Here is a 57,002-nt window from a genome sequence, read left to right on the forward strand (position 1 = left end):
GCGGTCGGCCACGACGTAACGGGCCGCCACGGCCTGGCCAACTACCGAGGCCGTCCGCGCCGCCCCCGGGACAACCCCCGCACCCTCCTCGGAGACCTGAGGCAGGCGCAGCCCGCACGCTGCGGGCCGAGCGACCACGACCCCGCCGGGCCCGGCCGCCCGCACGGGGCACCGGGCGCCCGCAGGCCCGGGTGGTGGGGCCACGGCCTGGCTACCCGCCAAGACACGCCGTAGGCGTGAGGTCAGGATTGACCCGACTCGTGCCCCTGCTTAGCGTCCGGGATGAAGGGCAGGAAGATCCCCACGAACCGCACGACCCCCATCAAGGGAGCCCGCATGAAGCTCGCCTTCTCCACTCTCGGCGTCCCCGGTATGCCCATGTCCGACGTCGCCCGGCTCGCCGCCGGGGCCGGGTACCACGGCGTGGAGCTGCGCGCCCACCCCGAGGAGCCGGTGCACCCCGGAATCGGGGCGGACGAGCGCGCCCGGGTGGTGGCGGAGTTCCGGGACGCCGGGATCGAGATCCTCACCGTCGCCGGGTATGTGCGCGCCGCCCAGGCCGGGCCGGACGAGCCGGTGCTGGCCGGGCTGCGGGAGCTGCTGGAGCTCGCCCACGACCTGGGCGCCCGCCATGTCCGGGTCTTCCCCGGCGGCGGGGAGCAGAGCCCGGAGGAGGCCGACGCCACGGCCGCCCGGCGGCTCGCGGCGGCCGCGCCCCGCGCCGCCGACCTCGGCGTAAAGCTGCTGCTGGAGACCCACGACTCGCATCGGACGGGCGCGGACGCGGCCCGCGTCCTCGGGCTGGTCGGCCATGGCAACGTCGGGGCGATCTGGGATGTGATGCACACCTGGCTAGGCGGTGAGGACCCGGCCACCAGCTATCCGGCGCTCTTCCCGCATCTGGGCTACGTCCAGGTCAAGGACATCGCCTCGGCCGACGACACCACCCCGCTGCCCCTGGGCGAGGGGGTGCTGCCGCTGACCGAGTGCGTGGAGCTGCTCAGCCGTGAGGGCTGGGACGGCTGGCTGTGCTGGGAGTACGAGAAGCGGTGGTATCCGCAGGCCCGGGAGTTCCCGGAGCTGCTGGCCCCTGGCCGGGAGCACCTCCTACGTCTGCTGACCGACGCGGTCTGACCACGCCGGGGCTCCGGCAGACCCCGGCTCAGGGCCGCCCGACTCCGGGCCGCCCGACTCCGGGCCGTCCGGCTCCGGGCCGTCCGGCTCCGGGCGGGGGTCCACCCCAGGCGCATCGGGGCGGGCGCCCACCCCGGGCACCTCAGCTCGACGGCGCGGCCCACGCCATAGGCGCCGTAGGCGCAAGCGCGGGAGCGAGGTCAGGGCCACGCCGCCCACCAGCAGCGCCGCCGCCAGCCAGCGCGGTGCGCTGATCCCCTCCCCCAGCACCAGCGCCGCCGAGGACATCCCGAAGACCGGCACCAGCAGCGAGAAGGGGGCGACCGTCGAGGCGTCGTAGGTGCGCAGCAGAAAGCCCCAGACCCCGAAGCCGAACACGGTGGTGACCCAGGCGACATAGACGATCGCGCCCACTCCGGCCCAGTCGAGCCTGCTCAGCGCATCGAGGTCGGGCCGCGCGCCCTCGAACATCAACGAGAGCCCGAGCAGCGGCAGTACGGGCACCAGGCTCACCCACACCATGAAGTTCAGGGCGTCGGGCGGCGCCGCCTTGCGGGTGAGGACGTTGGAGACGCCCCAGAACGCGGCCGCCGCGACGACGAGGACGAAGCCGATGAGCGGCCCCGAGGTGCCCTCGTCCACGGCGGCCACCGCGATCCCGGCGAGGGCGACGGCCATGCCCAGCAGCCGCCGTCGGCCGGGGCGTTCGCCGAGTACGACGGCCGCGAACAGCGCGGTGAACACCGCCTGGATCTGCAGCACCAGCGAGGACAGCCCGGCGGGCATCCCCTCGTGCATCCCGATGAACAGCAGCCCGAACTTGGCCACGCCCAGGGCCAGCCCCACCCCCAGGATCCATCGCCAGGCGACCCTCGGCGGGCCGACCAGGAAGACGGCGGGCAGCGCGGCCACCAGGAATCGCAGGGCGCAGAAGAGCAGGGGCGGGAAGTGGTCGAGGCCCACCTCGATGACTACGAAGTTGACCCCCCACAGGGCCGTGACCAGCACGGCGAGGGCTATGTGCACAGGTCGCATGGGTCGAGGATCAGGTGCCGGGACCTTGTAGCACCAGCGCGGATGTCTTCATGCTTGGATGCAGTAACGGTTAAAGATGTGAGACCGGTTCAAAGATGCGGGACCAGCCAAAGGTGTGAGGGGGAGGGCCCATGCTCGATCTGGCCCGGCTGCGGGCGCTCCATGCGGTGTCCGTACACGGCTCGGTCAGCGCCGCCGCGACCGCGCTCGGCTACACCCCGTCCGCCGTATCGCAGCAGATCGCCAAGTTGGAGCGGGAGACCCGGACCACCCTTCTGGAACGGCAGGGCCGGGGCATCGTGCTGACCGACGCGGCCCGCCATCTGGCCGCCACCGCACAGCAGTTGCTCGCCATCGTCGAGGCGGCCGAGACCACCCTGGAGGAGCGGCGCGGACAGCCCACGGGCCGGCTGGTGATCGGCGCCTTCGCCTCGGCGGCGCGCGGGCTGATGCCCGCGGTGCTGGCCGCGCTCGTGGCCGAACACCCCTCCCTGGACGCCCGGCTGCTCGAAGTGGATCCGCATCTGTCGGTGGACCTGGTGGCGCAGGGGGTCATCGACCTGGCGGTGGCCCACGACTGGGACATCGCCCCGCTGCCCGCCCCGGAGGGGCAGGAACGGGCGGTCATCGGCGACGATCTGTGCGATCTGCTCGTCCCGGCCGGACATCCGCTGGCCGACCGGGCCGCACGGCGGGCGCTGCGCCGCGAGGACCTGCCGGGCCAGCGGTGGATCTGCCAGCCGCCCGGGTCGGTGTGCCACGACTGGCTGGTCCGTACGCTGCGCGCCTCGGGCCACGAGCCGGACCTGGCGTACCAGGCCGCCGAGAACCACACCCAGATCGCTCTGGTGGCGGCCGGTCTCGGCGTCGCCCTCATGCCCCGTCTGGGGCGCGGTCCGCTGCCGGACGGGGTGCTGGCGCTGCCCCTGGAGCCGGTCCCGGTACGGCGGCTGTACGCCCTGTGGCGCACCGGCGCGGCCCGCCGCCCCGCCATCACCGAAACGGTGCGGCTGCTCGGCGGCCTCTGGCCGCAGCGCACGGCCTGAGCACCGGCCGACCATCAACGCAGCACCGGCTCAACTGGCTACCCCATGCCGCCACTTGGGGCGCGTACGCCCCTCCTCACCGATCCGCGCCGCGCACACCCTGTGCGGAACCGGCGCGGGCCGCCACGCGTCGAAGCGGTGTGCTGATGGGGAGTCTCCGCATGGCGGAATCGGCCTCGCCGCTGGCTGCGACGCTGACCACCTCTCCGCCGCCCGCGGCCACCAGCACCCCGCCGCCGACGCGACACCCCTCCCAGAGCGTCGGCGGCGCCCAAGGGCCACACCGAGGGGCACCCAAAGGGGCACCCCTGAGGGCACGGTCCGCCCTTACGGCGGCCGTCGGACGGGAGCCGTCAGACGGGCAGCTCCGCCTCGATCAGGTCCGCCGCGCGGTCCGGTCCGCCTTCGGCGGCCATCCGCGCCTTGAGCGCGGCACAGCGGGCGGCCACCTCGGGGTCGTCCACCAGGTCGAGCACCGCCTTGCGCAGCGCCGACGCGGTGGCCTCCTCCTTGGGCAGATGGCGGCCGACCCCGAGCGCCTCCAGCGTGTCCGCGTTGCTGAACTGATCGACGGCCTGCGGTACGGCGACCATCGGCACCCCGCAGGCCAGCCCCTCCTGGGCGCCGCCCGCGCCCGCGTGGGTGACGAAGGCGTCGGCCTTCCGCAGGATGCTCAACTGCGGTATCCAGCTGTGCACTTCGACATTGGCGGGGATCTCTCCGAGGTCGGCCGGGTCGACGAACTCGCCGATCTGCAGCACCACGTACCACCCCGGCAGATCGCCGAACGCCGCGACGCACGCGCGGTAGAAGCCGGGCTCCTTGGTCCAGGTCGAGCCGAGCGAGACCAGCAGGATCCGGTCGGTCTCGGCGGCCCGCTCCGGGCGGCGCCACTCCGCCACGTCGCGGCGGGCGCTGTGGCAGCCGCCGACGAAGCTGTAGACGGACGGGTCGACGCGGTCGGCGTTGGGCTGGAGCAGCTCGGGGATGAGGGCGACACAGCGGCTGGGGCGGCCGATGAGCCGGTCGGGGTCGGTGCCGGCCAGCCCGTTGTCCTCGAGCCAGGCGCGGTAGCGCGCGTAGTAGGCCCGGCCGCGCTCCGAGCACCGAAGCTGCGCGTACATCGGCTCGTAGACCTCTTCGCGGTACCCGTCCCAGGGCACGAAGCTGGGGGCGAGCTCGACGGCGGACACGCCCCAGCGATGGGCGAGGACATGCGCCGGGTACGCCGTGACGTCGTACATCACCAGATCCGGCTCATCGCCTTCGTAGGCCGCCAGATGCTGCGGAAGCGCCTGCTCCGCCTCGGTGAGAAACGGCTCGATGTAGTCGATCAGCTCGGAGCCTCTGGCACCCGGCACATTCTCACCGTGGAGGACCGAGGTGTAGGTCTTCGGCTCGGCGCCGGTCTCGGCGACCTTCTCGGCGAACGACTCGGGGATGGCGTAGGTAACCCGGTGGCCGCGGGCCACCAGCTCGCGGATCACCTCCAGGCTCGGGTTGACGTGCCCGTGCGCCGCGATGCCGAACATGGCGATATGTGTGGGGGGCTTGGCACCCGTCGATGGGCTCATGAAAACGGAACCTAAGCGAGAACGGATGCCTCATACAAATAGTGCGCATACCCGATTGATACATTAGCGCCGGTTTCGCACGAGCGCCAGATCCCTGACTTTAACGAGTCTTTTCCTTTACGCTTCCGGGCCGTCAGGAAGTCCAACTCTCCTTGACCCGGCAGCGCTTTGTGTCCCAGCGTGTCCTGCACCACCATCGGCCACCCCCTCCGAACGTCCCATGGAAGGAGTGCGGGTGCACACGACGACGTCTCGCCGCGCCCTGCTCACCGCCACTCTGGCCGCCGCCGCGGCCGGTGCCTGCAGTGCGCCGACGAACAGCTCCCCCGCGCCCGCGGCCCCCGCGCGCCGCACCGCCGCCGGTTCCGGCGGCCCTTCCGCGACGCCCTCACGAGCCACCACACAGCCGGGCCGGGACCAGGAGCGCGACCGCCGGCGGATCGACGAGCTCATCGGCCGGATGACGCTGGACCAGAAGATCGGCCAGCTCTTCGTGATGCGGGTGTACGGGCATTCGGCCACCCACCCCGACCCGGCCGATGTCGCGGCCAACCGTAAGGACATCGGCGTCGACAACGCCGCCGAGCTGATCGCGAAGTACCACGTGGGCGGGGTGATGTACATCCGCTGGGCGCACAACATCCGCGACCCCCACCAGGTCGCCGCGCTCTCCAACGGCATCCAGAAGGCCGCGCTGGCCGCCTCCGTGCCCGTCCCCGTCCTGCTCTCCACCGACCAGGAGTACGGCACCGTCGCCCGGGTCGGCGCGCCCGCCACGCTGTTCCCGGGCGCCATGGCGCTCGGCGCGGGCGGCAGCGCGGCCGACGCCCGTACGGCCGCCCGCACCGCGGGGGCGGAGCTGGCCGCGCTCGGCATCCGGCAGGACTACGCCCCGATCGCGGACGTCAACGTCAACCCCGCCAACCCGGTGATCGGCGTGCGCTCCTTCGGGGCCGATCCGAAGGCCGTGGCCCGGCTGGTGGCGGCCCAGGTGGAGGGTTATCAGAGCGCCGGGGTCGCGGCCACCGCCAAGCACTTCCCCGGCCACGGCGACACCTCCGTGGACAGCCATGTCGGCCTGCCGCGGATCACCCACTCCCGCAAGGAGTGGGAGCGGCTGGACGCGCCGCCGTTCCGGGCCGCGATCGAGGCCGGGATCGACTCGATCATGACGGCGCATCTTCTCTTCCCCGCGCTCGACCCGGCCGACGACCCCGCCACGCTCTCCCGCCCCATCCTCACCGGTGTGCTCCGCGAGGAGCTGGGCTACGACGGGGTGGTGGTCACCGACTCGCTCGGCATGCAGGGGGTGCGGGAGAAGTACGGCGACGACCGGGTGCCGGTGCTCGCGCTCAAGGCGGGGGTGGACCAGTTGCTGAACCCGCCGAGCCTGTCCCGCGCCTTCGAGGGGGTGCGCAAGGCCGTCCGGGCGGGCGAGCTCGACGAGGACCGGATCGACCGCTCGCTGCGGCGCGTCCTGGAACTCAAGGTGCGCCGGGGGCTGTTCGACGATCCGTACACCAGCGACCGCGCGGTCAACCGCACGGTGGGCACCCGGGAGCACCGTGCCACCGCCGACCGGATCGCCGAGCGCACCACCACGCTGATCACCAACCGTGGCGGGCTGCTGCCGCTGTCGCCGCGCCGCCATCACGACCTGCTGGTGGTGGGGGTGGACGCCGCCGCGCCCTCGGGCACCGGGGGCCCGCCGACGGCCGTTCTGGCCCGCGCCCTGTCCGGCCTCGGCTTCAAGGCGGAGGCGCTGCCCACCGGCACGGGCAGCTCGCCCGGCCCCTCGCCCGAGCGGATCGAGGCGTCGGTCGCGGCGGCGCGGGGGCGGGACGCGGTGATCGTGGCGACGTACGACATCACGCCCGGATCCGCCCAGCGCACCCTGGTCGCACGGCTGGTGGCCACCGGTGTGCCGGTGGTGCATCTGGCGCTGCGCGACCCGTACGACATCGCGCGGCTGGGCGGACGCGGCACGGAGCCCGGGGCGTCGCTGGCCACGTACTGCTGGACGGATGTGGAGCTGCGCGCCGCCGCCCGGGTGATCGCGGGGCGGGTCACCCCGCGAGGCAAGCTGCCGGTCGCGGTGCGGCGCGCGGACGATCCGTCCCGGGTGCTGTACCCGATCGGGCACGGGCTGGGGTATTGAGCGTCGGTCAGGTCACCGAGCGGATCGTGCCGCCGTCCACGCGGAGCGTGGCGCCGCTGACGTAGGCGCCGTACGGACCGGCCAGATAGGCGACGGCACCCGCGATCTCCTCGGGGCGGCCGAATCGGCCGATGTCGTTGGGCACGAAGTCGCGCGTGGCATGGGGCTCGATCTCCTCCCAGGACTCGCCCCAGCCGTGCTCCGGCGCAAGCGCGGTCACCAGCTCCTTGACCGAGTCGACGAGGATCGCCCCGGGAGAGACCACGTTGGACGTCACCCCGGTGTCCTTCAGCTCGCGCGCCAGCGAGACGGCGAGATTGTGACGCGCGGCGAGCGTGGCGTTGTAGTGGGGTTGCTCGGGCATCGGCTGCGATGCGAGGCCGCCGCCGATCTGGATCACCCGGCCCCAGCCGCGTTCGCGCATCCCCGGCACCAGCCGCTGGATCATGCGTACGGCGGAGATCACGTTGATCTCGTACAAACGGGCCCACATGTCCGGGGTGGCCTCGGCCCAGCGGTGCGGGTGGCCGTACGCACCGGCGTTGTTGACCAGGATGTCGGCCTCACCGGCGACAGCGGCCACCGCGTCGGCGCCCTGGTCCGTGGCGAGGTCGCCGATCGCCACGGCGGCCGCGCCGATCTCCTCCGCCACCCCGTGGGTCCGGGCCTCGTCCCGGCCGTGCACCACGACATCGGCGCCCTCGGCGGCGAGCAGCCGGGCGATCGCCGCGCCGAGCCCGGAGCTGGAACCGGTCACGAGGGCCCGGCGGCCCGTCAGCTTCAGGTCCATCGTGGTGCCCTTCGGTCATGTGGAGACATGCTTCATTTTGCCCGCGACGAGGGTGTCCGCCGGGGCGGACACCCTCGTCGCCACGAATGGGCTCACTTACGGCCGCAAGGCCGGTTCGCGCTCGACCTCGCGGCGGTCCAGCTTGGCGTCATGCCGGGCGAGCGGCTCGCTGGTCGGGCTGACGCCCGCCCACCGCTGCACCTCCGCCGTGGCCTCGGCCTTCTCCTCGCCCGTGAGCTGGGCGATGCTGGAGCCGTGGTTGCCGCCGGCGACCGTGTAGACGTGAGAGTCCTTGGCGCCCTTGCCGACCCGGAAGCGCTCGGCGCCCCACGGGTCGTTCTGGCCGTAGACGAAGAGCATCCGCCGTGCGTCATGCCGCACCCAGCTGTCCACGTCCCGCATCACGCCCTGCTTGAACCGCATCGGGATGTCGCGGGGCACATAGTTGCGCGGGGCGTAGATGCCGGGGTAGCGCAGCAGCCCGTCCAGGTGCGGGGTCTTGAAGGTGGGCGAGCCGAGCTCGGTGCCCGCCTGGTAGTAGTACGGCGTGTAGGTCTCCAGGCCCTGGTCGGTGTAGGCGGAGAAGCCCGAGATCTCGTCGATGAAGCCGTACAGCTCGTCGGTCGACGCGGTCGGGGCGGGGACGTCCGCGCAGTCCTTCAGCAGGTGGTACTGCCAGAAGGCCCACACCAGGTCCAGGACGACGTTCTCGTACGCCTTGTCGGCGCTGCCGACGACGGTGAAGGTCTGCCCCTCGTCGTCCGCCCACTTCTGGTAGCGCTTCACGATCTCGTCACGCCGCACCAGCGCCTCGCGCTGCACCGCGTTGAGCTTGGTGCGGCATTCGGCCGTGCCGACGCCCGCGAAGAAGCGGTCGTAGGAGGAGTCCTCCTTGTTGGCCACGTCGTTGGGCGCGACATACGCGACGGTGCCGTCCATGTCGTGCGGGTAGAAGCGGCGGTAGTAGGTGGCCGTCATGCCGCCCTTGCTGCCGCCGGTGGCCAGCCACTTCTTGCCGTAGATGGGCTTCAGCGCCCGGTAGAGGCGGTGCTGGTCGCCCGCGGCCTGCTGGATGTCCAGCTTGGACCAGTCGGCGGGCTGCGGCCGGGAGGGAGTGAAGAAACGGTACTCCATGGACACCTGGTTGCCGTCCACCAGTTGCGTCGGCTCACTGCGGCGCGGTGCGGTGGTGACGTTGTAGCCCGAGGTGTAGAAGACCGTGGGCCGGTCGGTGGCCTTGTGCAGCAGAGTGAACCGCTGCTGGAAGGTGCCCTTGGAGGGATGCCGGTGGTCCACCGGCTGGGCGTAGGTGAAGACGAGGAAGCGATAGCCCTCGTAGGGCTGCTCCTCCACGAAACGCATCCCGGGAATCGCCAGGACGCGCTCCTTGATATCCGGCTGAGCGGGGGCGGCCGGCTCCGCGGACGCGCCTCCGGCGCCCGCACCGACCGCCCCCATCAGTATCGCGAGCGCCAACAGCCATCTGAGCATCTTGCGCATGCACCCTCCCCTTGTTGCCGTAATGACCCTTGTAGCCCGAGAATTCGCACAGGCCGCCGAGAACCTATCCGGGCACACACTCGGGTCGCCAGAGGTCGTCGGTGCTCCAACACGACGCCGAATACGGAGAGTTGTTACCGTCGCCCTCTTTCGTAGCGGGCTGTGATGGCTCATGCTGCCTGTATGGACCGAGACGAACGGCACGACCGGAGTGAACGGGCCGAGCGGCTGACGCGGTATCTGAACGAATTGCAGGAACGAATCGATCCCCGCTCACTCGAGCTGCTGATGCGGCTGCTGCGCGAGTTGAGCACCTCACCGGCCGTCCGCGGGGGGACGTACGAGCTCGGTATGGGGCCGGAGGAGAAAGAGCTGTTCACCCCCGCTCTCCAGGCCGAGCTGCTGGTGCTGTTCGGCCTGCTCACTTCCCAGGACGAGCGGGTGGTGGTCGACCTCGGCGACAGCCCGCACGCCAAGGGCATGAAGGTGCTGGTGCCTCAGGAGCGGGCCGGGGACCCCGATTTCCTGCACCGCCACAAGCAGCGGGTGGCGGCCGAGGCGGAGCAGCGGGAGCAGGACCGGCGGGAGGTGGAGGCCATAGCGAGGGCCAGCGGCATGGAACCGTGATGTTACCGTACGTAACAGCGGGCGAACGCTAAGCGTCACCGCCGTACGGCGGATGACCGGTGCACACCCCACCACACCACCCACACCAGACACACCGCCCCTGCGACGCGGGCCCATCCGCCGCGCTGCCACGCGACGAAGGGCCCACGCGACGAAGGGCCCACGCGTCGGCGGGGCCACCGGCGAGCTGTCGGCGGGCTCTCGGCGAGCTCCAAGTGACGCTCTCACGACGGCAGGTCGGGACACTTCCAGCGGCGCGCTCAGACGGTCGCGGGGGCCGTCTCGCCCATGAACGTGCGCCACAGCGCGGCGTACCGGCCGTCCCGCGCCACCAGCTCCTCATGAGTGCCGTCCTCGACGACCCGGCCATGGTCCAGGACCACCACCCGGTCCGCACGAGCGGCGGTGGTCAGCCGGTGTGCGACGACCAGCGTGGTGCGCCGTCCCGTCAGCCGATCCGTGGCCTGGTTGACCAGGGCCTCGGTGGCCAGATCGAGCGCGGCCGTGGCCTCGTCGAGCAGCAGGATGTCCGGGTTCACCAGCTCGGCGCGCGCCAGCGCGATCAACTGCCGCTGCCCGGCGGAGAGATTGCGCCCGCGCTCGGAGACCTCGTGCAGATAGCCACCGTCGAGCGACGCCACCATGGCATGGGCGCCGACTGCCCGCGCGGCGGCCTCCACCTCCGCGTCGCTCGCGCCGGGCCGTCCGTAGGCGATGGCGTCGCGCACCGTCCCGGGGAAGAGATACGGCTCCTGCGGGACCACCCCGAGGTGGCCGCGGTACCCGGTGAGGTCGAGCTCGCGCAGATCCGTGCCGTCCACCCGCACGGCGCCCCCGGTCGGGTCGTAGAACCGGGCCACCAGCTTGACCAGGGTGGACTTACCGGCCCCGGTCTCCCCGACGAACGCCACGGTCTGCCCCGCGGGGATCGTGAGCGAGATGCCCGCCAGCGCCTCCTCGTCGTCCCCGTACCGGAACCGCACATCGTCGAAGGCGATCTCGCCGCGCGTCGTGCGCACCTCGCGCGGGTCGTCGGCGACCGGTGTGGTGGTGGGCTCGCGCAGCAGCTCCTGGATGCGGCCCAGTGACACCGATGCCTGCTGATAGCCGTCGAAGACCTGGGAGAGCTGCTGGACGGGGGCGAAGAACAGGTCGATGTAGAGGAGATAGGCCACCAGCGCGCCGGCCGACAGCGTGTTGTCCCCGACCCGTCCGGCGCCCACGATGAGCACCAGCGCGGAGGCCACGGACGACAGGAGCTGGACGAACGGGAAGTACACCGAGATCAGCCGCTGACCGCGCAACCGCGCCTGGCGGTAGGCGTCGCTGCGGGCCGCGAACCGCTCCCGGCCGGACCGCTCGCGCCGGAACGCCTGCACGATCCGCAGCCCCGCCACGCTCTCCTGCAGATCCGCGTTGACCACGCTCACGCGCTCGCGGGCCAATTCGTACGCCTTGACGCTGAGGCGCCGGAAGACGACCGTGCCGATGATGAGCGGCGGGAGGGTCAGGAAGACCACCAGCGCGAGGCCCACGTCGATGATGAGCAGCGCGACCAGGATGCCGAAGAAGGTCAGCAGGCTGACGACGGCGGTGACCAGCCCGGTCTGGAGGAACGTGGACAGCGCGTCGACGTCGGTGGTCATCCGCGTCATGATCTTGCCGCTCAGCTCGCGCTCGTAGTAGTCGAGGCCGAGCCGCTGCAGTTGCGCGAAGATCTTGACGCGCAGTGCGTAGAGCACCCGTTCACCGGTCCGCCCGGTCATCCGCGTCTCGCCGATCTGGGCGGCCCACTGCACGAGGACCACGAGGAGCGCGAGCCCGGAGGCGGCCCACACCGCCCCGAGCGCGAGCCGCTGGACGCCCTGGTCGATCCCGTGCCGGATGAGCACGGGCAGCAGCAGCCCGGCGACCGCGTCCACGGCGACGAGCAGCAGCGCGACCGACAGCGGCGCCCCGAAGCCGCGCAGCAGCCGCCGCAGTCCGTAGGTCTCCTCGGGGCGGGCGGCCTGCTCCTCGTCGATGTCGGGGGTGTCGGTGGCGGGCGGCAGGGCGGCGACCTTGGCGAGCAGGTCGGGGGTGGCGGGCATTCCGGACAGTGCCCCGGCGATCCCGGGCCCGGCCACGGCCGCCGCCCCGGCTCCCGCTCCCGTGTCGCCCTTACGGCCGTCACCATCGGGCCGCACCCATAGCTCCGGGGTCACCCCGCCGGGGCGGGCGCAGCCGTCGGCGTGCTCGGGGTCGTCCCCGCCGCGCGGCAGCAGTTCCGCCACGTGGTCGCCGTCCCCGTGCGGCAGCAGTTCCGCCACCTGGTCGCCGTCTCCGCGCGGTTCACCGTCGAGACAGGGCTCGACCAGCGCCGTCGCGGCGGACTCCCCGCCGAACCCACCGGCGAGGCCCACCGCGTGCTCCGGATCGTCCCCGCCCCGGGCGGCGGCGGGCTGGGCGTCGTCCGCCAGCAGTCGCCGGTACACGGCGCTCCGCGCCCTCAGCTCCTCGTCGGTGCCCACATCCACGACCCGGCCCCGGTCCAGGACCGCGATGCGGTCGGCGAGGGCGAGCGTGGAGGGGCGGTGGGCGATCAGCAGGGTCGTACGGCCCGCCATGACGCCCCGGAGCGCCTCGTGGATCTCGTGCTCGACGCGCGCGTCCACCGCCGAGGTGGCGTCGTCGAGGACGAGCAGCCGGGGATCGGTGAGGATCGCGCGGGCCAGGGCCAGCCGCTGGCGCTGGCCGCCGGAGAGGGTCAGCCCCTGCTCGCCGACCTCGGTGTCATAGCCGTGCGGCAGCGCGGAGATGAAGCCGTCGGCCTGGGCGGCGCGGGCGGCGGCCAGGATCCGCTCCTCGCTCGCGTCCGGCTGCCCGTAGGCGAGGTTGGCGCGCACGGTGTCGGAGAAGAGGAAGCTGTCCTCCGGCACCAGGCCGACCGCGCCGCGCAGCGAGTCGTACGTCAGCTCCCGCACATCGTGGCCGCCGATCCGCACCGCGCCCGACGACACGTCGTAGAAGCGCGGCAGCAGCATGGACAGCGTCGACTTGCCGCTTCCGGAGGCGCCCACGACGGCCAGGGTCTCGCCCGGTTCGATCCGCAGGGACACCTCGGAGAGCACCGGGCGCTCGGGGTCGTAGCCGAAGCTCACCCGGTCGAACTCGACCGTCGCGGGGGCGTCCTCGGGAAGCTCCCGGGCGCCGGGGCGCTCGTCGATGACCGGCTCGGTGTCGATGAGCTCGAAGACGCGCTCGACCCCGGCCCGCGCCTGCTGCCCGATGGTCAGGAGCATCGTGAGCATCCGCACCGGGCCCACGAGCTGGGCGAGATACGTCGAGAAGGCCACGAAGGTGCCGAGGGTGATCTGGCCGCGGGTGGCCATCCAGCCGCCGAGCGCCAGCATGGCGACCTGGCCGAGGGCGGGGACGGCCTGCAGGGCGGGGGTGTAGCGGGAGTTCAGCCGTACGGTCCGCAGCCGGGCGGCGAACAGCCGGCGGCCGACCGCCCGCAGCTTGTCGGTCTCCTGCTCCTCCTGCCCGAACCCCTTGACCACCCGGACACCGGTCACCGCCCCGTCGACGACACCCGCGACGGCGGCCGCCTGCCCCTGGGCGTACCAGGTGGCCGGGAAGAGCCGGATGCGGCTGCGCGAGGCGAGGATCCACAGGGCGGGGGCGACGGCGAGGGCGACGACGGTGAGCAGTGGCGACAGCGTCGCCATCACGACGAGCGAGACCAGGAAGAGGAGGATGTTGCCGATCATCATCGGCACCATGAAGAGCAGGCCCTGGATCAGCTGGAGGTCGCTGGTGGCCCGGCCGATGATCTGGCCGGTGGAGAGGTTGTCCTGCCGTCTGCCGTCGAAGCGGGCGATGGACGCGTACATCTCGGTGCGCAGGGCGTGCTGGACGTCGAGGGCGAGCCGTCCGCCGTAGAAGCGGCGGACGTAGGTGAGGACGTAGACCACGAGGGCGGCGATGATCAGCAGGGTGGCCCAGGGGGCGAGCGACCGGTCATGCTGGACGATCACATCGTCGATGATCAGCTTCGGCACCAGCGGGACGAGCGCCATGACGGCCATTCCGGCGAGCGAGGCACCCAGGGCGAGCAGCACATCCTTGCGGTACAGCCAGCAATAGCCGAACAGCCGCCTTACCCAGCCCTGCCCGGCATCCGGCCCGTCCGCATCCGGCCCACCCGTATCCTTTTTGCCCGTTTCATCCGTTGCGTCCGTCGCTACGTCCGCCACCCGTTGACCTCCCGATCCGCACACGCTTCCGGACGACACCAACACACTGATGTGCGGATTTCATCCTTCAGCAACAATCGGACCGGCTCGCATCCGGCCAGGCCGCCGCCTCGGCCCGCTCCGCCCCGCCCGGATACGCGTTCGCGGAATCGCCCAAAAGCGGACTGTTCAATGCCGGACCGTTCATCAAACACTTAGCAGGGCTGTCTAAGGTCGCGTCCACCGAAAAGCTCACCACCGTACGGCGAAAGGGTGATGATCGTGACGGGACTCCAGATCGACGACATCCCGCCCAAGGAGCGATTCGCGGCCTGGCGCGCCCTGTGCGAGCTGACGGCGATCCCGATGGAGCTCCGCAGCGACCATGAGCACGACTTCCGCGCGAGCGTACGGGGCGGAGTGAGCCTCGGCGAGGTGATGCTGACCTCCACCTCCGTACCGTCGCTGCGGAACGAGCGGACGGCGGCCCATATCCGGCGCTCCGACCCGGAGCTCTACCATCTGCGGCTCACCCTGCGCGGTGAGAGCGATGTGCGCCACGGGGACACCGAAGCCACGGTCGGCGCCCGGCAGCTCATGCTCACCTCGACCTCCACGCCGTATCTGGCGGTGTGCGAGCGCGGCAGGGTCGACGGGATGACGCTCACCCTCCACCCCTCGCTGCTGCCGTTCCCGGCGGCCGAGCTCAACCGGCTGCTCGGGCAGCGGCTGTCCGGGCGGTCCGGCATCGGGGCCATGCTCGCCGACTTCCTCACCCGCCTGGCCGCCGAATCCGACCGCTACGGCCCGGCCGACGCACCGCGCCTCGGCACCGTCGCCGTCGATCTGCTCAACGCGCTGCTCGCGCATGAGCTGGACGCCGGTGCCGAGGCGCGCGCCGAGAACCGGCTCACCCCCGAGAGCCGTCGGCGCACCCTGCGGTTACGCATCGAGGAATTCGTCCGGCAGAACCTGCACCGCCCGGGGCTCACCCCGGCGTCGATCGCCACGGCCCATCACATCTCGCTCCGGTACCTCTACCGCCTCTTCGAGGAGCAGGGGCACACGGTCTCCGCGTGGATCCGCGCCCAGCGCCTGGAACGCTGCCGCCGCGACCTCGCCGATCCCGCCCTGGGCGACACCCCCATCCATGTCATCGCCGCCCGCTGGGGTTTCAGCCACGCCGCGGACTTCAGCCGCGCCTTCCGCGGCGCCTATGGCGTCCCCCCTCGGGACTTCCGCCATACGGCGCTGTGGACGAACAGGTGAGCGGGGCTCCCCCCGTGGTAACCCTGCTCACCCGTCACTGATCAGCATGGGCCGAGCGGGGCCGGGATGTCATTGGCATCCTGTGCACAGTGCCTTGATCCTCTGTGCACGGATCCCATCCTCTGCGCACGGACCGCGCCATCCCGGCCGCCCAGGGCGTCACTTGGCCCGGGTCACCCGCAACTCCTCGATGCCCGCGCGCTTCTTGTCGTCCGCCGAGCGCAGGGTGACGCGTACGAAGCGGGCCGGGCCGGTCGTCCCCTCGTGCCAGTGGCGGCCGTCGAGCGAGGTCCGCACCTCGTGGGAGGCGGGCCGGGTGCGGGTCCACTCCGGGCTGACCTTCGCCAGGCGCACCGTGCGGCCGAGGTCGGCCGTGAGCGTGCCCTGGGCCGCGTCGGGGACCCAGGCGGTTGCCGCGTTGCCGTCCACGGCGGCGCCCGCGTACATCCCGGGCTCCTCCGTGCTCGCCGTCGCCTTTCCGCAGCGCGCGACGTTGTCGGTCGGCTCGAGGTCGGGGCGGCGGGTCTTGAGCACCGCGGGCGCGCCCCGGCTCACGAGCTGCGCTCCGCCCCGCGGGGTCTCGATCCGCATCGGCGCGCCTTCGGTCAGCCTTACGGTCGTCTGGTGCGGGCCGATGGCCACGTCGTAGGTGCGGCCCCGCCAGTGCAGCCCCCGCAGGGTGACGCCGTCGTGGAGCTGCGGCGGCAGCGTCGGGTCGAGCCGCACACCGTCCTCGCCCATCCGCATCCCGGTCAGACCGTGGGTGAAGACCTGCAGAAAGCCGCCCTTACCGGTGAGGAAGTCATGCGCCGGGGAGCCGGACAGGGGTCCTGCGCGCCCGCCTTCTCGCCCCGCGCCTCCGAGAACGTGTCGAAGGGGCCGCGGACGAACGGCTTGATGGAGCGCTGGAGGTAGGTGTACGTGGAGCAGCCGGGCTCGCCGATGGCGGCGGCGTCGATGGCGTGCACCGAGTCCGTCATGGCCGGGCCGTCCGGGTCGGTGCGGGCCGCGTAGTAGTCGAGGGTCTTGGCCGCCGAGGTGCCGGACATCGGCCACTCCAGCGGATACATCAGCAGCACGGTGTCCGCCTGCTTGATGGTCGAGCCCTTGCCCCGTGTGCACGGCGGAAGTGAACGGGAGTTCTTACATCGAATGGGTGACCTTTGCGTGCGGTGGTCGTTGAGTGCGGTGACGATGTCCTGGAGTCGGGTGGGGGGGTGGGCGGGGTGCGGGAGATGGCGGCGCCGTTCGTGGTGTCCGGCCCCGCCGGGGTGGCGATCCGGGACCGGCTCAAGGGGTTGACCGTCGAGGACGAGGAGGTGCTGCGGCTGGTCGGCGGTCACCTCGGTACGCTGGCCTCCCGGGATCTGAAGGCGCGGTGTGCGGACGGGCTGGAGCACGGCAGCGAGCGGTGGGCGGTGCGTAAGCGGGCGCTGACCGGGGAGTCGTCGTCACGGTGGGCGGGCAGCATCACGAAGGCCACGCATGATCAGTGGGGGCTGGCCCGGCGTGGTCAGGCCGCACACCTCCACGATCTGGAAGCCGGGATCGACACGGTCCGGCACCGGCTGTCGTTGCCCCTCGTGGAGCGGGGCCCCAAGCGGGCGGCGGGCGGCTACCGCAGCCAGAAGGAGTGGTTCGCCAAGTCGCGGCGCCTGCACGTGCTGGAGGACCGGCTGGCCGCCGTCAGGGCCGACCAGGAGGCCGGGCGGGTGCACGTGGTGCGGGGCGGGAAGCGGCTGAACACCCGCCACCACCTGGAGACGGCCCAGCTCGACGAGGCCGAGTGGCGGACTCGGTGGGAGGCGTCGCGCCGGTTCCTACAGGCGGACGGCGAGTCCGGCAAGCGCTGCGGCAACGAGACGATCCGCGTCAGCCCGGACGGCGAGGTGAGCATCAGGCTCCCGGTGCCGCTCGCGCATCTGGCCAACGCCGCGCACGGCCGCTACGTGCTCGCTGCGCGAGTGGCCTTCCCGCACCGGGGGGAGACCTGGCGCGACCGGATCACCGCGAACCGGGCCGTCGCCTACCGCATCCGCGAAGACACCGACCGAGGGCGCTGGTACCTCACCGCCTCCTGGACCGTCCCCCCGGTCCAGACCGTGCCCTTTTCCACCGCCCGGGCAAGTGGCCTGATCGGTGTGGACACCAACGCCGATCACCTGGCCGCCTGGCGACTCGACGCGCACGGCAACCCGGTCGGCGCCCCGCGCCGCTTCGACTACGACCTGTCCGGCACCGCCGCACACCGCGACGCCCAAGTCCGCCACGCCCTCATCCGCCTGCTGCACTGGGCCAAGCGGTACCACCTGGCCGTCGCCGTCGAGGACCTGGACTTCACCGCCGAGACCACCCGGGAGAAGCACGGCCGACGCAAGCGGTTCCGCAAGCTGATCTCCGGCATGCCAGTCGCCCGGCTGCGGGCCCGGCTGCTGGCCATGGCCGCCGAACTCGGCATCCCCCTGGTCGCCGTCGATCCGGCCTACACCTCCAAATGGGGCGCCCAGCACTGGAAAAAACCTCTCACCAGCAGCAAACGTAAGACCAGTCGCCACGACGCCGCCGCCGTGGCGATCGGAAGGCGCGCCCTGGGGCACCCGATCCGGCGACGGACGACACCGCCCCCTGCTTACCAGAGCGATGAGCAGGGGCATCGGACCGTCCAGGCCGGACCAGCCACCCCGGGGCGTGAGGGACCCCGCCCCCGCATCCCCGGACCACGATCGCGAGTCGTGCCGCCCGGACGCGGAGCGAAAGCGGGCGACCAGAACACCCACCACCGTTCGGGGTGTTCGGCTGAGCATGAGACCTGGCAACAGGACTCACTCCCGCTCAGTCTTCAGGAACGGTGAACAGCGGCCAGCCGGTCTTGTCGCCCCCTCGGGAGTACCCGGTCCCCTGGGGCGGCACCCGATGCCCGAGATAGCCGTTGCCCACATACGCGTGGGAGCTGTCCTGGGGATCGATACGGAACCAGGCGCGCCGACCCGTCAGGACGCGGACGGGCGCACCAGCCCCGTCTCGTACGCGAAGACCGCGGCCTGGGTCCGGTCGCGCAGCCCCAGCTTGAACAGGATCCGGCTCACATGGGTCTTCACGGTCTGCTCGGCCACCACCAGCCGTGCGGCGATCTCCGCGTTGGACAGCCCCTGGGCGATCAAAGTGAGCACCTCGGTCTCGCGCTCCGTCAGATCGCCCACCCGGTCCCGGAGGGGACCGCGCGGGGCGGCGGCGCTCACCCGGGAGAACTCGCCGATCAGGCGCTTGGTGATGTTCGGCGCCAGCAGCGCGTCACCGGCCGCCACCACCCGTACCGCATGGGCCAGTTCATCCGCCGAGGCGTCCTTCAGCAGAAACCCGGACGCGCCCGCGCGCAGCGCCTCGTAGACGTACTCGTCGAGGTCGAAGGTGGTGAGGACCAGGATCTTGACGGTGGCCCCGGCGGGTTCGGTGAGCCGCCGGGTGGCCTCGATACCACCGACTCCCGGCATCCGTATGTCCATCAGGACCACGTCCGGGGCCAGTTCGGCGACCTGGTCGATGGCGTCGGCCCCGTCCACGGCCTGGCCGACGACCTCGATGTCCGGTTCGGCGTTGAGGAGCACCGTGAAGCCCTGGCGGACCATCATCTGGTCGTCGGCGATCAAAACGCGGATGGTCGTCGTCATGCGGGGTCCTCGGCGGTTTCGGTCGCGGCGGTGGACGGGTCGGGGTGGTACGTGGGCAGCACGGCGGTCACCTCGTAACCGCCGTCCGGCGTCGGGCCGGTGGTCAGCTCACCCCCTAGCATCGCAGCGCGCTCCCGCATCCCGAGCAGCCCGTGCCCGGCGCCCGGCGAGGGCGGGGCGGGCCGGTCCGGCGTCGTATTGACGATCCGGACGGTGAGCCCGCGCCGCTGGTACCCCAGCTCCACCCGCGCCTCAGCGCCCGGCGCGTGCCGCATCACATTGCTCAGCGCCTCCTGCACGATGCGGAACGCCGACAGCTCGACGCCCGGCGGCAGCGGCCGCCGCTCCCCGGTGACATCCGTAAGGATCGTGATTCCGGTCCCGCGCACCGTGCCCACCAGCTCGTCCAGCCGGTCCAGCGTGGGCTGCGGGGCGTGCCGGGCGCCGTCGGCCAGGGCGTCCTCGGAGCGCAGCACGCCCAGCACGCGGCGCAGTTCGGCCAGCGCCTCGACCGCGTTCTGGCGGATGCCCGCGAGGTTCTCCTTCAGGTCGTCGGAGGGGTTCTCGGCCAGATGCGGGGCGACCTGCGCCTGGATGGAGATCACCGACATGTGGTGGGCGACCACGTCGTGCAGCTCGCGGGCGATGCGGTTGCGCTCCTCCAGCAGAGTGCGCCGGGCCCGTTCCTCCGCGGTGAGCTCCTCCTGCTCGACCAGCCGCCGCCGCGCCACCCGGCGGCCGCGCAGCGCGGCGCCCACCACCACGGCGGTGGTGAAGGACACGAACGCCTCGTCCAGGCCGTCCGTGTGGGGCCGGGTGGCGAAGGCCGCGGTGACCGTCCCCACCAGCAGGGTCAGGATCAGCGCCTCGGCGGCGATCCGGGGGCGGACCCGCAGCGCGAGGAGGAGCAGCACGACGGTGTGCAGCGCGATCTGGCCGTAGTTCCAGGGGTAGAGCACGTATTCAGGGACGCGGCCATCCACCTCCAGCGCCGTCACCAACAGCATGGCGGTCGAGAGCCACCACGCCGGTATCGGGCGGGTCAGCGCCACCTGGACGGCCAGCGCTTCGAGCACCACGAGACCGATCACGGGCACCGGGTCCTGGGCCGTCCCCGGGCGGGCGGGCTCCTGGAACTGCGCCATGCTGAGCCAGGCCATGAGCACCGCGAACAACACCACATGGCCATGGGGCAGCCGGCCCAGCCAGCGCATCCGCGGCAGCGGGTCGCGCGCCATCGTCCACAGGTCCGCACGGAGGATGCCCGGCGCCGCGCGCAGTCCCTCGCCCATCGTGCGCGGCAGAGCGCGCGCGCCCTCCGCCAGCCGGTCCGCCATCCGCCCGCCCATCATGGCCTTGACTTTAGACACTGGGCTTCTCCACATGCCGGGCCTCCCGGGCCGGACGTCCCTCGCGGACGATGCGGCTCCCACCACGTACGGCCCCGGCACCACCGCGGACGACCCCGCCGCCACCCTTGCGCGGTCGCCCCGCCTCGTACCCGTGGAACGCCGCCCAGCAGATCAGCAGCGCCCCCGCGAACACCGGCAGCCAGTACAGCCGCGCCAGCACCCAGCCGGGGCCGTCGGGCACGGTGTGCAGCCCGGACAGCGGCCCGTACAGCCGCAGCGTGGTCACGCTGACCGCCATCATCGCGGTCTGGTGCCACAGGAACACGGTCATCGCGGAGAGGTTGACCAGCGCCACCACCGCCCACGCGGCGGGCCGCGCCAGCACCCGGCGCAGCGGGCCGCGCAGCAGCAGGGCCGCGCCGCACTGGGTGAGACCGAAGGTGACGGCGGCCAGGGTGGGCGGGTTGAGGTTGGAGATCGGGGCACCGGGCACCCCGACCATCGCCGCCGGATAGCCGCCGAACAGGACGAGCCCGGCAGTGACCGCCGCGCCTCCGATCAGCAGCACCCACCCGGCCGTCCGCCCGCGCAGCATGCCCCGGCCCCAGGCGGCGCCCAGGCAGTACGGGACCAGCCAGCCCGCCGCCAGGTTGATCCAGCCGAGCCAGGCCGGGCCGCCGAAGCCGAACCGGATCAGGTCGACATGGAGCACGACGGCGAGCGGCCACAGCGGATGCAGCCGAGCCACCAGCGGGGTCGCGGCCGTGAGCACCGCGTAGACCAGCAGGAACCACAGCGGGGACAGGACGAGTTTGAGCAGCGTGTGCACGGTCAGCAGGCTCATCCCGGAGCCGAGCATCGCCCCCGCCGCCACGGCCCACACGGCGAGCACGGCGGCGACGGGCCGGAACAGCCGGGCCAGCCGGGCGCGCAGCCACTGCCGGTAGCTGATGCCCCGGGCGCGGGCGCAGGCGTGGCTCTTGGCACCCATCTGCCCGCCGACCAGGAAGAACACCGCGAGGGTCTGGAACGCCCAGGAGACGGGGGTGAGTTCGGGCTGGTACAGCAGCGGGCTGGCCGCGCGCAGGGTGCCGCTGTCGGCGACCAGGGCGGTCACCAGCCAGTGGCCGAGCACCACGCCGAGGATGGCGATGGCCCGCAGGGCGTCCACGGCGCGGTCGCGGTCGGGCGGGGTGGCGGCCTCGATCCGCCGGACGAGGTCACGCATGCGGAACGTGTCACGCATGCGGAACGTGTCACGCGTACGAACCGTGTCACGCGTACGGAATGTGTCACGCGTACGGAATGTGTCACGCGTACGAACGATATTACGCATCGCGGCCCTCCACGATCCGGCCCATGCTCACCAGAGCGGCGGACCCGGGCTTGAGATAGTCGCTGTGCCCGACGTCCCCCGCGTCGAATTTCCGTGCGCCGAACCGCCCGGAGACGGGATCGGTCCCGAAGCCGACGGTCGTGCCCAGCAGCCGGATCCGCACATGCGGCACCCCGCCGATCCAGTCGTTCCCGCCCCGCCCGGCCCAGACGGTGGCCCGGGTGTGCAACTGCCGGGCGTCGTCGAACCCCGTACCGGGGCTGCCGTACAGGACGATGTCCGCGGCCTTCAGCCCCCGCGCGGCCCGGGCGCAGACCACCGAACCGTAGGAGTGGCACAGGAGCGAGATCCGGGCCCGGGGCTTGGCCGCGTTCAACTCCCGTACGAATGCGGCCAGTCGGGGAGCCGCCCCGGCTGCCCGGTCCGTGGTCAGCACCTCGGGTCCCACGGTGCCGGGCGTCTTGTACCCGAGCCAGCCGACGACGGCCGTACGGCTGCCGAGTTGATGGCTCAGCGCGAGGGCCCCGGCCCGGAACCGGTCGTACGTCTCCAGGTTGGTGTCCGACCCCGGCACCAGCACGGCGACGCGCGTGGCGCGGCCCAGGTCCCCGTACACCTCGACGGCACGGCCGCCGTCCCGCCCGTCGAAGGACAGGAAGTGCCGCGACGGCTTCTTCATCTTCCGCAGCGCCCGCTCCCGCGCGCGGTCGCCGTGCCGGGCCGCCATCGCCTCGGCCGCCGCGATCCCCTCCCGGTTGGCCTCGTACCGGTGGTCCAGCCCCGGGACGCTCACGGGCCCCAGCGCCACGGGTGCGGGCGCCGGCACCTCGCTCGGCCCTGCGGCCCCCATCAGGGGCACCACCACCGAGGTGGTGACGAGCGCCGCGAGCAGGGCGCGGCGAAGACGGGACGCCATGGCTGTTCCTTCCGTACCGACAGCTTGTGTGAGTACGGAAGTTATGGAGTCGGCCGTGTGGTTGGCGTCCCACCGGGGAGTGCATCCGCGGGGTAGTCCCCAGGTACTACGGGTAGGGGGTCGGGCCGGTGCGGTGGCCGCGATCCGCAGCGCGGTGGGGTCCGGGTCCACGGCCGATACGTGGTGACGGCTGATACGCGGCTACGGCTGATACGCGGTTGATGCACGGCTGAGCGGCCCCGGAGGCCCCGCTCCGCCGAAGGAGAGATCTCCTTCGCCCAAGGTGACGCCGGTGCGCCGGCGCGGCGCACCGGTCTCACCGTAGGAGGTCACGATGTCCCCTGCCCCCACCCACCGGGCGCGCCGCCGCCGTACCGTGCTCATGGCCATGGCGGCCTCGACGGCGGCGATGGCGACCGTCGCGGCCGGTCCGCCCGGCTGGGCCGGTGCCCCCGCGGGCGACCCGGCCTCCCCGGGCGCCCGGAGCGCCGGGGACCGGCTCCTGCCGTATCTGGGCAACGGCGGTTACAACGTCCGCTCGTACGACGTCGGCTACACCTACCGGCCCGGGACCACGCTGATGGACTCCTCCGTACGGATCCGGGCCACCGCCACCCAGGCGCTGTCCCGGTTCAGCCTCGACGCGGCCGTGGACGAGATCAAGACGGTCACCGTCCAGGGCGAGCCGGCCCGCTTCGCCGTGGACAAGGCGGGCGAGAAGCTGGACATCACCCCTCGGCAGGCGCTCGGCAAGGGCCGGTCGTTCGACGTGAACATCGCCTACCGCGTCGACCGGAGCGACAACCGGGCCCGGCCCGGCGACCCGACCAGCCCCGCACCGCGCCTGACCCCGTGGGTGAACAAGAAGGACGGCTTCGTGGTGTTCGGCCAGCCGGACCGGGCGCATATGTTCTTCCCCGCCAACGACTACCCCACCGACAAGGCCCGGTTCACCTTCCGCGTCACCGCGCCGAAGGACCTTCAGGCCGTGGGCATCGGGACGCCGCGTTCGCGGACGACGGCGGGCGACGACGCCACCACCGTCTTCTCGACCGCCGACGAGGTCTCCACCCAGGTCGTCCAGGTCGGTGTCGGGCACTACAAGGAGATCCGGGGCCGCGGCCCCCACGGGCTGCCGCTGCGCAGCTATGTCGGCACCGACGCGTTCGAGGCGGCCAAGCCGCTGGTCGACCGCATACCGGACCAGCTCTCCTGGTTCGAGAAGGAGCTCGGCCGGCCGTTCCCGCTGGAGACCTACGGGGTGCTCGGCGTGCCCGAGGGCTATCTGGGGGTGGCCTTCGAATCGGCGACCCTGTCCACGTTCGCCGCCGGGAACCTCCAGGGGCCGGCGGAGCAGCTCGAACCGACCATGGTCCACGAGATGGTGCATCAGTACTTCGGGGACGCGCTCGCCGTCTCGAACTGGGACACCAACTGGATCAGCGAGGGCCACGCCGACTACTACCAGTTGCTGTACACCGTGCACCGGGGCTGGCGGGACCTGGACACCGTGCTCAAGGCGCGGTACGAGTTCGACCCCGAGAGCCGCGCCGCGAGCGGCCCCCCGAACCGGCCCAAGGAGGCCATCGACGCGCTGGTCGGCGGCAACAACGCGGGTGTACTGATGCTCGCCGGGCTGCGTCACCAGGTCGGTGACGCCGTCTTCAAGAAGATCGAGCGGACCTTCTTCGACCGGTACCGGGGCAGGAACGCCGACACCCGGGACTACATCGCGGTGGCGAACGAGATCAGCGGCCGGGACTTCACCGGGTACATCAACGGCTGGCTGTACGACGAGAAGACTCCGCCCATGGCGGGCCACCCGGACTGGGTGGCCCCGGAGCCGCCGAAGAGCTCGTGACATAACGGCATGATGGGGGGCTCCCCCTTCGCACAGGTTGGTGAAAATGTCGCATATAGCCACCGGTCACGGTGGTCCCCTTCCCGTCACGGTCCTCCTCGTGGAGGACGACGAGGTGATCCGCAGGTCGGTCGCGATGGCTCTGGAGCGCTACGGCTACCGCGTGTCCACGGCCGGTGACGGGCTGACCGGTCTCGAACTGTTCCGGGCGGGCGAGCATGATCTGCTGCTGCTGGACGTGATGCTGCCCGGGCTCGACGGCATCGGGCTGTGCCGCCGGATCCGGGAGACCAGCATGGATCCGATCCTGATGATGTCGGCGCGCGGCGACGATCTGGACGTCATATCCGGCCTGGAGGCGGGCGCCGACGACTACGTCGTCAAGCCGGTCGACACCGCGGTGCTGGTGGCCCGGATCCGGTCGCTGCTGCGGCGGGCCACGTATCCACCGGCCACCTCTTCACCGGTCACCTACTCACCGGCCGGGGCATCCGCGGATCCGGCCGCCCCGGCGGCGGCCGGATCCGCGGGTCCCCAGCCCGGTCCGCGCCACCACCACCGTGCGCGGCTCCGCTTCGGGGACCTGGCCATCGACACGGGCGGCCTGGAGGTGTTCCTGGCCGGTGAGCCGATCGCGCTGGCACCCACCGAACTGCGGCTGCTGCTGGAGTTCGCCGCGCACCCCGGCATCGTCCTCGACCGGGAGACGCTGCTGCGCGACGTCTGGGACTACGACTGGGACGGCGACACCCGCGTCGTCGACCTGTGTGTGCAGCGGCTGCGCAAGAAGATCGGCGCCGGGCGGATCGAGACGGTCCGCGGCTTCGGCTACAAGCTGAGGCGCTGACGTGGGAACGTCACGCGCCCTGCTCACCCAGCCACGCGCCCTGCTCAACTGGCGCTCGCTGCGCTGGAAGATCGCCCTGCTGGTGGCCGCGGCGTGCTGCGGCATCGCGCTGACGGTCGGCCTTCTGGTGCACCACAGCACGTACGAACGGTCCATGAACGAGGGCGCCGGCAAGGCGTACACCGCCCTGGACACCGCCCTCGCCCCGGGCGGTGGAGGCGGGTCCGACGCCCTCGTGCACACCCCTGGCGAGATGCCCCCGAAGCTGGTGCGGATGGTCCGCGCCCGGGGAAGCGCCGCCGTATACGACGAGAGCGACCCGTACCGGCCGCGGATGTGGGCCGGGCGGCGGCTGTCCGGTGACCGCCTGGCGGCGATCGCGATCGACATGACGCCCGACCAGCTCAGCCGCCGCGCCCTGGACCGCCACATGTGGAAGTACTCGCTGGCCGCGCTGGCCGTCATCGTGCCCCTGTCCGCCCTCGCCGCCGAACTCCCCAACCGGCGGCTGCGGCGGGTGGCGCGGACCGCACGGCGCATCGCCTCGGGCGACCTGGCCGCCAGGACCGAGGAGGGCGGCCGGGCGGGCGACGAGATCACCGAGATCTCGGCCACGGTCGACTCCATGGCCGACAGCCTGCGGGACCGGCTGCGCAGTGAGCAGCGCTTCACCGCCGATGTCGCGCACGAGTTGCGCACCCCGCTGATGGGCCTGGTCACCTCCACCGAACTGCTCCCGGAGAGCGAAGCCACCGATCTTGTGAGGGACCGGGTCCGGGTGCTGCGCACCCTCGTCGAGGACCTGCTGGAGATCTCCCGTCTCGACGCCGGTGTGGAACGCGCCGACCTGCGGCCCGTCGCCCTCCCCGACCTGGTCCGGGGCTCGCTGGCCCGCACCGGCCTCGACGCGCGTCTCGCGGTCGGCGCCGCGCCCGTCGTGGTCGAGACGGACCCGCGCCGGCTCGACCGGATCCTCGCCAACCTGCTCGGCAACGCCCACCGGCACGGCGCCGCGCCGGTCGAGGTCACCGTGGAGGGAACGACGGTCGCCGTCCGCGACCACGGCCCCGGCTTCCCCGACAGCCTCCTCGCGGAAGGGCCGCAGCGCTTCCGCACCGGCGCGGCCGAGCGTGGCCGCGGTCATGGGCTCGGACTGACCGTCGCCTCGGGCCAGGCCCGGGTCATCGGCGCGTCCCTGCTCTTCTCGAACGCGGCCGACGGCGGGGCCGTCGTCACACTGCGGCTGCCGCCGACGGGCTGACGCGACGGAGTCGGTACCCGCTCGATACACGACGGATGACCGGCCGAGCGGTTCCGGATCCACGGCCACGGCCGTGCGGAGATCCGCCCCGGCCAAGGTGGTTGACGTGCGACCGCAGCACGTCAACCACCTTGGAGGTGCCTTGCGCATGTTCCCTGATCGCCTTCCCCGCGCACCCCGCGTACCCGGGGTGTCCGGCCCACGCGCGGCGCGGCCGCCGCGGCCAACGGAGGCCGTACGTCGGCGGTGGCCGGCGACCACATCCGGGACCCGGTGAGGCCACCATGGCAACCCCTCTCGACACCCCTTCCGCACAGCAGACCCCCACGCACGAGCCCGAGCCCGACGCGGACGCCGCGCCCGACGCGAGTCCCCCGCCCAAGCCCAACGCGGGCGCCACGGCCGAGCCCAACGCGACTCCCCTGCCCGAGCCCGAGCCCGACGCGCGTGCCGCGCCCAAGCCCAACGCGGGTGCCACACCCGAGGCCGACGCGGCTCCCCCGCCCGAGTCCGAGCCCGACGCGCGTGCCGCGCCCGAGCCCAGCGGGACTGCCCCGCCCGAGCCCGACGCGACTCCCCCACCCGAGCCCGAGCCCGACGCGCGTGCCGCGCCCAAGCCCAACACGGGTGCCACACCCGAGGCCGACGCGACTCCCCCGCCCGAGTCCGAGCCCGACGCGCGTGCCGCGCCCGAGCCCAGCGGGACTGCCCCGCCCGAGCCCGACGGGACTCCCCCGCCCGACGCCGACGCGACTCCCCTGCCCGAACCCGGCACGCGTACCGCGCCGAAGCCCGACGCGAGTCGCCCGACCAAGCCCGACACGAGCGCCCCACCCGAGCCCAACACGCGTACCGCCGCCGGTCCCGGCGTCTGGTGTCGGGGTCGGGCCATCACCGGGCTCGCGCTGGTGGCCGCGCTGGTGATGCTGGGCCACGCCGCCATCCCCAACCAGGTCGGCCATCTCGGCAGTCTCGTCGAGACCTTCCTGCCCTGGACGGGTCTGGCCGTGCCCCTGTTGCTGCTGTGCGCCCTCGTCCGCCGGTCCGCGACCGCCGCCGTGGCGGTCGTCCTGCCCGCGCTCATCTGGTGTTCGCTCTTCGGCGGGATGCTGCTCGACAAGCGGGCGGACGGCGGAGACCTGACCGTCGTGACCCACAACGTGGATGAGCACAACCCGCACCCCGCCCGCACCGCCCGCGCCCTCGCGGCCTCCGGCGCCGATGTGCTGGCCCTCGAGGAACTGGGCGCCGCCACAGCGGAGTACGAGCGCGCACTGGCCGCCACGTACCCGTATCACACGGTGCGGGGCACGGTCGGGCTGTGGAGCAGATACCCCGTCGACGCCTCCCGGACGGTGGACATCGCGCCCTGGCCACGCGCGCTGCGCGCCGTCGTGCGGACGCCCAAGGGGCCGGTCACCGTCTTCGTCGCACATCTGCTGTCGGTGCGGTTCAGCCCCGTTTCGGGCTTCACCGCCGCCGCGCGCGACGCCGCCGCGCACCGCCTCAGCACCGCTCTGCGCGCCGAACCACGGCAGCGCACCGTACTTGTGGGCGATCTCAATGGCACCCTCGACGACCGGGCGCTGTCCGCCGTCACTTCTCCACTGCGCTCGGCCCAGAGCGAGGCGGGCGCGGGGTTCGGCCTCACCTGGCCCGCGTCGTTTCCCGTGGCGAGGATCGACCACATACTCGTCCGCGGCATGGAGCCGCGCTCGTCCTGGACGCTGCCCGCCACCGACAGCGATCACCTGCCGGTGGCGGCACGGCTGAAGCTATGACCCGCCCCGGGACACCCTCACGGCGGGCGCGCGTGCCGGGCCCGCGCGGCGGGCCCGCGCGGCGGGCCCGCGCGACTACCCCTGGGGTACGTAGAACTCCGTGGTCGCCCGCATCGTGGCGGCCGCCACCTCCACCGGCGCCCCCGAGGCTTCGTATGCCGCGCCCCAGGCCGCGCTGGAGCGGGTCATGAACTCCCGGGCCTCGTCCGAGGTCTGCCATGCCTCCGGGTCGGCGGGCGTCTGTCCCGCCAGATGCAGGGCGAGGCCGAGCAGTCCGCCGTCCCAGCCGACGCCGACCGCGCCGGGGCCGAACTGGTCCCACATCTCGGGCGGTACGACGGCGACATGCTCCAGCTCGAAGACGGTCCGCTCCTCGCCCTCGGCACTCAGCCGCACCTCGACCTCGCTGAAACCGGGGTTCTCGCCGAACAGCCAGCTCACCGCGAGCAGCCGCGGGGGTTCGCAGCGCAGGATCTCGCCGCCCGCGTTGCCCTCCAGCTGGTAGTGGCCACCGAGCTTCAGGTCGCCGCTCACCGGCAGGAACCAGCGGCTGATCCGCTGCGGGTCGGTGCACGCGTCCCATACGTCCTCGATCGCGGCGTCGTAGGTGCGCCGCAGCAGGACGGTACGGGCCTCGCCGTCGGGCACCTCACGGGTGGCGACCTCGCGGTGGACGTCGTTGATCTGGTCGACGATCTCGCTCATGACTTATGTTCCTCACCGGTTCGACTGTCGCCGCCGTGCCCCTGATCGAGCCGCCGCTGCCGCTTGCCTCGCGCCAGTTCGGTCCCCAGCGCGTCCAGCCGCTGTTCCCAGAAGCCCCGGAACTGGTCCAGCCACCGGTCGACCTCCCGCAGGGGCGCGGCCTCGACGGCGTATAACCGCCGTGTGCCCTCGGCCCGTACGGAGGCGAATCCGCCCTCCCGCAACACCCGCAGATGCTGTGACACGGCGGGCTGCGAGATGCCGAACTCGGACCGGATCACGGTGCTGACCTCGCCGGAGGATCGCTCCCCCGCGGCCAGCAGCTCCAATATCCGGCGCCGAACGGGGTCTCCGAGGACATCGAGTGCGTGCACGCCGGGACTATGCCAGTCGCCGCTTATATAAGTCAACGCTTAAATTCACTCACGCCACCGTCGACGGCCGCGTGGTTCCGCCCACTCGCGGAAGCGCAGGAGGTCAGCGCGTCCTCGACGCCCTTACCGTGCCGCGCCGCCCCGCGCCGGTGGGTGTCAGCCCTCCAGCGGCTTCCCCAGAAGGTCGGAGGCGGTCTCGATGGGGTCGGCAGCCGCGACCGCGGGCGCCGGGTGGCAGGTGAAGCCGAGGCGCGTCATGGCACGGATCACCTCGCCCGCCGTGAAGTCGCGGCGGTCCTGGCGGGTGACCACGGCGCCGACCTGCTTGACCGGGTAGGCACGGCGGCCGATCTGCACCGATGGACCGGTGATCGGTTCCGGGCTGACGCCGCTCATCGCGTCCGTCACCTCGCGCGCGGTCAGGTCGAAGGCGAAATTGGCGATGATGCAGCGCATAGTGCCTCAACGGGGAGAGAAGGGAGCCGGGACGACCAGCGTGTCACACCTCGAAGCGGGATGGCACAGCCCGGCGGCAAAAATCGCCCACGTGGTTCCCGCCGTTCCGAGGTGGCACGTGATAGGGTCCTTACTAGTTGCAGTTTTGGTACCCATGGACTTGTGTGCGCCTGACGATATGTAGCGTCCGGCGCATTTTTTGTTTCTGCCGGTCATTTCCGGATGGGGTCATTTCGGCGACTCGGGACGCGTTTCCTGCGCGTTCCGGACCGATCCCAGGTAAAAGGAGAATGACATGGCTACTGGCACCGTGAAGTGGTTCAACGCGGAAAAGGGCTTCGGCTTCATCGAGCAGGATGGCGGCGGCGCCGACGTCTTCGCCCACTACTCGAACATTGCCACCCAGGGCTTCCGTGAGCTGCAGGAAGGCCAGAAGGTGACCTTCGACGTCACGCAGGGCCAGAAGGGCCCGCAGGCCGAGAACATCGTTCCCGCCTGATAGCAGCGCCTGTCACGAGCCGGGGCCCGCACCTGAAGGGGTGCGGGCCCCGGCTCGTACGCATTTCCACAGACCACGCCCAGCCGAAAGGCACCGCGTTGACCCGATCCACCCGCTCGCACCGCCGCAAAAAACCCGTAACCTCCCGTTCCGCCGTCAGTGGGCGCCCCCGCTCATCCGGCGCAAGCGAATTCGCCCTGGCGCCCGGCTCCACCCCGGTGCTGCCCGCCGTCACGTCCTTCGCCGAGCTCGACATGCCGAAGGAGCTGATCACGGAGCTGACCCAGCAGGGCGTCACCGTGCCGTTCCCCATTCAGGCGGCCACCCTCCCGAACGCGCTCGCCGGCCGGGACGTACTGGGCCGTGGCCGGACCGGCTCCGGCAAGACCCTCGCCTTCGGCCTCGCCCTGCTGGCCCGCACCGCCGGGCAGCGCGCGGAGCCCCGCCGCCCCCTCGCGCTGGTGCTGGTCCCCACCCGGGAGCTGGCCCAGCAGGTCACCGAGGCACTCACCCCCTACGCCCGGCGGCTGGGGCTGCGTGCGGCCACGGTGGTCGGCGGCATGTCGATCAACCGCCAGGCCGATGCCCTGCGCAATGGCTCGGAGGTGGTCATCGCGACCCCCGGGCGCCTCTACGACCTGATCGAACGCGGCGACTGCCGGCTGGACCAGGTGCGCACCACCGTCCTCGACGAGGCCGACCAGATGGCCGACATGGGCTTCCTGCCCCAGGTGACCCGGCTGCTGCGACAGGTCCCCGCCGACGGCCAGCGCCTGCTGTTCTCCGCGACCCTCGACCATGACATCAGCAAGCTGACGCGCCAGTTCCTCGACGACCCGGCCGTGCATTCGGTCGACCCGTCCGCCGGTGCCGTCACCACGATGGAGCACCACGTCCTGCACATCGCGGACACCGACAAGCGCTCCGTCGTCACCCGGGTGGCCGCCCGGGACGGCCGCGTCCTCCTCTTCCTGGACACCAAGCGCGCCGTCGACCGGCTCACCCGGCATCTGCTGACCAACGGCGTACGGGCGGCGGCGCTGCACGGCGGCAAGTCCCAGCCGCAGCGCACCCGGACCCTGGACCAGTTCAAGTCCGGCCATGTCACCGCGCTGGTGGCCACGAACGTAGCGGCCCGGGGCATCCATGTGGACGATCTCGACCTCGTGGTCAATGTCGACCCGCCCGCGGACCACAAGGACTATCTGCACCGTGGCGGCCGTACGGCCCGTGCGGGCGGATCCGGCAGCGTCATCACGCTGGTCACCCCGGACCAGCGCCGGGAGATGGGCCGTCTCATGGCCGACGCGGGCATCACCCCGCAGACCGCCCAGGTCCACTCCGCCGACCCCGAACTCACCCGGATCACCGGCGCCCAGGAACCCTCCGGCGTGCCCGTGATCATCAGCGCGCCCCAGCCCCAACCGCAGCGTGCGCGCCGTCCCGGCGCCCCCCGTCGCTCCGCCCGGAGCCGTCGCCCCGGCCGTTAGGCCCGATACGGGGGCCCGGGCGGCGGCCGGCCGGGCCGACATCCGGAATTTCGCCATGGTCGCATCACGCCCGACCGGCGGCGGATGTCCCCATTCCCCCGTCGGAGAGGCGACAATGGGCCACATGCCGATACCCAGCGCCGTGCCCAGCCGTGCCGAACTGATCGACCACCTCATCCGTACGCGCATCGCGGGTGATGTCGCCACTCCTCGTGAGAACAACCTCTCCCACTACCGCAAGCTCGCGAACGGCGACCGCCACTACTGGCTCGGCCTGGAGCTGGGCGACCGCTGGACCGATGAGCAGGACGTGCTGGCGGTCATGGCGGAGCGGTGCGGCGTGGTGGACGACCCGGAGTACCGCTCGGGGCAGGACACGATCGACCCGGAGCTGACGGTCGGCGCGCTGGACCGGATGGCCTCGGTGCTGCGGAAGGCGGCGGAGGCGAACGAGCGGGTGCTGTTCGCCACCGGGCATCCGGGCGGGCTGCTGGAGGTCCACCGGGCCACGGCGGCGGCGCTGCGGGCCGCCGGCTGCGAGATCGTGGAGATCCCGGGCGGGCTGCAGGCGGACGAGGGGTATGTCTTCCAGTTCTGCGATGTGGCGATGCTGGAGAGGGGCGCCACGCTGTGGCACACCCACTCCCCCGCGCCCATGGCGGCGATCCTCGACGGGCTGGCCCACGAGGGGCGGCCGCTGCCCGATCTGGTGGTCGCCGACCACGGCTGGGCGGGCTGCGCGGGGCAGCGGGGCATCGACGCGGTCGGCTACGCGGACTGCAACGACCCGGCGCTCTTCCTCGGCGAGTCCGAGGGCACGCTGTCGGTGGTGGTCCCGCTGGACGACCACGTCACCAGCCCGCGGTTCTACGACCCGATGACGGCGTATCTGCTGGACGCGGCGGGGCTGTCGGCCCAGTTCTGACGGCGCCGGGCCGCCGCGGCAGGCGCCCGGCGGTTCCTGGCCGCCCCCGCGGGCGCCCGGCGGGCCCGGGCCGTCCCTGCGGGCGTCCGGTGAGCCCGGGCGGACCCGCCGCCCGCCGCGCTCACTTCTTCTTCTCGCGCGGCACCCGCATGACCCCCTCCTGGATCACGGAGACGGCCAGCCGCCCGTCGGCGGTGAAGATACGGCCCTTGGCCAGGCCGCGTCCGCCGGACGCGGAGGGGCTCTCCTGGTCGTACAGCAGCCAGTCGTCCACCCGGAACGGCCGGTGGAACCACATGGCGTGATCCAGGCTGGCCCCGACGATGTCGCCGACCGCCCAGCCGCCGCGCCCATGGGCGAGCAGGATGGAGTCCAGCAGCGTCATATCGGACACATAGGTCGCCAGGCAGACGTGAAGCAGGGGGTGGTCGGCGACGCCGTCCAGTTTGCCGTTGGTCCGGAACCAAACCTGCGACTTGGGCTCACGCGGCCGTCCGACGCTGCCGAAGGGCGGCTCGTCCACGTACCGCAGATCGATCGAGGCCCGCGCCTGGAGCATCCGCTCGGTCACCCCGGGGCCGAAGAGGTGCTCATAGCGGGGCAGCAGCTCATCGGCGGTGGGCAGGGTCAGCGGGTCCGGTACGTCCGGCATCGGCTCCTGGTGCTCGAGGCCGTCCTCGTAGAGCTGGAAGGAGGCCGAGAGATGGAAGATCGGCTGCCCGTGCTGGACGGCGACCACCCGGCGGGTGGTGAAGGAGTGGCCGTCCCGGATCCGGTCGACGGTGTAGACGATGGGCGCCCCGGGGTCGCCGGGCCGCAGGAAGTACGCGTGCAGCGAATGCGCCGAGCGGTCCTCGGGGACGGTGCGGCCCGCGGCGACCAGGGCCTGGGCGGCGACCTGACCGCCGAAGACCCGCGGTACGAGGGGGGCGGCGTCGCTGGTGCCACGGAAGATGTCCTCCTCGATCTGCTCGAGATCGAGCAGATCGAGAAGGCTCTGAAGTGCGTCATTCATGGTTCAAGCAGTCTTGCAGACCTGGATTGCGGTCCTGTTGCCGCTGCTCATGACGGTCGTCACAGCCCCATCGACTTGGCGACGATGGACCGCATGACCTCGCTGGTGCCGCCGTAGATCCGGTTGACGCGGGTGTCCGCGTACAGCCGGGCTATGGGGTACTCCATCATGTAGCCGTAACCGCCGTGGAGCTGCAGGCACTTGTCGATGACGACGGCGGCGCGCTCGGTGGTGAAGAGCTTGGCGGAGGCGGCGTCGGCGGCGGTCAGCTCATCGGCGTCGTGCGCGTCCAGGGCCCGGTCCACGACCGCCTGCATCGCGTCCACCTCGGACTGGCAGTCGGCGAGCACGAACTTGGTGTTCTGGAACGACGCCACCGCCTGGCCGAAGACGGTACGGTCCCGGACGTACTCGGTGGCGAACCGGACGGCCGCCGCGGCCTGTGCGTACGCCCCGACGGCGATGCCCAGGCGCTCCTGCGGCAGATTGTGGGTGAGGTAGCCGAACGCCTTGCCCTCCTCGCCCAGCAGGTCCTCCACCGGCACCTTGACGTCGGTGAAGGAGAGCTCGGCCGTGTCGGAGGTCTTCAGGCCCAGCTTCTCCAGCTTGCGGCCGACCGCGTAGCCCTCGCTCTTGGTGTCGACCACGAGGATGGATATGCCGCCGCGGCGGTCCTCGGGGGTGGCCGGGGCGGTGCGGGCGCAGACCAGCACCCGGTCGGCCAGGACGCCGCCGGTGATGAAGGTCTTGGCGCCGTTGAGGACGTAGTGGGTGCCGTCCTCGGAGAGCTTGGCGGTGGTCTTCATGCCCGCCAGGTCGGAGCCGGTGCCGGGCTCGGTCATGGCGATGGCGGTCATCAGGTCGCCGGTGACGAAGGAGGGCAGCCAGCGCCGCTTCTGCTCCTCGTTGGCGTACTTGAGGAGGTACGGCAGGCACAGCGCGGTGTGGACGCTGCTGCCGCCGAAGCTGACCCCGGCGCGGGCGGTCTCCTCGGTGATGACGGCGTTGAACTTGAAGCTGGTCTCCCCCGCCCCGCCGAACTCCTCGGGCACCTCGATGCCGAAGACACCCAGCTCGCCGAGCTTCTTGTAGAAGTCGCGCGGGGCCTGGCCGGCCTCCCGCCACTGGTCGTAGTACGGCACGACCTCGGCCGCGATGAAGTCGCGGATGGTCTCCCGGAACGCCTCGTGGTCCTCGTTGAACACCGTGCGGCGCATTGGCGCGGCCCTCCTTACGGCTGAGCCGCCGCCGCGTCCGCGGACCGGCCTACCGCCGTCGTGATTCCTCAACTGATAGCTTGGCAACACTCACCTAAGCGCTTGCTCAGTGAAAGCTACCCGTGAGTCACCAGGGCTGTCCAGCCTCCTTATTCTGCCCACCCTTCTTCTTCATGAGGCGTGGTTCGTCTCAAGAGGCCCGGTTCGCTTCATGAGGCCCGGTCCGCCTCGCCATCCACACCGTGGGCACCGCCGAAGGCGCCGAGGGCCAGGCGGTGCAGCAGGGCGGCGGTGGCCGCGCGCCCGGGGAGGGCACCGGGGCGGCCGAGGTGGGGCGTGGAGTTGAGCAGCCCGAAGACGGCATGGACACACGCACGGGCCTCGGCCTCGGCGAGCCGGGGGTAGACCTCGCGCACCACCTCGACCCACAGCTCCACGTACTGCCGCTGGAGCGAGCGCACCAGCTTGCGGTCGGTGTCCCGGAGCCGGTCCAGCTCGCGGTCGTGGAGGATGATCAGCGGGCGGTCGTCGAGGGCGAAGTCGATATGGCCCTCGATCAGCGAGTCCAGCACCTCGGCCGGGGCGAGCCCGGCCCCCTCCCCCTCGGCGGCGCGCAGCTTGCCGCCCGTCAGCAGCCGGCCGCTGATGCCGACCAGCAGCTCGGCGAGCATCGCCTCCTTGCCGGGGAAGTGGCGGTAGAGACCGGGGCCGCTGATGCCGACCGCGGCACCTATCTCATCGACGCCGACGCCATGGAAGCCGCGCTCGGCGAAGAGGCGGGCGGCCTCCTTGAGGATCTGCTCACGGCGGGTCGGGGCGGCTGCTTGCGTGCTCATGAAATCGATTCTAGACACCGGGGTTAGTGGTCGTTAACCTGGTGGTAACTAGTTAACGTTCACTAACGGTACCGAGCGAGGGGGCTCGCAGCCATGGAGCAGGCACCGGCGCTGCACAGCGGCGCCGACCCGGCGTCCGACGCCTGGAAGGCCAATGAGGCAGCGCACCGCGAGCTGGCCGCGCGGCTGCGCGAGAAGCTGGCCGTGGCGCGGCTGGGCGGCGGGGAGAGGGCGCGGGCGCGGCACACCGCGCGCGGCAAGCTGCTGCCGCGCGACCGGGTGGACACACTGCTGGATCCGGGCTCCCCGTTCCTGGAGCTGGCCCCGCTCGCCGCCGAGGGGATGTACGAGGGCCAGGCCCCGGCGGCGGGGGTGATCGCCGGGATCGGGCGGGTGGCCGGCCGTGAGGTGGTCGTGGTCGCCAATGACGCCACCGTCAAGGGCGGCACGTACTACCCGATGACGGTGAAGAAGCATCTGCGCGCCCAGGAGGTCGCGCTGGAGAACCACCTGCCGTGCGTCTATCTGGTCGACTCCGGCGGCGCCTTCCTCCCCATGCAGGACGAGGTCTTCCCGGACCGCGACCACTTCGGGCGGATCTTCTACAACCAGGCGCGGCTGTCCGGCTCCGGGATTCCGCAGGTCGCGGCGGTGATGGGGTCCTGCACGGCGGGCGGGGCGTATGTCCCGGCGATGAGCGACGAGGCCGTGATCGTGCGCGGGCAGGGCACGATCTTCCTGGGCGGGCCGCCGCTGGTGAAGGCGGCCACCGGAGAGGTCGTCTCGGCGGAGGAGCTGGGCGGCGGCGAGGTCCACTCCCGGGTCTCGGGCGTGACCGACCATCTGGCGGAGGACGACGCCCACGCGCTGCGGATCGTCCGCTCCATCGTCGCCACCCTGCCGCCGTCCGCGATGCGGCAGGGGTCGCCGCCGTGGGCGCTGGAGCCCTCCCAGGAGCCCGCGGTCGACCCGGCGGGGCTCTACGGGGCGGTTCCGGTCGACTCGCGCACACCGTACGACGTGCGGGAGGTCATCGCGCGGCTGGTGGACGGCTCGCGGTTCGCCGAGTTCAAGGCCGAGTTCGGCACCACGCTGGTCACGGGCTTCGCGCGGATCATGGGCCACCCGGTGGGCATCGTCGCCAACAACGGCATCCTGTTCTCCGAATCGGCCCAGAAGGGCGCCCATTTCATCGAGCTGTGCGACCAGCGCGGCATCCCCCTGGTCTTCCTGCAGAACATCTCGGGATTCATGGTGGGCCGCAGCTATGAGGCGGGCGGTATCGCCAAGCACGGCGCCAAGATGGTCACCGCCGTGGCCTGCACCCGCGTCCCCAAGCTGACGGTCGTGATCGGCGGTTCCTACGGCGCGGGCAACTACTCGATGTGCGGGCGCGCCTATTCGCCGCGCTTCCTGTGGATGTGGCCCAACGCCAAGATCTCGGTGATGGGCGGTGAGCAGGCCGCCTCCGTGCTCGCCACCGTCAAGCGCGACCAGATGGAGGCGCGCGGGGAGGAGTGGAGCGCCGAGGAGGAGGAGACGTTCCGGGCCCCGGTCCGCGAGCAGTACGAGGCACAGGGAAACGCGTATTACGCCACCGCCCGGCTCTGGGACGACGGTGTGATCGACCCCCTGGAGACCCGCACGGTGCTCGGCCTCGCCCTTACGGCCTGCGCCAACGCACCGCTGCCCGGCCGTACGGCCACCGAGCCCGCGGCGCCCGGCTTCGGCGTCTTCCGGATGTGAGGGGGATGCACCAGATGAGCCCGATGAGCCCAGTGAGCTCGACGAGTGGTCCGCGTGCGGCGAGCCCGTCGCCGGCGATGTTCGACACCGTGCTGGTGGCCAACCGCGGCGAGATCGCCGTGCGCGTCATCCGCACCCTGCGGCGGCTGGGCGTGCGCTCGGTCGCCGTCTACAGCGACGCGGACGCGGACGCCCGCCATGTGCGCGAGGCGGATACGGCGGTGCGGATCGGCCCCGCCCCCGCCGCGGAGAGCTATCTGTCCATCGAGCGGCTGCTGGACGCCGCGGCGCGCACCGGCGCCCAGGCCGTCCACCCCGGCTACGGCTTCCTCGCGGAGAACGGGGCGTTCGCCCGCGCCTGCGCCGACGCGGGCCTCGCCTTCATCGGGCCCCCCGCCGAAGCCATCGAGCTGATGGGCGACAAGATCCGCGCCAAGGAGACCGTGCACGTGGCCGGGGTACCGGTGGTGCCGGGCTCCTCGGGCAGCGGGCTGACGGACGACCAGCTCACCGCCGCCGCCCGGGAGATCGGGATGCCGGTGCTGCTGAAGCCCTCGGCGGGCGGCGGCGGCAAGGGCATGCGGCTGGTCCGCGACGAGGCGCTGCTGGCCGACGAGATCGCGGCCGCCCGGCGCGAGGCGCGCGGGGCGTTCGGCGATGACACGCTGCTGGTGGAGCGCTGGATCGACCGGCCCCGGCATATCGAGATCCAGGTGCTGGCGGACGGCCAGGGGCACGCGGTCCACCTCGGGGAGCGCGAGTGCTCGCTGCAGCGCCGCCATCAGAAGATCATCGAGGAGGCGCCCAGCCCGCTGCTGGACGAGGCCACCCGGGCGCGGATGGGCGAGGCCGCGGTGGCGGCGGCGCGGTCGTGCGGCTATGTGGGCGCGGGCACGGTCGAGTTCATCGTGCCGGGCGCCGATCCGTCCGCGTACTGCTTCATGGAGATGAACACCCGGCTCCAGGTGGAGCATCCGGTCACCGAGCTGACGGTGTCGGTCGGCGGGCAGGCCGGTCTGGACCTGGTGGAGTGGCAGTTGCGCGTCGCCGCGGGCGAGCCGCTGCCGTTCGGGCAGGACGAGATCGGCTTCAGCGGCCATGCGGTGGAGGCCCGTATCTGCGCCGAGACCGCCCGCGCGGCGGCCGACGGCCGGGTGGACTTCCTGCCCTCGGCCGGCACCGTGCTGGCGCTGGACGAGCCGGAGGGCGAGGGGGTGCGGGTCGACTCCGGGCTGAGCGCGGGCACCGAGGTCGGCACGGTCTACGACCCGATGCTCGCCAAGGTCATCGCCCACGGCCCCGACCGCCCCACCGCCCTGCGCCGGCTGCGCGCCGCCCTCGGCTCCCTGACCGTCCTGGGCGTGGACACCAACACCGGCTTTCTGCGCCGGCTGGCCGCCCACCCCTCGGTCGCCTCGGGCGAGCTCGACACGGGCCTGGTCGACCGCGCGGCGGCCTCACTGATCCCGCCGGCCATACCGGAGGAGATCTACGCGGCGGCGGCCTTGCTGCGCCAGGCGGCGCTGGAGCCCGCCACTTCGCGTGGCGGCGGATCCGGTGGGCGCCCGGAGCCCGGCGGCTCCGGCCTCGGCGCCCCGGCCGCGGACGTCTGGGTCGATCCGTTCTCGGTGCCGACCGGCTGGCGCCTCGGCGGCGATCCCGCCTGGACGGTCCACCGCCTCCGTGTAGCGGGCCACCCCCCGGTGACGGTCCGTGTGCGCGGCCGCGCCCAGGACGCGGAGCTCCTCATCGAGCACCCCGGCGGCACCTCGGCGGCAGCCCGGGAGACGGACCAGCCCGGCGGGCCCCAGGGCACGAGCCAAGGCGGCGCGGGGGCCCCCGCCACCGGCCGGACCGGCGGGCCGCAGGGGGCGGCCGCCGAGGCCGCCCGGCCCATGGGCGCCGCGGGCAAAGGCGGCGCGGATGTCCCGCCCACCCGGACCAGCCACGACGGCACCGTCACCGGCGCCAGTGTGCGCACCCCGAAAGCGGAAGCGGACGAGCAGGCTGCCGCCGCCCACCACGCGGCAGCGGACCGCCGCCCCAGCGGGGCGCACGCGGCAGCGGACACGGCCCCGCGCGCGGCGGGCGCGGCGGGCGCGGCGGGCGCGGCGGACATGACCGCCACGGCGGACCCGCGCCCGGCCGTCGACGCGGGCGCGGGCACGCGGGCACGGCTCATCGCCCTCGACGAGGGCACCGTGCTGCTGGACCTCGGCGGGGTCACCCACCGCTTCCGGCATGCCGCGCACGGCGCGAGCCACTGGCTGGGGCGGGACGGGGACACCTGGCGCGTGGTCGGGCACGACCCCGTGGAGGAGGCGCTGCGCGGAGGCGCCGCCGCCGCCCACGCCGGGGAGCTGACCGCGCCCATGCCCGGCACCGTCACCGTCGTGAAGGCGGCTGTCGGTGACGAGGTCACCGCGGGTCAGGGCCTGCTGGTGGTCGAGGCGATGAAGATGGAGCACCTCATCTCCGCCCCGCACGACGGCACCGTCACCGAGCTCGATGTGACCCCCGGCAGCACGGTCGCCATGGATCAGCTCCTGGCGGTCGTCACCCCGCACGAGAGCGAGGAGCGTGAGCGATGACCCTCCCCATGACCGTCCCGGCCCCCGGGCTGCCCACCCGGGTCCGGATCCATGAGGTGGGCCCGCGGGACGGGCTGCAGAACGAGCAGGCGCTGGTCCCGGTGGCCATCAAGGCCGAGTTCATCCGGCGGCTCGCCGAGGCCGGTCTCACCACCGTCGAGGCCACCAGCTTCGTCCATCCGAAGTGGGTGCCCCAACTGGCCGACGCCGAGGAACTGATGCCGCTGATCGACGACGTGGCCGCCCGGCTCCCCGTGCTCGTGCCCAATGAGCGCGGTCTCGACCGCGCCCTCACGCTGGGCGCGCGCGAGATCGCCGTCTTCGCCAGCGCCACGGAGTCCTTCGCCAAGGCCAATCTCAACCGTACGGTGGACGGCGCGCTGGAGATGTTCGAGCCGGTCGTCGCCAAGGCCAAGGACGCGGGCGTGGCCGTGCGCGGCTATCTGTCGATGTGCTTCGGCGACCCGTGGGAGGGGCAGGTCCCGATCTCCCAGACCGTCTCGGTCAGCCGCCGCCTGCTGGACATGGGATGCGACGAGATCAGCCTCGGCGACACCATCGGTGTGGCCACCCCCGGCCATGTGCGGGAGCTGCTGGCCACGCTCAACGAGGCGGGCGTCACGAACGACCGGCTGGCCGTGCACTTCCACGACACCTACGGCCAGGCACTCGCCAACACCCTCGCCGCGCTCCAGCACGGCGTGACCACCGTCGACGCCTCCGCCGGTGGCCTCGGCGGCTGCCCGTACGCCAAGAGCGCCACCGGCAATCTCGCCACCGAAGACCTCGTGTGGATGCTCGACGGCCTCGGCATCGAGACCGGGGTCGACATCGGCCGTCTCACCGCCACCAGCGTGTGGATGGCCCGGCATCTGGGCCGGCCCAGCCCGTCCCGCACCGTTCGCGCCCTCTCCCAGAAGGAGACCTGAGCCATGTCGATCGACCACCGACTCTCCCCCGAACACGAGGAACTGCGCCGCACCGTCGAGGCGTTCGCGCATGATGTGGTCGCCCCCAAGATCGGGGAGTACTGGGAGCACCATGAGTTCCCGTACGAGATCGTCCGCGAGATGGGCCGGATGGGCCTGTTCGGCCTGCCCTTCCCGGAGGAGTACGGCGGCATGGGCGGGGACTACTTCGCGCTCTGTCTCGCCCTGGAGGAGCTGGCCCGGGTGGACTCCTCGGTGGCGATCACCCTGGAGGCGGGGGTCTCGCTCGGCGCGATGCCGATCTTCCTCTACGGCACCGAGGAGCAGAAGCGCACCTGGCTGCCGGGGCTCTGCTCCGGGGAGACGCTGGGCGCGTTCGGCCTGACCGAGCCCGGCGGCGGCTCGGACGCGGGCGCCACCCGCACCACGGCCCGGTTGGACGAGGCCACCGGCGAGTGGGTGATCAACGGCACCAAGTGCTTCATCACCAACTCCGGTACGGACATCACCGCGCTGGTCACCGTCACCGCCGTCACCGGCCGTAAGGAGGACGGCCGCCCCGAGATCTCCTCGATCATCGTGCCGTCCGGCACCCCCGGCTTCACCGTGGCCGCCCCCTACTCCAAGGTGGGGTGGAACGCCTCGGACACCCGCGAGCTGTCCTTCGCCGACTGCCGGGTCCCGGCCGCGAATCTGCTGGGCGCGGAGGCCCGGGGCTACGCCCAGTTCCTGCGGATACTGGACGAGGGCCGGATCGCGATCTCCGCCCTGGCCACCGGGCTCGCCCAGGGCTGTGTGGACGAGTCGGTGGCGTACGCCAGGACCCGCGAGGCGTTCGGCCGCCCCATCGGCGCCAACCAGGCCATCCAGTTCAAGCTGGCCGATATGGAAATGCGCGCCCATATGGCCCGGGTGGCCTGGCGGGACGCGGCCTCCCGCCTCGTCCTCGGCGAGCCGTTCAAGAAGGAGGCGTCGATCGCGAAGCTCTACTCCTCCGAGATCGCGGTGGACAACGCCCGCGAGGCCACCCAGATCCACGGTGGCTACGGCTTCATGAACGAGTATCCGGTGGCCCGGATGTGGCGCGACTCCAAGATCCTGGAGATCGGCGAGGGCACCAGCGAGGTCCAGCGGATGCTGATCGCGCGGGAGCTGGGCTTCGCGAGCTGAGCCACCACGGAGTGGGTCCCGGGGGCAGCGCGCCCCCGGGACCCATCCCCAGCACCGGCACCGGCACCGTGCCGGGAGAGGCTCAGCTCGTGGGCCAGGGGATCTGCGGGGAGTGGTAGTACGTGATGCCCATGGCGTCCCAGCGGGGGCCCTGCGCCGCCACCCGGACCCGGTAGCTGTCCCAGTCATGTGCGCTCGCGGGGGACCAGCCGAGTTCGGCGATGCCGGGGAGACGGGGGAAGGCCATGTACTCGATGTGCGCGCTGGTCTCGAGGGTCTCCGACCACAGCGGTGCCTCGACACCGAGCACCGAGGACGCCGGGGCGTCCTTGATGTACGTGCCCGGGTCCCAGTCGTAGGACTGCTTCGCCTCGACGTACCCGGCCCAGTTCTGCCCCAGCGGCGTGTTGGCGTCGTACTTCATGTCCAGATAGGTCCGGTTGGCCGGTGAGAGGATCAGCTTGGTGCCCGCCTTGGCCGCCTCCGCGACCTCCTTCTCGCTCCCGTCCGTCCCCCAGTACTGGGCGATCGCGCCCTTCGCGGGATGCGCACCGGTCAGCTGATGCCAGCCGACCGCCGTCTTGCCGTACTTGGCGACCACCGGCTGCACCCGGTCCATGAAGGCCACATAGTCCTCATGGCTGGTGGAGTGGGCCTCGTCCCCGCCGATGTGGAGGTAGGGGCCGGGAGTGAGCGCGGCAAGCTCGCGGATGACGTCGTCCACGAAGTCGTACGTCACGTCCTTCGGCACGCACAGCGAGCTGAAACCGACCTCGGTGCCGGTGTAGAGCGGCGGGGCGACGCCGTCGCAGTTGAGCTCCGCGTAGGAGGCGAGCGCCGCGTTGGTGTGGCCCGGCATGTCGATCTCGGGGACGACGGTCAGCTCACGGCTGGCCGCGTAGCTCACGATCTCGCGGTAGTCGTCCTTGGTGTAGTAGCCGCCGGGGCCGCCGCCGACCTGGGTGGAGCCGCCGTGCGTGGCCAGCCGCGGCCAGGAGTCGATGGCGATCCGCCACCCCTGGTCGTCCGAGAGGTGCAGATGCAGCCTGTTGATCTTGTAGAGGGCGAGCTGGTCGATATAGCGCTTGACCTGGTCCACGCCGAAGAAGTGCCGGGAGACATCGAGCATCGCGCCCCGCCAGGCATAGCGCGGCTCGTCGGTGATGGTGCCGGCGGAGATCCGCCAGGGGCCCGCCTGCCGGGTGGTGCGCTCGATGGACGCGGGCAGGAGCTGCCGCAGCGTCTGGACGCCGTGGAACAGCCCCGCGGAGCCGCGCGCGGTGACGGTGATCGCGCGGCCGGTCACCTCCAGCCGGTATCCCTCCGCGCCCAGCTTCGACACCGCGGCGGCCTTGGGCGTCAGCCGCAGCCGGATGCCGTCGCCACCCGCCCGTGCGGTGACGGGCAGCCGATAGCCGGTGGCGGGCCGCAGCACCGTCGCGAGGTAGTCGGCCACCCGGCGCGCCGAGCGGGCCGAGCCGTCGGAGCCGGACGCCCGGATGGGGGTGTCGGGGTGGATCGCGTACGAGCCCGCCGCGGGCCGTACGGACGCGGGCGCGGGCACGACCCGGTCCAGGGGGGTCGGGGCGGCCGCGGCGTCCGGCGCGGAGGACGAGGGAGCGGCCGGAGCGGCGGAGGCGGAGGAGGCTGCGGTCCCCGCCCCGGCCACCACGGTCAGCAGCAGGGAACACAGAAGTCGGGCACGACGTCGTCTCACAGGGGGTCCCTTCAACGGCACGTGGCATCTTGGGTACCGCGAGGCTCAGTTGCGGTCAAGGTGTAGACCAATGTGTCGCTGTGGGCCTGTCAGAATTCACCGCATGGCGGAAATCACCCAGGGCGATGGCGCCTGGAGCTTTGACGGGGAAGCGATCCGGATCGTCCCGGGGCGGGACCGCAGCGTGCACGCCGTACGGCAGGCGCTCGGCGAACTGACGGTCCCCCTGGTGGCCTTGGCCGGTGTCGCCTATGAGCCGGGGCGCAAGTCGGGCCGGCTTCGGCTGCGGCTGCGCGAGGGGGCGGACCCGCTGCTGCAGACCACCGGCGGCAAGCTGCCGGACGCCGCCGATCCGTATCAGCTCTCGGTGGAACCGGAGCGCAGGGATCTCGCCGAGTATCTGGTCGACGAGGTCCGCCAGGGCCTGGCCCTGGATCAGGTGCCGTCCGGCCCCTGCGACCACTATGTGCTGCCCGGCCCCTCGGTGCCGGTCTCGGCCTCGGCGGGCGACGCCACGGCCTCGTTCGACGGTGAGCGGATCCGGCTGGACTGGAACTGGAAGACCGAGGAGTCGAAGAAGTCCGGCGGCCCCCGCACGATCCTGCTGCCGGACCTGGAGCTGGTGGAGTGGGTCCCGGCCGCCGGGCTGGAGAACGGCTACCTCCGCTTCGTCGTGGCGAAGGCCACGGCGACGGCCGCGCCCAAGTACGACCCGCATGCCGTGGTGCTCTACGGGTTCAAGAAGGATCCGCTGATGGCGCTGGTCGCGGCGGCCGTCATCGCGCGGATGCCGCATCCGGGCGCCCCGGCGAAGGCACTCCCCGCCCAGCAGACCGCCCCCGAGCCGCCCGCGGACGCCCCGCCCACCGGGGGCGACGAGGGTGACGTGGATCACGACGTCCTGCTGCGACGGCTGCGCGAACTTGGCGATCTTCACCAGAGCGGGATCCTCACCGAGGCGGAGTTCACCACCGCCAAACAGGCCGTACTCCGCCGCTTTTCCGGCGCCTGAGTCGCGGGCTCGCGCCACCGAGGTGCGGTTTTCGCGCCATTGAGGCCCAGTCCTGCCCGATATCGGGCAGGAATGTTGCGAAACACTTCGCCGCATCGCAGTATCAACGGATGCTCGACCGCCGAATGTCCCACGATGACCTGATCGACCACCTGGTCCGCAGTACGCCGCTCAGCCGCGGCGAGGCGGGTCGGGTGGTGCTGGACGTACTGGCGTACTTCGACGAGACGACAGAGGAGTTCGTCCGGCGCCGCCACCGCGAGCTGCAGTCCGGCGGGCTGAGCAACGCGGAGATCTTCGAGCGGATCACGGCCGAGCTGCCGTACCGCGCGGTGGCCCCGCCCGAACTCTCGCTGCGCCAGCTACGCCGCATCGTCTACGGCTGACGACGCCGGTCCAGGGCACCGGTCCACGGCACCGGTCCACGGCACCGGTCCACGACGCCAGTCCACGGCACCGGTCCACGATGGCGGCCGCCACCGCCGGACACGAGCACGAGCATGCACAAGCGATCAATGGGAGGGCCTGAACACCATGTGCGGAATCGTCGGATACATCGGCAAGCGCGATGTGGCACCACTGCTGCTGGAGGGGCTGCAGCGCCTGGAGTACCGCGGCTATGACTCCGCGGGTATCGCGATCCAGGGCAAGCCCGCCAAGGGCGCCCAGAGCGCCGGGCTGAAGACCGCCAAGGCCAAGGGCCGGGTCCGCGAGCTGGAGGCCAGGCTTCCCAAGCGGTTCGCGGGCACCACCGGAATCGCCCACACCCGCTGGGCCACCCATGGCGCGCCCAATGACACCAACGCGCATCCGCATCTGGACGCGGACGGCAAGGTCGCCGTCGTCCACAACGGCATCATCGACAACGCCGACGATCTGCGCGCCAAGCTGGCCGCCGACGGCGTCGAGCTGGCCTCCGACACCGACTCCGAGGCGCTCGCCCACCTCATCGGCCGCTCCCAGGCGCCCACCCTGGAGGAGAAGGTCCGCCACGCGCTCTCGATGGTCGAGGGCACCTACGGCATCGCCGTGCTGCACGCCGACTTCCCGGACCGCATCGTCGTCGCCCGCAACGGCTCGCCCGTGGTGCTGGGCATCGGCGAGAAGGAGATGTTCGTCGCCTCCGACGTCGCCGCGCTGGTCAGCCACACCCGCCAGGTGGTCACCCTGGACGACGGCGAGATGGCCACCCTCAAGGCCGACGACTACCGCACCTACACCACCGAGGGCAGCCGCACCTCCACCTCCCCCACCACCGTGGAGTGGGAGGCCGAGTCGTACGACATGGGCGGCCACGACACCTATATGCACAAGGAGATCCACGAGCAGGTCGACGCCGTGGACCGGGTGCTGCGCGGCCGGATCGACGACCGGTTCTCCACCGTCCGGCTGGGCGGGCTCAACCTGGACGCCCGCGAGGCGCGCGGGGTGCGCCGGGTCAAGATCCTCGGCTGTGGTTCGGCGTACCACACGGGCCTGATCGGGGCCCAGCTCATCGAGGAGCTGGCCCGGATCCCGGCGGACGCGGAGCCCGCGAGCGAGTTCCGCTACCGCAACCCGGTCGTGGACCCGGACACCCTCTACATCGCGGTCAGCCAGTCCGGCGAGACCTACGACACCCTGGCGGCCGTCCAGGAGCTCAAGCGCAAGGGCGCGCGGGTGCTCGGCGTCGTCAACGTCGTGGGCAGCGCCATCGCCCGGGAGACGGACGGCGGGGTCTACGTCCACGCGGGCCCGGAGGTGTGCGTCGTCTCCACCAAGTGCTTCACCAACACCGCCGTCGCCTTCGCGCTGCTCGCCCTCCACCTGGGCCGGATCCGCGATCTCTCGGTCGCCGACGGCAAGCGGATCATCGCCGGGCTGCGCAAGCTGCCCGAGCAGATCGCCGAGGTGCTGAGCGGCGAGGAAGAGATCAAAAAGCTCGCCGGGGAATATGCGAACGCAAAGAGCATGATGTTCGTCGGGCGGGTCCGCGGCTACCCGGTGGCGCGCGAGGCGTCCCTGAAGCTGAAGGAGGTCTCCTACGTCCACGCCGAGGCGTACCCGGCCTCCGAGCTCAAGCACGGGCCGCTCGCGCTGATCGAGCCCGAGGTGCCGACCGTGGCGGTTCTGCCGGACGACGACCTGCTGGAGAAGAACCGCGCGACGCTGGAGGAGATCAAGGCCCGCAGCGGCCGGATCCTGGCCGTCGCCCATCGGGAGCAGGAGAAGGCGGACCACACGATCGTGGTACCCCGCAACGAGGTGGAACTCGACCCGATCCTCATGGGCATCCCGCTCCAACTGCTCGCCTATCACACGGCGCTGGCGCTCGGCCGGGACATCGACAAGCCCCGCAACCTCGCCAAGTCGGTGACGGTCGAATAGCCTCGCGCACCCGCGCGACCTCGGCGAATCCCCCCACGAGCCCTTCGGCGGTCCCCCGCGTGTGCCACCACGCACGCGGGGGCCGCCTCCCCTTCGCCGGCGTCGCCCTATTGCGCCGGCGGCTGGCCGACTCGCGGGAACCGTCACTTCCCGCGCGCCGGCACGATCGAACGTTTTGTACCCCTCACAAACGCGCAATCCACCTCTACGCGCGGGTAGGTTTGTCCGTTGTCAAGATGAACTTGACGCCATCTCACCTGCGGTCAAGGGGAGTTGGGAGTGTCCGGTTCCAGGCGTCCGCGCCAAGTCGTGCCGACGGCAGAGGTTTTGGGCTGAACGACCGCGCTTGACGAACAGGCGCCGGGGCACGGCGCGCCAGGACACGGGGACTTGGAGGGGCCGGAAAGCCCCGGAGAAGCCGCTCAGGGGCGCTCGGGGGCCGCTCGGGGACATATGGAGCGCCTGGAGCGCTCTGAGGCACCAGGAGGCACGGAGGCACGGAGGCACCCGGTGACACTCAGGAGATGCTCAGCGGACGCCCAGGGGACGTCCAGGGAATGCCCAGCGGACGCTCAGGGGGTGCCCAGCGGACGCTCAAGGGCGCCCAGCCGACGACAAGGGACGCTCAGCCGACGTCAAGGGACGCTCAGCCGACGCTCAGGGGATGACGATGACGGGCCGCTGCGCCCGCCGGGCGAGCCGCCCCGCGACCGAGCCGAAGATCCGCCCCACCAGTCCGTGCGTGGAGCCCACCACAATGGCGTCGGCCGCGTACTCCCGGCCGACCTCCTCCAGCTCATGGCAGATGTCCCCGCCTCGCTCGACGAGGATCCAGGGCACCTCGGAGAGATGATCGGCGCAGGCCAGCTCGAGCCCCAGCACCTCGGTGCGGTGATCGGGGACGTCGACGAAGACCGGCGGCTCACAGCCCGCCCACACCGTCGTCGGCAGCCGGTTGGCCACGTGGACGATGATCAGACCTGAGCCTGAGCGCCGGGCCATGCCGATGGCGTAGGCGAGGGCGCGTTCGCTCGACATGGAGCCGTCGAATCCCACCACAACACCGTGCTGGAACGCTGGATCGCAGGAATGACGTGTTTCTTCCGCCGCTTCGGGGGTCGCCATGTGATCGGCGACCCGCTTGCGGTCCGCGGGTTCGGGGATTTCGTGACCGGCCATCGGTGTCTCGGCGAAGGATGTCCTCGTGCGGAGGGATCGGCGGGGGCTCAGGTTGGGGGTTGTCGGGGGACTTGAGCTCCGCTGGAGCTCGGGGACGATCTCGAGGGGTCGAAATCCGTCCGGGATTCATCTTTCCAAGCCCTTACCCCCAAGGGTACGGCGGCATTCCACCACCTGCCCAGAGGTAGCCACGGGAGCGGAGCCGCCCGAAGCGTTCCCCGGAGCATGCCGGAGGGCGGCCCGTAACGCAATGCCCCAAGTGGTCCCCGCCACGCCCGGGCCCCGGCCCGGCGCCCGGCCCGGCCGGACCGCCGCGGTACGCCGCGCTGCCGCCCGGCAGTGACCTGGGGGCGGGCCGGGCGTTGTAGTAGCGGCAGCCGCTGCGGCGGCCCCGGCCCGACCCGCTCACCTGCCCGGATCCCCGGCCCGCCGCCCCTCCCCACCCCCGCGCGGAGCGCCCTGCCGACATCTCGCCGGCCGCTCGAGAGGAGCCTTGCCCGTGTCCGTCGCCCGCGAGTACGACGCCCCCGGCGGCATCCCCGGCGACACGGCCGGGACACCCGGACGGCCCCATATTCCAAGCCCCGCTCGAGCCCCGGTCCAGCCCACCGCTAGCGACGCCGTGAGCGAGGTGATCCGCTGGGCGGCCTTCGGCTGCGCCGTGGTCCCCGTCGTCCTGCTCATGTGCGGATTACCCGTCGGCGGCGCCCTGGGGGCCGGTGCGGGTCTCGCCGCCGTGACGGCCGCCAGCCGCGCCCTGCTGCGCCATTCCGAGCGCACCGCGGCCCGGCTGGACGCGGACGGCGTCAGCCCGCACCGGGGCCGCCACGGCCGTACGGGGATCGGCGCGCACCGGGGCGGCCGCCGCGTCTGAGGACGCGCGAAGGGACCGGGACCGGGGACGCGGTCCGTAGCGCTCCGTACACTCAGCGCTGATCGAGCGCCGCTGGAGCGTCACTCGAGCCCGGAGGATGTACGAGCCGGCCGTACGCCGGTCGCATGACGCATCCGTACGCGTGCGCCCGCTTGTTTTAAGCCAACTTCGGTCCACACTTCTTCCCTTGGCAAACGCCGTGCTCAACACCCGTCCGGCCAGCGTGGAAAGGGGTCCGCGGCGCACGTACCCCCTACGGGAAGTGGGTGTCCGCACAAGGCGTACTTCACAGCGAGGGCTACGAGTGCAACGCTTCGTGATCGAATGCTTCGCGCCAAGTTCCCATGTCGACATAGTGGCGGGTGGTGAACTGGTCACGGCGACCACACGCGACACAGTAGATTCGATCTTGGCCATGACCGGCGGGGGAACCGTTCAGGACCGAGGGGAAACGTGCAGGACCGAGAGGACGCGACCACCGAGGGGGGCTTAGTGCCATGAGCCAGGACTCCACGACCGTACCGGAGACCTCGCGCAAGCTCTCCGGACGCCGGCGACGAGAAATCGTCGCGGTGCTGCTGTTCAGCGGCGGCCCCATCTTCGAAAGCTCCATCCCGCTCTCCGTCTTCGGTATCGACCGGCAGGACGCCGGAGTCCCTCGGTACCGATTGCTGGTGTGCGCGGGCGAAGATGTGCCACTGCGAACGACTGGCGGACTGGAACTGACCGCACCATACGGCCTGGAGGCACTCTCCCGGGCCGGCACCGTCGTCGTACCGGCCTGGCGGTCGATAACCCAGCCGCCACCGGCCGCCGCGCTCGACGCGCTGCGCCGCGCGCACGAGGAGGGCGCGCGGATCGTGGGCCTGTGCACCGGGGCCTTCGTACTGGCCGCAGCCGGGCTGCTGGACGGCCGCCCGGCGACCACCCACTGGATGTACGCGCCGACGCTCGCCAAGCGCTATCCGTCGGTCCATGTGGACCCCCGCGAGCTCTTCGTCGACGACGGCGACGTACTGACCTCGGCGGGCACCGCCGCCGGGATCGATCTGTGCCTGCACATCGTGCGCACCGACCACGGCGCGGACGCCGCCGGCGCCCTCGCCCGGCGCCTGGTCGTCCCGCCACGCCGCAGCGGAGGGCAGGAGCGCTATCTGGACAGGTCGTTACCAGAGGAGATCGGGGCGGATCCGCTCGCCGAGGTGGTGGCGTGGGCGCTCGAGCATCTGCACGAGCAGTTCGACGTCGAGGCCCTGGCCGCCCGCGCCTATATGAGCCGCAGAACCTTCGACCGCAGGTTCCGCTCGCTCACTGGGAGCGCTCCACTGCAGTGGCTGATCACCCAGCGGGTGCTGCAGGCGCAGCGGCTCCTGGAGACCTCCGACTACTCGGTCGACGAGGTCGCCGGCCGCTGCGGCTTCCGTTCGCCGGTCGCGCTGCGCGGGCACTTCCGGCGGCAGCTCGGGTCCTCCCCGGCCGCCTACCGGGCCGCGTACCGCGCCCGCAGGCCCCAGGGCGGGCCGACGGAGCGTACGGACCGCCCCGACCGCCTGGAGCGGCTGGAGCGGGCCGACCGGCCCGACCGCGCCGAGGTGATCGAACCCCGCTCGGGCGACCACTCCCTGCCGCTGCGGCGGCAGGGCGCGCCCGGCGGTCCCACCGGTCACTCGGGGCATCCTCCGCACCACCATCACGCTCCGCATCCGGACCCTGGCAAACCGGAGTCGGACGCCTACGCCCCACGGCTGCCCGAACAGGCCGCGGGCCGCGCTCCGGGCCGTCCGTCCCTGCCCGGCCAGCGGGAACGCCCCGTAGGGTGAGACGTATGAACGATCGCATGGTGTGGATCGACTGCGAGATGACCGGGCTCTCGCTGGCGAACGACGCGCTTATCGAGGTGGCCGCGCTGGTCACGGACTCCGAGCTCAACATCCAGGGCGAGGGAGTGGACATCGTTGTCCGGCCCCCCGCGGAAGCGCTGGTCACCATGCCCGAGGTGGTGCGCGAGATGCACACCACCTCCGGCCTGCTCGCCGAGCTCGAGGGCGGGACCACGCTCGAGGACGCCCAGGAACAGGTCCTGGCCTACATCCGCGAGCACGTCCCCGAGGCCGGCAAGGCCCCGCTGTGCGGAAACTCGGTCGGCACCGACCGGGGCTTCCTCCTCCGGGACATGCCGACGCTCGAGAGCTACCTCCACTACCGGATCGTCGACGTCTCCTCGATCAAGGAGCTGGCCCGCCGCTGGTATCCGCGGGCCTACTTCAACAGCCCCAAGAAGAACGGCAACCACCGCGCGCTCGCGGACATCCACGAGTCCATCGCCGAGCTGCGCTACTACCGTGAAGCGATCTTCGTCCCCGCGCCCGGCCCGGACTCGGACACGGCGAAGACCATCGCGGCCAAGCACGTCCTGCCCGCCCGGCAGACCTGACCCGGGCCGGCCCGACCCGGTGCTCGCTCCCGACACCCCGAAAGCCGGGAGCGAGCACCCCTTCGGACCCTGTACACTTTTTCTCGGCCGGTGCGGAAAGCGCCGGTCATGGTGGGTATAGCTCAGCTGGTAGAGCACCTGGTTGTGGTCCAGGATGTCGCGGGTTCGAGTCCCGTTACTCACCCTTACAGATCAGCCGGTGACCTGCGGAAACGCGGCACCGGCTGATCTTTTGTCCATTCCAGCCGCCCGCGGGCCCAACAGAGCCCCCGAAACGCTCCCGCTCTCCGTGCATGGCGACCATCGGGCGCACCCCGCAACCGCGCACCACCAACTGCCCATCTTCCGCCGGTCGACCGGCGACGGACCAGTGTCGGCGCCGCCAGCAGGTCTGTCCGGAACCGAACCCCAGCTCCAGCGGCAGGAGTTGCCGGGCTGTTCGCCGGCCTGGGCATGGCTGGGGGATCTTGGTGATGTCAGGGCGTAACGGGGAGGCTAGCGAGGTGCCGCGAGTACGTCCCGGAGTACGTTCGCGAGCGTGACGTGGGCCAGCTCGTGTCTCAGGGTCTCCTCGATGCCCTCGTAGATGCCCTGCATCGCCGGCTGGATGCCGTAACCCACCACGCATCCCTGGTCCGGGGTGGTGCGGTGCATCGCGAACAGCGGGCCGGGTTCCACTGCCTCGTACACGTCGAGCAGGGTCATCGACCCCAGCTCGCGCGCCAGCGACCAGCCCGCGCCCACGCCCCGCCGGGACTCCACGAGCCCGGCCCTGCGCAGCTCGCCCAGCAGCCGCCTGATCACCACGGGATTGGTGTTCGCGCTGGTCGCGATCTGCTCGGAGGTGGCGACCTCATGGCCCTGGCGCTGGTAGAGACCGATCCAGGCCAGCGCGTGGGCGGCGATGGTCAACCTGCTGTTGGCACTCATGAACCCCTCCTCTCGGCCGCAACGCTTTATGTTACGACAGTGCAGTCGTAACAGTGATGGTTGCAACAAGCTGTCGTAACAATTAGCGTTGCGACTGTCGGGAAGGGCCAATCAACGAGGTGAGAAGAATGAGCAAGCCACTCACGGGCAAGGTCGCCCTGGTCACCGGGGGGTCGCGCGGACTGGGAGCCGCGACCGTACGACTGCTGGCCGAGCAGGGCGCCGACGTCGCCTTCACCTATGTCAGCTCCGAGAAGCAGGCGCAGGCTGTCGTCGACGAGGTGCGCGGCAAGGGAGCGAAGGCCGTCGCCTTCAAGTCCGACCAGGCGGACATGAGTCAGGCGCCAGCGCTGATCGACGACGTGGTGGCGCACTTCGGCGGCCTGGACATCCTCGTCAACAACGCGGCGATCTCCGTGGCCGGCACGGTGGACGACCCGGACGCCGACACCGCCGCACTGGACCGGATGCACGCCACCAACTACCTCGGCGTGATCGCCATCATCCGGGCCGCCTCCCGAGTGCTGCGCACGGGCGGCCGCATCATCACGGTGAGTTCCGGACTGGGCTCCCGGGTCGGTGTCCCGGGAGCTGCCGACTACTCGGCGACCAAGTCAGGGATCGAGAGGTACACCATGGGGGCCGCACGGGACCTCGGACCCCGGGACATCACGGCCAACGTCGTGGAAGCCGGAATCATGGCCGACGGCATGGAAGCGCCGGACCCCGAGACCCTCAAGGCCCTGGTCAGCTCGCTGTCCCTGCAACGCATGGGTCACCCCGAAGAAATCGCCGCGGCGATCGCCTTTCTGGCGAGCCCCGCCGCGTCGTACGTCACGGGCGCGGTGCTGGACGCCCACGGCGGCTACAACGCCTGAACCGGAACCCCTGCCGCGCGCCCCGAAGGACATCACGCCCTCGGGGCGCGCACCGCCGACGACCCGCGCTCCTGGCAGTGCTCGGGCGACCCACCCCGTCGACACCGGCTGGGCGGCGACATGTCCAGCCGAATCCCTCCACACCAGCCCAGACGACCGATACAGTGCTCATCCCCCCACACACAGCACATCAGCACGCACTCAGGGGGGAACCATGCGCACTCGCGCCATCGCACTCACCGCCGCCATCCTCTGCCTGCCGCTCACCGCATGCGGTAACGAGGGCAGCAAGATCAGCACCAGTCCCAAGGCCCAGTCCTCCTCGCAGGCCGCAACCACCAGCGAGGCAGCAGACCCCGCGCAGACACCGGCCGCGACAGACGAACCCGAGCGGGCCCAAGACGCCCGCGTCGGCGACACGCTCACCCTCTCAGGCCAGAACGACGGTGAACAGCTCGACGTCACCGTGAAGAAGTGGCTGGACCCCGCCAAGAGCGCCGACGAGTTCACCACGCCCGGGTCCGGCAAACGCTGGGTCGCTGTTCAACTTCAGCTCACCAACACCGGCACCACCGCCTACAGCGACAGCCCGTCCAACTGCGTCCAGGCCGCTGACAGTGAAGGCCAGCGGTTCGACGCCACGTTCGGCGACATCACTGCCGGGCCACAGATGACATCCGATCTCAAACTCCCCGCAGGCGACAAGGCACTCGGCTGGATCGTCATCGAGGTGCCCAACGCGTCGAAGGTCGCCACGCTGCAATTCTCGATGAACAGTGGCTTCGCCGACGAGACCGGCCAGTGGAAGATCGGCTAGCCCCAGTCACGACGTGAGCGCCCTCTCATCTCCGCGTAGGTGAGAGGGCGCTTCGGTGTGTCTGGCGTCAGCTCGGCAGCGGAAGCTCCGCGAGCATCACGGCGAAGAGCGGAGAGTCCGGGAAGGGCTGGCGCTCCCCCACCTTCCGGAAGCCCCAGGACTCGTACAGGGCCTGCACCCGGGGATGTTCGGTGTCCACGAGCAGGACCGCAAGGACCTCGTCCCGCCCTGCCATCAGCGTGCGGGTCAGCCGCTCGGCCAGTCCCTGCTTGCGCCACTCCGGGATCACGGCCAGCTCGGAGTACGAGAAGGTCACGTCCTTGTCCGGCGCCGGGTCGAGGTAGTCGCGCCACCACTCACGACCGGGGCTGGCCGGGGCGCCGTACGCGAAGCCCACTGCCTTGTCGCCGTCGAACGCGATCACGCAGGAGAACTCCGGGTTGCCACCCCAGTGGTCCACGAACCAGGGGAAGCGCTGGTTGAACTCGTCGTCCATCGCTTCGGCTTGGGCGTCGGCGTGCACATCGATCAGCGTCTGGCGGATCTCCGGGAGGTCCGCGTGGGTGAAGTGGCGGACGTCCAGGCCAGCGGCACTCAAGATCGACTCCATTCGGATCGGTAGCGGTCTCCCCACTCTCGGGCGACGCCCGCGTCCGGGGCGACAGTGATCAAGTCACGGTAGTAGTCACCGAGAAGTGAGCGCATTCGGCCAGGGATCGGGTGTCCCGCCATCAGCTCGAAGACCGTGGAGGCGGTAGCGCACGCCTGGTCGATATCGCGCTGGTGAAGCTGGGTCAGGGCGAGCCGTGCGGTGGCCAGCGCACGGTTGCGGCGGAACGCTTTCGGGATGCCCGCCAGGGCCTGGTGAGAGGCGGCCTCGCCCTCCACGGGTTCGCCGATATTGTCCCGGACGATGGCCGTGAGGGCGAGCAGCTCGCCAGGTCCGTAGAAGGCGGTCCAGATCGGCCGGGGATCATCCAAGGACGCCTTGCCCAATGCCTCGTGGGCGCACCCGAGGGAGCGTAAGGCGGCCTGCCGTTCACCCAGGGTGGAGTGGGCGAGCGCCGTGCGGACGTGGGCCAGGGAGCCGTAGAACGGGTCCCGTCGGGCGATGGCCGTCGCCTGGGCCGCATAGCCGCAGTCGACGGCCTCGGTGTACGCACCACGATGGTGGGAGAGACTGGAGTACAAGTTCCAGGCTTCCAGCTCGGCAGTGGAGTCCTTGGCCATCCCGGCCAGATAAAGCGCCCGGTCCAGCAAGCCCCGGGCCCGGTCGGTCCGCTTGTCGTCGATGGCTGACCAAGCGGCCCTGCATGTGTAATCGGCGGCCACGCTGAACAGCCTCTGGCGAATGCGCTGGGAGGCGCCCAGCTTCTGCTTCTCCAGCGCCTCGGCCGCCCCGGCGAGGGCCATACGCTCCAGTTCGTCGTGACCTCCCCGTTTGGCGTCCAGCGCCACCAAGGCGTCCAAGCCGGAACGGAGCCGGATCACGTCGGAGGTGCCTACGGAGTGCTGTGCGACGAGAGGTACAGCGACCGCGGCCGTCGTACCGGTGGTGGCAGTCAGGAAGTTCCGGCGCCTCACGGGCTCCTCCGGTTCGGTGGTGGGACATCTTCGGACCGGTGGGACGAATCCCAGTACTTCGGCGGTACACCCGAATACTGCCTCTAACGCTGCCCGCTGCCGAGGGTGCGGCCAACCCGTCTTTCCGGTCAGCCAGTTGCGAACCGTCCGGTCGCTCACCGTGCCCTCATACCCCTGGGACATCAGGCGGACGTTCACCGCGTCGGCCAGCCCGGCCTGAGTGAGGCCGATCTCTTGCATGGCGTTATTGAGGCTTTCGTTCCCCTCCACGTACCCACCGTAGCCATGAGAGCCCCCTCCGTGAGGGGAGTCGACCAGAAATTTCCGGCTGGGAGGTTTGCACACGGGGGCGACACTTCCTCCTCTCGCGCGGCGAGCCGTCGTTCACTCGGACAAGGCCGCTCACTTCGCACCTACGAGGTCCTGATGACCGTGACCGCTACACCTCGCCCCACGGGGCACCCCGGATACTCCCAGACCATGCGCCGCGCACCGGAGAGTGCGGAAGTCGCCCGCAAGCTGGTGCGGACCGCACTGGCCGCCTGGGGGCTGGAGGACCTGATCGAGGACGCCGCGCTGGTGATCACCGAGCTGGTCTCCAACGCCGTCGACCATGCCCGTCTGGAGTCGATCCGGGTCGTCGTCACCCGACCCTCCGAGAAGTTCGTCCGACTCGGCGTCGTGGATCGGTCCCGCAACGTTCCCTGTCTGCGGACGGACTCCAACGGCGACAACACCCGAGGCCGGGGGCTCTTACTGGTCGACGCCCTCACAGACCGGTGGGGGACGGACCGGTACCGCTGGGGCAAGCAGGTCTGGGGTGAGATGAAGTGCGATTGAACCCTAGTCACCGCCACTGCCACCGTCACCGCTGGTCCGGTTCAG

General features: G+C 71.6%; 48 protein-coding genes, 1 tRNA gene and 1 pseudogene (1 of these 50 running past the window's edge). 28 read left to right on the forward strand and 22 right to left on the reverse strand.

Annotation, left to right across the window (positions count from 1 at the left end; all coding sequences use genetic code 11):
- Positions 1 to 234, forward strand: a 234-nt coding sequence (locus J5X86_RS31260; protein ID WP_208520059.1) for a hypothetical protein, incomplete at its 5' end; no start/stop codon positions are given.
- A 102-nt stretch (positions 235 to 336) separates the two neighbouring features.
- Positions 337 to 1,134 (forward strand): sugar phosphate isomerase/epimerase, encoded by a 798-nt coding sequence (locus J5X86_RS31265; protein ID WP_208520060.1) that lies wholly within the window; start codon positions 337 to 339, stop codon positions 1,132 to 1,134.
- On the opposite strand, the gene J5X86_RS31270 is transcribed toward J5X86_RS31265, so the two are convergent.
- Positions 1,108 to 2,169: an EamA family transporter gene (locus J5X86_RS31270; RefSeq protein WP_208520061.1), complete on the reverse strand. Its 1,062-nt coding sequence runs from the start codon at positions 2,167 to 2,169 to the stop codon at positions 1,108 to 1,110. The two genes, J5X86_RS31265 and J5X86_RS31270, sit on opposite strands and share 27 nt — an antisense overlap.
- 131 nt (positions 2,170 to 2,300) lie before the next feature.
- On the opposite strand from J5X86_RS31270, the gene J5X86_RS31275 reads away from it, so the two are divergent.
- On the forward strand, positions 2,301 to 3,215 hold the full coding sequence (locus J5X86_RS31275) for a LysR family transcriptional regulator (RefSeq protein WP_208520062.1): 915 nt from the start codon (positions 2,301 to 2,303) through the stop codon (positions 3,213 to 3,215).
- Positions 3,216 to 3,568: 353 nt separating this feature from the next.
- On the opposite strand, the gene J5X86_RS31280 is transcribed toward J5X86_RS31275, so the two are convergent.
- The gene (locus tag J5X86_RS31280; protein WP_208520063.1) at positions 3,569 to 4,789 is read right to left on the reverse strand and encodes a macrolide family glycosyltransferase; all 1,221 of its coding nucleotides are present in this window, start codon (positions 4,787 to 4,789) and stop codon (positions 3,569 to 3,571) included.
- A gap of 235 nt (positions 4,790 to 5,024) precedes the next feature.
- Between J5X86_RS31280 and J5X86_RS31285 the strand changes: the two genes are divergently transcribed.
- Positions 5,025 to 6,947 (forward strand): glycoside hydrolase family 3 protein, encoded by a 1,923-nt coding sequence (locus J5X86_RS31285; protein ID WP_208520064.1) that lies wholly within the window; start codon positions 5,025 to 5,027, stop codon positions 6,945 to 6,947.
- Between the two features lie 7 nt (positions 6,948 to 6,954).
- On the opposite strand, the gene J5X86_RS31290 is transcribed toward J5X86_RS31285, so the two are convergent.
- Together J5X86_RS31290 and J5X86_RS31295 are read right to left on the reverse strand one after the other, a co-directional pair.
- Complete coding sequence (locus tag J5X86_RS31290) at positions 6,955 to 7,737, reverse strand: SDR family NAD(P)-dependent oxidoreductase (RefSeq protein ID WP_208520065.1); 783 nt, start codon at positions 7,735 to 7,737, stop codon at positions 6,955 to 6,957.
- 96 nt (positions 7,738 to 7,833) lie between these two features.
- Positions 7,834 to 9,237: a S28 family serine protease gene (locus J5X86_RS31295; RefSeq protein WP_208520066.1), complete on the reverse strand. Its 1,404-nt coding sequence runs from the start codon at positions 9,235 to 9,237 to the stop codon at positions 7,834 to 7,836.
- Between the two features lie 183 nt (positions 9,238 to 9,420).
- On the opposite strand from J5X86_RS31295, the gene J5X86_RS31300 reads away from it, so the two are divergent.
- Positions 9,421 to 9,864: a hypothetical protein gene (locus J5X86_RS31300; protein WP_078641555.1), complete on the forward strand. Its 444-nt coding sequence runs from the start codon at positions 9,421 to 9,423 to the stop codon at positions 9,862 to 9,864.
- A gap of 260 nt (positions 9,865 to 10,124) precedes the next feature.
- Here J5X86_RS31300 and J5X86_RS31305 read toward each other — a convergent pair whose 3' ends face one another.
- Positions 10,125 to 14,000 (reverse strand): ABC transporter ATP-binding protein, encoded by a 3,876-nt coding sequence (locus J5X86_RS31305; RefSeq protein WP_208520153.1) that lies wholly within the window; start codon positions 13,998 to 14,000, stop codon positions 10,125 to 10,127.
- A gap of 357 nt (positions 14,001 to 14,357) precedes the next feature.
- Between J5X86_RS31305 and J5X86_RS31310 the strand changes: the two genes are divergently transcribed.
- The gene (locus J5X86_RS31310) at positions 14,358 to 15,350 is read left to right on the forward strand and encodes a helix-turn-helix domain-containing protein (RefSeq protein ID WP_208520154.1); all 993 of its coding nucleotides are present in this window, start codon (positions 14,358 to 14,360) and stop codon (positions 15,348 to 15,350) included.
- A gap of 159 nt (positions 15,351 to 15,509) precedes the next feature.
- On the opposite strand, the pseudogene J5X86_RS31315 reads toward J5X86_RS31310, so the two are convergent.
- A pseudogene (locus tag J5X86_RS31315) lies at positions 15,510 to 16,456 on the reverse strand (glycosyl hydrolase family 65 protein); the annotation flags it as partial.
- A 111-nt stretch (positions 16,457 to 16,567) separates the two neighbouring features.
- Here J5X86_RS31315 and J5X86_RS31320 point away from each other — a divergent pair.
- Positions 16,568 to 18,202: a transposase gene (locus J5X86_RS31320; protein ID WP_208520067.1), complete on the forward strand. Its 1,635-nt coding sequence runs from the start codon at positions 16,568 to 16,570 to the stop codon at positions 18,200 to 18,202.
- 138 nt (positions 18,203 to 18,340) lie between these two features.
- Here the strand turns inward: J5X86_RS31320 and J5X86_RS31325 are convergent, their stop codons facing one another.
- The 4 genes from J5X86_RS31325 to J5X86_RS31340 form a co-directional block, all read right to left on the reverse strand.
- A complete protein-coding gene (locus J5X86_RS31325; protein WP_208520068.1) occupies positions 18,341 to 19,018 on the reverse strand; it encodes a response regulator transcription factor in 678 nt (225 codons plus the stop codon).
- Complete coding sequence (locus J5X86_RS31330; protein WP_208520069.1) at positions 19,015 to 20,388, reverse strand: sensor histidine kinase; 1,374 nt, start codon at positions 20,386 to 20,388, stop codon at positions 19,015 to 19,017. Before J5X86_RS31330 ends, J5X86_RS31325 begins: the two co-directional genes overlap by 4 nt.
- Positions 20,381 to 21,598 carry an acyltransferase gene (locus J5X86_RS31335; protein ID WP_208520155.1) on the reverse strand — a complete coding sequence of 406 codons (1,218 nt, stop codon included), beginning with the start codon at positions 21,596 to 21,598 and terminating at the stop codon, positions 20,381 to 20,383. Before J5X86_RS31335 ends, J5X86_RS31330 begins: the two co-directional genes overlap by 8 nt.
- Positions 21,599 to 21,698: 100 nt before the next feature.
- Positions 21,699 to 22,622 carry an alpha/beta hydrolase gene (locus J5X86_RS31340; RefSeq protein WP_208520070.1) on the reverse strand — a complete coding sequence of 308 codons (924 nt, stop codon included), beginning with the start codon at positions 22,620 to 22,622 and terminating at the stop codon, positions 21,699 to 21,701.
- A 334-nt stretch (positions 22,623 to 22,956) separates the two neighbouring features.
- Here J5X86_RS31340 and J5X86_RS31345 point away from each other — a divergent pair, with 334 nt between their 5' ends.
- The 4 genes from J5X86_RS31345 to J5X86_RS31360 all read left to right on the forward strand — a co-directional run bounded on the left by J5X86_RS31345 (position 22,957) and on the right by J5X86_RS31360 (position 28,372).
- On the forward strand, positions 22,957 to 24,483 hold the full coding sequence (locus J5X86_RS31345) for a M1 family metallopeptidase (RefSeq protein WP_208520071.1): 1,527 nt from the start codon (positions 22,957 to 22,959) through the stop codon (positions 24,481 to 24,483).
- Positions 24,484 to 24,529: 46 nt separating this feature from the next.
- Positions 24,530 to 25,330 (forward strand): response regulator transcription factor, encoded by an 801-nt coding sequence (locus J5X86_RS31350; protein ID WP_208520072.1) that lies wholly within the window; start codon positions 24,530 to 24,532, stop codon positions 25,328 to 25,330.
- 1 nt (position 25,331) lies between these two features.
- A complete protein-coding gene (locus J5X86_RS31355; RefSeq protein WP_208520073.1) occupies positions 25,332 to 26,591 on the forward strand; it encodes a HAMP domain-containing sensor histidine kinase in 1,260 nt (419 codons plus the stop codon).
- An 890-nt stretch (positions 26,592 to 27,481) separates the two neighbouring features.
- On the forward strand, positions 27,482 to 28,372 hold the full coding sequence (locus J5X86_RS31360) for an endonuclease/exonuclease/phosphatase family protein (RefSeq protein ID WP_374229312.1): 891 nt from the start codon (positions 27,482 to 27,484) through the stop codon (positions 28,370 to 28,372).
- A 75-nt stretch (positions 28,373 to 28,447) separates the two neighbouring features.
- Here J5X86_RS31360 and J5X86_RS31365 read toward each other — a convergent pair whose 3' ends face one another.
- From J5X86_RS31365 to J5X86_RS31375, 3 genes are all read right to left on the reverse strand, one after another.
- A complete protein-coding gene (locus tag J5X86_RS31365) occupies positions 28,448 to 29,077 on the reverse strand; it encodes an SRPBCC family protein (protein ID WP_208520074.1) in 630 nt (209 codons plus the stop codon).
- Entirely contained in the window at positions 29,074 to 29,451 is a 378-nt protein-coding gene (locus J5X86_RS31370) for a helix-turn-helix transcriptional regulator (protein ID WP_208520075.1), read from the reverse strand. The genes J5X86_RS31365 and J5X86_RS31370 overlap by 4 nt, the downstream gene beginning before the upstream one ends.
- 156 nt (positions 29,452 to 29,607) lie before the next feature.
- Positions 29,608 to 29,907 (reverse strand): SCO5918 family protein, encoded by a 300-nt coding sequence (locus tag J5X86_RS31375; protein ID WP_078641565.1) that lies wholly within the window; start codon positions 29,905 to 29,907, stop codon positions 29,608 to 29,610.
- 295 nt (positions 29,908 to 30,202) lie between these two features.
- Between J5X86_RS31375 and J5X86_RS31380 the strand changes: the two genes are divergently transcribed.
- From J5X86_RS31380 to J5X86_RS31390, 3 genes are all read left to right on the forward strand, one after another.
- Complete coding sequence (locus J5X86_RS31380) at positions 30,203 to 30,406, forward strand: cold-shock protein (RefSeq protein WP_010986199.1); 204 nt, start codon at positions 30,203 to 30,205, stop codon at positions 30,404 to 30,406.
- A gap of 98 nt (positions 30,407 to 30,504) precedes the next feature.
- On the forward strand, positions 30,505 to 31,896 hold the full coding sequence (locus J5X86_RS31385) for a DEAD/DEAH box helicase (protein ID WP_208520076.1): 1,392 nt from the start codon (positions 30,505 to 30,507) through the stop codon (positions 31,894 to 31,896).
- Between the two features lie 115 nt (positions 31,897 to 32,011).
- The gene (locus J5X86_RS31390) at positions 32,012 to 32,821 is read left to right on the forward strand and encodes a phosphatase (protein WP_374229309.1); all 810 of its coding nucleotides are present in this window, start codon (positions 32,012 to 32,014) and stop codon (positions 32,819 to 32,821) included.
- Positions 32,822 to 32,942: 121 nt separating this feature from the next.
- On the opposite strand, the gene J5X86_RS31395 is transcribed toward J5X86_RS31390, so the two are convergent.
- The 3 genes from J5X86_RS31395 to J5X86_RS31405 form a co-directional block, all read right to left on the reverse strand.
- Positions 32,943 to 33,836, reverse strand: a complete 894-nt coding sequence (locus J5X86_RS31395) for an acyl-CoA thioesterase II (protein ID WP_208520078.1) — start codon at positions 33,834 to 33,836, stop codon at positions 32,943 to 32,945.
- A gap of 59 nt (positions 33,837 to 33,895) precedes the next feature.
- A complete protein-coding gene (locus J5X86_RS31400) occupies positions 33,896 to 35,053 on the reverse strand; it encodes an acyl-CoA dehydrogenase family protein (protein ID WP_208520079.1) in 1,158 nt (385 codons plus the stop codon).
- 209 nt (positions 35,054 to 35,262) lie between these two features.
- Positions 35,263 to 35,889 (reverse strand): TetR/AcrR family transcriptional regulator, encoded by a 627-nt coding sequence (locus J5X86_RS31405; RefSeq protein ID WP_208520080.1) that lies wholly within the window; start codon positions 35,887 to 35,889, stop codon positions 35,263 to 35,265.
- A 93-nt stretch (positions 35,890 to 35,982) separates the two neighbouring features.
- Between J5X86_RS31405 and J5X86_RS31410 the strand changes: the two genes are divergently transcribed.
- The 4 genes from J5X86_RS31410 to J5X86_RS31430 all read left to right on the forward strand — a co-directional run bounded on the left by J5X86_RS31410 (position 35,983) and on the right by J5X86_RS31430 (position 42,325).
- Positions 35,983 to 37,635 carry a carboxyl transferase domain-containing protein gene (locus tag J5X86_RS31410; RefSeq protein ID WP_208520081.1) on the forward strand — a complete coding sequence of 551 codons (1,653 nt, stop codon included), beginning with the start codon at positions 35,983 to 35,985 and terminating at the stop codon, positions 37,633 to 37,635.
- Between the two features lie 77 nt (positions 37,636 to 37,712).
- On the forward strand, positions 37,713 to 40,226 hold the full coding sequence (locus tag J5X86_RS31415; RefSeq protein WP_243981914.1) for a biotin carboxylase N-terminal domain-containing protein: 2,514 nt from the start codon (positions 37,713 to 37,715) through the stop codon (positions 40,224 to 40,226).
- Positions 40,223 to 41,155 (forward strand): hydroxymethylglutaryl-CoA lyase, encoded by a 933-nt coding sequence (locus J5X86_RS31425; RefSeq protein WP_208520082.1) that lies wholly within the window; start codon positions 40,223 to 40,225, stop codon positions 41,153 to 41,155. Before J5X86_RS31415 ends, J5X86_RS31425 begins: the two co-directional genes overlap by 4 nt.
- Positions 41,156 to 41,158: 3 nt before the next feature.
- On the forward strand, positions 41,159 to 42,325 hold the full coding sequence (locus J5X86_RS31430) for an acyl-CoA dehydrogenase family protein (protein WP_208520083.1): 1,167 nt from the start codon (positions 41,159 to 41,161) through the stop codon (positions 42,323 to 42,325).
- Between the two features lie 82 nt (positions 42,326 to 42,407).
- On the opposite strand, the gene J5X86_RS31435 is transcribed toward J5X86_RS31430, so the two are convergent.
- Entirely contained in the window at positions 42,408 to 44,042 is a 1,635-nt protein-coding gene (locus J5X86_RS31435) for a beta-N-acetylhexosaminidase (RefSeq protein WP_208520084.1), read from the reverse strand.
- A 103-nt stretch (positions 44,043 to 44,145) separates the two neighbouring features.
- Here J5X86_RS31435 and J5X86_RS31440 point away from each other — a divergent pair, with 103 nt between their 5' ends.
- The 3 genes from J5X86_RS31440 to glmS all read left to right on the forward strand — a co-directional run bounded on the left by J5X86_RS31440 (position 44,146) and on the right by glmS (position 47,421).
- A complete protein-coding gene (locus J5X86_RS31440; protein WP_208520085.1) occupies positions 44,146 to 45,054 on the forward strand; it encodes a DUF4429 domain-containing protein in 909 nt (302 codons plus the stop codon).
- A gap of 110 nt (positions 45,055 to 45,164) precedes the next feature.
- Positions 45,165 to 45,440, forward strand: a complete 276-nt coding sequence (locus J5X86_RS31445; protein WP_208520086.1) for a hypothetical protein — start codon at positions 45,165 to 45,167, stop codon at positions 45,438 to 45,440.
- 148 nt (positions 45,441 to 45,588) lie between these two features.
- Positions 45,589 to 47,421 carry a glutamine--fructose-6-phosphate transaminase (isomerizing) gene (gene glmS / locus J5X86_RS31450; protein ID WP_208520087.1) on the forward strand — a complete coding sequence of 611 codons (1,833 nt, stop codon included), beginning with the start codon at positions 45,589 to 45,591 and terminating at the stop codon, positions 47,419 to 47,421.
- Between the two features lie 657 nt (positions 47,422 to 48,078).
- Here the strand turns inward: glmS and J5X86_RS31455 are convergent.
- Entirely contained in the window at positions 48,079 to 48,600 is a 522-nt protein-coding gene (locus J5X86_RS31455; RefSeq protein ID WP_014060893.1) for a universal stress protein, read from the reverse strand.
- Between the two features lie 499 nt (positions 48,601 to 49,099).
- Between J5X86_RS31455 and J5X86_RS31460 the strand changes: the two genes are divergently transcribed.
- The 4 genes from J5X86_RS31460 (at position 49,100) to J5X86_RS31475 (ending at position 52,092) form a co-directional block, all read left to right on the forward strand.
- Positions 49,100 to 49,474 carry a hypothetical protein gene (locus tag J5X86_RS31460; RefSeq protein ID WP_308124784.1) on the forward strand — a complete coding sequence of 125 codons (375 nt, stop codon included), beginning with the start codon at positions 49,100 to 49,102 and terminating at the stop codon, positions 49,472 to 49,474.
- Between the two features lie 497 nt (positions 49,475 to 49,971).
- Entirely contained in the window at positions 49,972 to 51,294 is a 1,323-nt protein-coding gene (locus J5X86_RS31465) for a helix-turn-helix domain-containing protein (protein WP_208520088.1), read from the forward strand.
- A gap of 5 nt (positions 51,295 to 51,299) precedes the next feature.
- On the forward strand, positions 51,300 to 51,908 hold the full coding sequence (gene orn / locus J5X86_RS31470; RefSeq protein ID WP_208520089.1) for an oligoribonuclease: 609 nt from the start codon (positions 51,300 to 51,302) through the stop codon (positions 51,906 to 51,908).
- A 111-nt stretch (positions 51,909 to 52,019) separates the two neighbouring features.
- Positions 52,020 to 52,092, forward strand: a tRNA-His gene (locus J5X86_RS31475).
- A gap of 311 nt (positions 52,093 to 52,403) precedes the next feature.
- On the opposite strand, the gene J5X86_RS31480 is transcribed toward J5X86_RS31475, so the two are convergent.
- A complete protein-coding gene (locus J5X86_RS31480; protein ID WP_208520090.1) occupies positions 52,404 to 52,838 on the reverse strand; it encodes an Rrf2 family transcriptional regulator in 435 nt (144 codons plus the stop codon).
- Between the two features lie 128 nt (positions 52,839 to 52,966).
- On the opposite strand from J5X86_RS31480, the gene J5X86_RS31485 reads away from it, so the two are divergent.
- Together J5X86_RS31485 and J5X86_RS31490 are read left to right on the forward strand one after the other, a co-directional pair.
- Entirely contained in the window at positions 52,967 to 53,716 is a 750-nt protein-coding gene (locus J5X86_RS31485) for an SDR family NAD(P)-dependent oxidoreductase (protein ID WP_208520091.1), read from the forward strand.
- A gap of 214 nt (positions 53,717 to 53,930) precedes the next feature.
- The gene (locus tag J5X86_RS31490) at positions 53,931 to 54,533 is read left to right on the forward strand and encodes a DUF4352 domain-containing protein (protein ID WP_208520092.1); all 603 of its coding nucleotides are present in this window, start codon (positions 53,931 to 53,933) and stop codon (positions 54,531 to 54,533) included.
- Positions 54,534 to 54,600: 67 nt separating this feature from the next.
- On the opposite strand, the gene J5X86_RS31495 is transcribed toward J5X86_RS31490, so the two are convergent.
- Positions 54,601 to 55,131: an N-acetyltransferase family protein gene (locus J5X86_RS31495; RefSeq protein WP_374229310.1), complete on the reverse strand. Its 531-nt coding sequence runs from the start codon at positions 55,129 to 55,131 to the stop codon at positions 54,601 to 54,603.
- On the reverse strand, positions 55,128 to 56,117 hold the full coding sequence (locus J5X86_RS31500; protein ID WP_308124785.1) for an XRE family transcriptional regulator: 990 nt from the start codon (positions 56,115 to 56,117) through the stop codon (positions 55,128 to 55,130). The genes J5X86_RS31495 and J5X86_RS31500 overlap by 4 nt, the downstream gene beginning before the upstream one ends.
- A gap of 426 nt (positions 56,118 to 56,543) precedes the next feature.
- Between J5X86_RS31500 and J5X86_RS31505 the strand changes: the two genes are divergently transcribed.
- A complete protein-coding gene (locus J5X86_RS31505) occupies positions 56,544 to 56,957 on the forward strand; it encodes an ATP-binding protein (RefSeq protein WP_208520095.1) in 414 nt (137 codons plus the stop codon).
- A 3-nt stretch (positions 56,958 to 56,960) separates the two neighbouring features.
- On the opposite strand, the gene J5X86_RS31510 is transcribed toward J5X86_RS31505, so the two are convergent.
- Positions 56,961 to 57,002: the 3' portion of a hypothetical protein gene (locus J5X86_RS31510; RefSeq protein ID WP_208520096.1), read on the reverse strand. 165 nt of this gene lie beyond the right edge of the window; only the last 42 of its 207 coding nucleotides appear in the window; its start codon lies off the right edge, out of view; the stop codon is at positions 56,961 to 56,963.

Source organism: Streptomyces sp. NEAU-YJ-81, from assembly GCF_017592595.1.
Taxonomy (GTDB): Bacteria; Actinomycetota; Actinomycetes; order Streptomycetales; family Streptomycetaceae; genus Streptomyces; species Streptomyces hygroscopicus_B.

What these genes read in the sequence shown, in the direction of transcription:
- J5X86_RS31265 (WP_208520060.1), top strand. Translation starts at nt 337, where the DNA reads ATGAAGCTCGCCTTCTCCACTCTCGGCGTCCCCGGTATGCCCATGTCC.
- J5X86_RS31270 (WP_208520061.1), bottom strand. Translation starts at nt 2,169, where the DNA reads ATGCGACCTGTGCACATAGCCCTCGCCGTGCTGGTCACGGCCCTGTGG.
- J5X86_RS31275 (WP_208520062.1), top strand. Translation starts at nt 2,301, where the DNA reads ATGCTCGATCTGGCCCGGCTGCGGGCGCTCCATGCGGTGTCCGTACAC.
- J5X86_RS31280 (WP_208520063.1), bottom strand. Translation starts at nt 4,789, where the DNA reads ATGAGCCCATCGACGGGTGCCAAGCCCCCCACACATATCGCCATGTTC.
- J5X86_RS31290 (WP_208520065.1), bottom strand. Translation starts at nt 7,737, where the DNA reads ATGGACCTGAAGCTGACGGGCCGCCGGGCCCTCGTGACCGGTTCCAGC.
- J5X86_RS31295 (WP_208520066.1), bottom strand. Translation starts at nt 9,237, where the DNA reads ATGCGCAAGATGCTCAGATGGCTGTTGGCGCTCGCGATACTGATGGGG.
- J5X86_RS31300 (WP_078641555.1), top strand. Translation starts at nt 9,421, where the DNA reads ATGGACCGAGACGAACGGCACGACCGGAGTGAACGGGCCGAGCGGCTG.
- J5X86_RS31310 (WP_208520154.1), top strand. Translation starts at nt 14,358, where the DNA reads ATGATCGTGACGGGACTCCAGATCGACGACATCCCGCCCAAGGAGCGA.
- J5X86_RS31325 (WP_208520068.1), bottom strand. Translation starts at nt 19,018, where the DNA reads ATGACGACGACCATCCGCGTTTTGATCGCCGACGACCAGATGATGGTC.
- J5X86_RS31335 (WP_208520155.1), bottom strand. Translation starts at nt 21,598, where the DNA reads ATGCGTGACCTCGTCCGGCGGATCGAGGCCGCCACCCCGCCCGACCGC.
- J5X86_RS31340 (WP_208520070.1), bottom strand. Translation starts at nt 22,622, where the DNA reads ATGGCGTCCCGTCTTCGCCGCGCCCTGCTCGCGGCGCTCGTCACCACC.
- J5X86_RS31345 (WP_208520071.1), top strand. Translation starts at nt 22,957, where the DNA reads ATGTCCCCTGCCCCCACCCACCGGGCGCGCCGCCGCCGTACCGTGCTC.
- J5X86_RS31350 (WP_208520072.1), top strand. Translation starts at nt 24,530, where the DNA reads ATGTCGCATATAGCCACCGGTCACGGTGGTCCCCTTCCCGTCACGGTC.
- J5X86_RS31365 (WP_208520074.1), bottom strand. Translation starts at nt 29,077, where the DNA reads ATGAGCGAGATCGTCGACCAGATCAACGACGTCCACCGCGAGGTCGCC.
- J5X86_RS31375 (WP_078641565.1), bottom strand. Translation starts at nt 29,907, where the DNA reads ATGCGCTGCATCATCGCCAATTTCGCCTTCGACCTGACCGCGCGCGAG.
- J5X86_RS31380 (WP_010986199.1), top strand. Translation starts at nt 30,203, where the DNA reads ATGGCTACTGGCACCGTGAAGTGGTTCAACGCGGAAAAGGGCTTCGGC.
- J5X86_RS31390 (WP_374229309.1), top strand. Translation starts at nt 32,012, where the DNA reads ATGGGCCACATGCCGATACCCAGCGCCGTGCCCAGCCGTGCCGAACTG.
- J5X86_RS31395 (WP_208520078.1), bottom strand. Translation starts at nt 33,836, where the DNA reads ATGAATGACGCACTTCAGAGCCTTCTCGATCTGCTCGATCTCGAGCAG.
- J5X86_RS31400 (WP_208520079.1), bottom strand. Translation starts at nt 35,053, where the DNA reads ATGCGCCGCACGGTGTTCAACGAGGACCACGAGGCGTTCCGGGAGACC.
- J5X86_RS31405 (WP_208520080.1), bottom strand. Translation starts at nt 35,889, where the DNA reads ATGAGCACGCAAGCAGCCGCCCCGACCCGCCGTGAGCAGATCCTCAAG.
- J5X86_RS31410 (WP_208520081.1), top strand. Translation starts at nt 35,983, where the DNA reads ATGGAGCAGGCACCGGCGCTGCACAGCGGCGCCGACCCGGCGTCCGAC.
- J5X86_RS31415 (WP_243981914.1), top strand. Translation starts at nt 37,713, where the DNA reads ATGTTCGACACCGTGCTGGTGGCCAACCGCGGCGAGATCGCCGTGCGC.
- J5X86_RS31425 (WP_208520082.1), top strand. Translation starts at nt 40,223, where the DNA reads ATGACCCTCCCCATGACCGTCCCGGCCCCCGGGCTGCCCACCCGGGTC.
- J5X86_RS31430 (WP_208520083.1), top strand. Translation starts at nt 41,159, where the DNA reads ATGTCGATCGACCACCGACTCTCCCCCGAACACGAGGAACTGCGCCGC.
- J5X86_RS31440 (WP_208520085.1), top strand. Translation starts at nt 44,146, where the DNA reads ATGGCGGAAATCACCCAGGGCGATGGCGCCTGGAGCTTTGACGGGGAA.
- J5X86_RS31445 (WP_208520086.1), top strand. Translation starts at nt 45,165, where the DNA reads ATGCTCGACCGCCGAATGTCCCACGATGACCTGATCGACCACCTGGTC.
- glmS (WP_208520087.1), top strand. Translation starts at nt 45,589, where the DNA reads ATGTGCGGAATCGTCGGATACATCGGCAAGCGCGATGTGGCACCACTG.
- J5X86_RS31455 (WP_014060893.1), bottom strand. Translation starts at nt 48,600, where the DNA reads ATGGCCGGTCACGAAATCCCCGAACCCGCGGACCGCAAGCGGGTCGCC.
- J5X86_RS31465 (WP_208520088.1), top strand. Translation starts at nt 49,972, where the DNA reads ATGAGCCAGGACTCCACGACCGTACCGGAGACCTCGCGCAAGCTCTCC.
- orn (WP_208520089.1), top strand. Translation starts at nt 51,300, where the DNA reads ATGAACGATCGCATGGTGTGGATCGACTGCGAGATGACCGGGCTCTCG.
- J5X86_RS31480 (WP_208520090.1), bottom strand. Translation starts at nt 52,838, where the DNA reads ATGAGTGCCAACAGCAGGTTGACCATCGCCGCCCACGCGCTGGCCTGG.
- J5X86_RS31485 (WP_208520091.1), top strand. Translation starts at nt 52,967, where the DNA reads ATGAGCAAGCCACTCACGGGCAAGGTCGCCCTGGTCACCGGGGGGTCG.
- J5X86_RS31490 (WP_208520092.1), top strand. Translation starts at nt 53,931, where the DNA reads ATGCGCACTCGCGCCATCGCACTCACCGCCGCCATCCTCTGCCTGCCG.
- J5X86_RS31505 (WP_208520095.1), top strand. Translation starts at nt 56,544, where the DNA reads ATGACCGTGACCGCTACACCTCGCCCCACGGGGCACCCCGGATACTCC.